The organism is Candidatus Bathyarchaeota archaeon A05DMB-5 (assembly GCA_019685655.1).
GTDB lineage: Archaea > Thermoproteota > Bathyarchaeia > Bathyarchaeales > Bathycorpusculaceae > DSLH01.
The window spans coordinates 57,672-115,342 of sequence record JABFQP010000005.1; the positions used below are offsets into that span (position 1 = coordinate 57,672).

General features: G+C 40.2%; 59 protein-coding genes (2 of these 59 cut by a window edge). 36 read left to right on the plus strand and 23 right to left on the minus strand.

Annotated features, from left to right (window positions below):
- The 3 genes from HM003_07315 to HM003_07325 all read right to left on the minus strand — a co-directional run.
- A protein-coding gene (locus HM003_07315; protein ID MBX5329140.1) for a S8 family serine peptidase crosses the window boundary here: on the minus strand, positions 1-3,954 show its 5' portion. The gene continues 2,601 nt to the left of window position 1, outside the view; 3,954 of the gene's 6,555 nt are visible here — the first part of the coding sequence; the start codon lies at positions 3,952-3,954; its stop codon lies off the left edge, out of view.
- A gap of 164 nt (positions 3,955-4,118) precedes the next feature.
- Positions 4,119-5,879 (minus strand): ATP-dependent DNA ligase, encoded by a 1,761-nt coding sequence (locus tag HM003_07320; protein MBX5329141.1) that lies wholly within the window; start codon positions 5,877-5,879, stop codon positions 4,119-4,121.
- Positions 5,880-5,935: 56 nt separating this feature from the next.
- Positions 5,936-6,457 (minus strand): nitroreductase family protein, encoded by a 522-nt coding sequence (locus HM003_07325; GenBank protein ID MBX5329142.1) that lies wholly within the window; start codon positions 6,455-6,457, stop codon positions 5,936-5,938.
- Between the two features lie 236 nt (positions 6,458-6,693).
- Here HM003_07325 and HM003_07330 point away from each other — a divergent pair, with 236 nt between their 5' ends.
- The 4 genes from HM003_07330 (at position 6,694) to HM003_07345 (ending at position 10,504) form a co-directional block, all read left to right on the plus strand.
- Positions 6,694-8,388, plus strand: a complete 1,695-nt coding sequence (locus tag HM003_07330) for an iron ABC transporter permease (GenBank protein ID MBX5329143.1) — start codon at positions 6,694-6,696, stop codon at positions 8,386-8,388.
- Between the two features lie 73 nt (positions 8,389-8,461).
- Complete coding sequence (locus HM003_07335) at positions 8,462-9,559, plus strand: ABC transporter ATP-binding protein (protein MBX5329144.1); 1,098 nt, start codon at positions 8,462-8,464, stop codon at positions 9,557-9,559.
- Positions 9,552-10,211: a DUF47 family protein gene (locus HM003_07340; GenBank protein ID MBX5329145.1), complete on the plus strand. Its 660-nt coding sequence runs from the start codon at positions 9,552-9,554 to the stop codon at positions 10,209-10,211. The genes HM003_07335 and HM003_07340 overlap by 8 nt, the downstream gene beginning before the upstream one ends.
- Positions 10,212-10,222: 11 nt before the next feature.
- A complete protein-coding gene (locus HM003_07345; GenBank protein MBX5329146.1) occupies positions 10,223-10,504 on the plus strand; it encodes a hypothetical protein in 282 nt (93 codons plus the stop codon).
- Positions 10,505-10,506: 2 nt separating this feature from the next.
- On the opposite strand, the gene HM003_07350 is transcribed toward HM003_07345, so the two are convergent.
- Positions 10,507-10,902, minus strand: a complete 396-nt coding sequence (locus tag HM003_07350; GenBank protein ID MBX5329147.1) for a hypothetical protein — start codon at positions 10,900-10,902, stop codon at positions 10,507-10,509.
- A gap of 69 nt (positions 10,903-10,971) precedes the next feature.
- Positions 10,972-11,874, minus strand: coding sequence for a DMT family transporter (locus HM003_07355; GenBank protein MBX5329148.1), 903 nt, complete (start codon positions 11,872-11,874; stop codon positions 10,972-10,974).
- A gap of 144 nt (positions 11,875-12,018) precedes the next feature.
- On the opposite strand from HM003_07355, the gene HM003_07360 reads away from it, so the two are divergent.
- Together HM003_07360 and HM003_07365 are read left to right on the plus strand one after the other, a co-directional pair.
- On the plus strand, positions 12,019-13,431 hold the full coding sequence (locus tag HM003_07360) for a TldD/PmbA family protein (GenBank protein MBX5329149.1): 1,413 nt from the start codon (positions 12,019-12,021) through the stop codon (positions 13,429-13,431).
- Between the two features lie 4 nt (positions 13,432-13,435).
- The gene (locus HM003_07365; GenBank protein MBX5329150.1) at positions 13,436-14,773 is read left to right on the plus strand and encodes a TldD/PmbA family protein; all 1,338 of its coding nucleotides are present in this window, start codon (positions 13,436-13,438) and stop codon (positions 14,771-14,773) included.
- A gap of 45 nt (positions 14,774-14,818) precedes the next feature.
- Here HM003_07365 and HM003_07370 read toward each other — a convergent pair whose 3' ends face one another.
- Positions 14,819-16,906, minus strand: a complete 2,088-nt coding sequence (locus HM003_07370) for an SMC family ATPase (GenBank protein ID MBX5329151.1) — start codon at positions 16,904-16,906, stop codon at positions 14,819-14,821.
- The gene (locus HM003_07375) at positions 16,903-18,132 is read right to left on the minus strand and encodes a DNA repair exonuclease (GenBank protein MBX5329152.1); all 1,230 of its coding nucleotides are present in this window, start codon (positions 18,130-18,132) and stop codon (positions 16,903-16,905) included. The genes HM003_07370 and HM003_07375 overlap by 4 nt, the downstream gene beginning before the upstream one ends.
- A 198-nt stretch (positions 18,133-18,330) precedes the next feature.
- Here HM003_07375 and HM003_07380 point away from each other — a divergent pair, with 198 nt between their 5' ends.
- Together HM003_07380 and HM003_07385 are read left to right on the plus strand one after the other, a co-directional pair.
- Positions 18,331-19,155, plus strand: a complete 825-nt coding sequence (locus HM003_07380) for a hypothetical protein (protein MBX5329153.1) — start codon at positions 18,331-18,333, stop codon at positions 19,153-19,155.
- Positions 19,152-19,484: a hypothetical protein gene (locus HM003_07385; protein ID MBX5329154.1), complete on the plus strand. Its 333-nt coding sequence runs from the start codon at positions 19,152-19,154 to the stop codon at positions 19,482-19,484. Before HM003_07380 ends, HM003_07385 begins: the two co-directional genes overlap by 4 nt.
- Here HM003_07385 and HM003_07390 read toward each other — a convergent pair whose 3' ends face one another.
- Complete coding sequence (locus HM003_07390; GenBank protein MBX5329155.1) at positions 19,485-19,793, minus strand: 30S ribosomal protein S10; 309 nt, start codon at positions 19,791-19,793, stop codon at positions 19,485-19,487.
- Positions 19,794-19,919: 126 nt separating this feature from the next.
- Between HM003_07390 and HM003_07395 the strand changes: the two genes are divergently transcribed.
- Both HM003_07395 and HM003_07400 read left to right on the plus strand, forming a co-directional pair.
- Positions 19,920-20,564, plus strand: a complete 645-nt coding sequence (locus HM003_07395) for an HAD family hydrolase (GenBank protein ID MBX5329156.1) — start codon at positions 19,920-19,922, stop codon at positions 20,562-20,564.
- Between the two features lie 143 nt (positions 20,565-20,707).
- Entirely contained in the window at positions 20,708-21,319 is a 612-nt protein-coding gene (locus HM003_07400) for a hypothetical protein (GenBank protein MBX5329157.1), read from the plus strand.
- A gap of 10 nt (positions 21,320-21,329) precedes the next feature.
- Here HM003_07400 and HM003_07405 read toward each other — a convergent pair whose 3' ends face one another.
- Together HM003_07405 and HM003_07410 are read right to left on the minus strand one after the other, a co-directional pair.
- A complete protein-coding gene (locus tag HM003_07405; GenBank protein MBX5329158.1) occupies positions 21,330-21,518 on the minus strand; it encodes a 50S ribosomal protein L37e in 189 nt (62 codons plus the stop codon).
- Positions 21,519-21,525: 7 nt separating this feature from the next.
- Positions 21,526-21,753, minus strand: coding sequence for an RNA-binding protein (locus tag HM003_07410; GenBank protein MBX5329159.1), 228 nt, complete (start codon positions 21,751-21,753; stop codon positions 21,526-21,528).
- Between the two features lie 79 nt (positions 21,754-21,832).
- Between HM003_07410 and HM003_07415 the strand changes: the two genes are divergently transcribed.
- Both HM003_07415 and sepF read left to right on the plus strand, forming a co-directional pair.
- Positions 21,833-22,336 (plus strand): DUF1947 domain-containing protein, encoded by a 504-nt coding sequence (locus tag HM003_07415; protein ID MBX5329160.1) that lies wholly within the window; start codon positions 21,833-21,835, stop codon positions 22,334-22,336.
- Positions 22,337-22,560: 224 nt separating this feature from the next.
- Positions 22,561-22,827: a cell division protein SepF gene (gene sepF, locus HM003_07420; GenBank protein ID MBX5329161.1), complete on the plus strand. Its 267-nt coding sequence runs from the start codon at positions 22,561-22,563 to the stop codon at positions 22,825-22,827.
- 151 nt (positions 22,828-22,978) lie between these two features.
- Here sepF and HM003_07425 read toward each other — a convergent pair whose 3' ends face one another.
- Together HM003_07425 and psmB are read right to left on the minus strand one after the other, a co-directional pair.
- Positions 22,979-24,871 (minus strand): beta-CASP ribonuclease aCPSF1, encoded by a 1,893-nt coding sequence (locus HM003_07425; GenBank protein MBX5329162.1) that lies wholly within the window; start codon positions 24,869-24,871, stop codon positions 22,979-22,981.
- Positions 24,872-24,910: 39 nt separating this feature from the next.
- Positions 24,911-25,549, minus strand: coding sequence for an archaeal proteasome endopeptidase complex subunit beta (gene psmB, locus HM003_07430; protein ID MBX5329163.1), 639 nt, complete (start codon positions 25,547-25,549; stop codon positions 24,911-24,913).
- 230 nt (positions 25,550-25,779) lie between these two features.
- On the opposite strand from psmB, the gene HM003_07435 reads away from it, so the two are divergent.
- The 9 genes from HM003_07435 (at position 25,780) to HM003_07475 (ending at position 37,373) form a co-directional block, all read left to right on the plus strand.
- Positions 25,780-26,844: an NAD(P)-dependent glycerol-1-phosphate dehydrogenase gene (locus HM003_07435; GenBank protein ID MBX5329164.1), complete on the plus strand. Its 1,065-nt coding sequence runs from the start codon at positions 25,780-25,782 to the stop codon at positions 26,842-26,844.
- 141 nt (positions 26,845-26,985) lie between these two features.
- Positions 26,986-27,654 (plus strand): glycosyltransferase family 2 protein, encoded by a 669-nt coding sequence (locus HM003_07440; protein MBX5329165.1) that lies wholly within the window; start codon positions 26,986-26,988, stop codon positions 27,652-27,654.
- A complete protein-coding gene (locus HM003_07445; GenBank protein MBX5329166.1) occupies positions 27,638-28,582 on the plus strand; it encodes a DUF362 domain-containing protein in 945 nt (314 codons plus the stop codon). Before HM003_07440 ends, HM003_07445 begins: the two co-directional genes overlap by 17 nt.
- Positions 28,583-28,591: 9 nt before the next feature.
- A complete protein-coding gene (locus HM003_07450) occupies positions 28,592-29,662 on the plus strand; it encodes a Gfo/Idh/MocA family oxidoreductase (protein MBX5329167.1) in 1,071 nt (356 codons plus the stop codon).
- A 43-nt stretch (positions 29,663-29,705) separates the two neighbouring features.
- On the plus strand, positions 29,706-30,023 hold the full coding sequence (locus HM003_07455; GenBank protein ID MBX5329168.1) for a DUF1616 domain-containing protein: 318 nt from the start codon (positions 29,706-29,708) through the stop codon (positions 30,021-30,023).
- 12 nt (positions 30,024-30,035) lie between these two features.
- Positions 30,036-31,751, plus strand: a complete 1,716-nt coding sequence (locus tag HM003_07460; GenBank protein MBX5329169.1) for a hypothetical protein — start codon at positions 30,036-30,038, stop codon at positions 31,749-31,751.
- On the plus strand, positions 31,748-34,072 hold the full coding sequence (locus tag HM003_07465) for a hypothetical protein (protein ID MBX5329170.1): 2,325 nt from the start codon (positions 31,748-31,750) through the stop codon (positions 34,070-34,072). Before HM003_07460 ends, HM003_07465 begins: the two co-directional genes overlap by 4 nt.
- 50 nt (positions 34,073-34,122) lie before the next feature.
- Positions 34,123-36,246: a DUF1616 domain-containing protein gene (locus HM003_07470; protein MBX5329171.1), complete on the plus strand. Its 2,124-nt coding sequence runs from the start codon at positions 34,123-34,125 to the stop codon at positions 36,244-36,246.
- 155 nt (positions 36,247-36,401) lie between these two features.
- Entirely contained in the window at positions 36,402-37,373 is a 972-nt protein-coding gene (locus tag HM003_07475; GenBank protein MBX5329172.1) for an NAD-dependent epimerase/dehydratase family protein, read from the plus strand.
- An 8-nt stretch (positions 37,374-37,381) separates the two neighbouring features.
- On the opposite strand, the gene HM003_07480 is transcribed toward HM003_07475, so the two are convergent.
- The gene (locus HM003_07480; GenBank protein MBX5329173.1) at positions 37,382-38,089 is read right to left on the minus strand and encodes a peptidylprolyl isomerase; all 708 of its coding nucleotides are present in this window, start codon (positions 38,087-38,089) and stop codon (positions 37,382-37,384) included.
- Between the two features lie 164 nt (positions 38,090-38,253).
- On the opposite strand from HM003_07480, the gene HM003_07485 reads away from it, so the two are divergent.
- The 4 genes from HM003_07485 to HM003_07500 all read left to right on the plus strand — a co-directional run bounded on the left by HM003_07485 (position 38,254) and on the right by HM003_07500 (position 40,856).
- Positions 38,254-39,024, plus strand: coding sequence for a mechanosensitive ion channel (locus tag HM003_07485; protein ID MBX5329174.1), 771 nt, complete (start codon positions 38,254-38,256; stop codon positions 39,022-39,024).
- Positions 39,025-39,094: 70 nt separating this feature from the next.
- On the plus strand, positions 39,095-39,391 hold the full coding sequence (locus tag HM003_07490) for a hypothetical protein (protein ID MBX5329175.1): 297 nt from the start codon (positions 39,095-39,097) through the stop codon (positions 39,389-39,391).
- A 33-nt stretch (positions 39,392-39,424) separates the two neighbouring features.
- Positions 39,425-40,633 carry an MFS transporter gene (locus HM003_07495; protein ID MBX5329176.1) on the plus strand — a complete coding sequence of 403 codons (1,209 nt, stop codon included), beginning with the start codon at positions 39,425-39,427 and terminating at the stop codon, positions 40,631-40,633.
- A gap of 67 nt (positions 40,634-40,700) precedes the next feature.
- Entirely contained in the window at positions 40,701-40,856 is a 156-nt protein-coding gene (locus tag HM003_07500) for a hypothetical protein (protein MBX5329177.1), read from the plus strand.
- Between the two features lie 4 nt (positions 40,857-40,860).
- Here the strand turns inward: HM003_07500 and HM003_07505 are convergent, their stop codons facing one another.
- Positions 40,861-41,361, minus strand: coding sequence for a winged helix-turn-helix transcriptional regulator (locus HM003_07505; GenBank protein ID MBX5329178.1), 501 nt, complete (start codon positions 41,359-41,361; stop codon positions 40,861-40,863).
- Between the two features lie 45 nt (positions 41,362-41,406).
- Complete coding sequence (locus HM003_07510; GenBank protein MBX5329179.1) at positions 41,407-42,390, minus strand: hypothetical protein; 984 nt, start codon at positions 42,388-42,390, stop codon at positions 41,407-41,409.
- Between the two features lie 169 nt (positions 42,391-42,559).
- Between HM003_07510 and HM003_07515 the strand changes: the two genes are divergently transcribed.
- From HM003_07515 to HM003_07560, 10 genes are all read left to right on the plus strand, one after another.
- On the plus strand, positions 42,560-43,516 hold the full coding sequence (locus tag HM003_07515; GenBank protein ID MBX5329180.1) for a M48 family metalloprotease: 957 nt from the start codon (positions 42,560-42,562) through the stop codon (positions 43,514-43,516).
- Between the two features lie 92 nt (positions 43,517-43,608).
- A complete protein-coding gene (locus tag HM003_07520; GenBank protein MBX5329181.1) occupies positions 43,609-44,838 on the plus strand; it encodes a M20 family metallo-hydrolase in 1,230 nt (409 codons plus the stop codon).
- Positions 44,839-44,882: 44 nt separating this feature from the next.
- Entirely contained in the window at positions 44,883-45,431 is a 549-nt protein-coding gene (locus HM003_07525; GenBank protein MBX5329182.1) for an ECF transporter S component, read from the plus strand.
- Positions 45,424-46,215 carry a hypothetical protein gene (locus HM003_07530; GenBank protein MBX5329183.1) on the plus strand — a complete coding sequence of 264 codons (792 nt, stop codon included), beginning with the start codon at positions 45,424-45,426 and terminating at the stop codon, positions 46,213-46,215. Before HM003_07525 ends, HM003_07530 begins: the two co-directional genes overlap by 8 nt.
- A 90-nt stretch (positions 46,216-46,305) precedes the next feature.
- Positions 46,306-47,001: an acetate--CoA ligase family protein gene (locus HM003_07535; GenBank protein ID MBX5329184.1), complete on the plus strand. Its 696-nt coding sequence runs from the start codon at positions 46,306-46,308 to the stop codon at positions 46,999-47,001.
- A 151-nt stretch (positions 47,002-47,152) separates the two neighbouring features.
- Positions 47,153-48,028 carry a hypothetical protein gene (locus HM003_07540; protein MBX5329185.1) on the plus strand — a complete coding sequence of 292 codons (876 nt, stop codon included), beginning with the start codon at positions 47,153-47,155 and terminating at the stop codon, positions 48,026-48,028.
- A 42-nt stretch (positions 48,029-48,070) separates the two neighbouring features.
- Positions 48,071-49,270, plus strand: coding sequence for a DUF373 family protein (locus HM003_07545; protein MBX5329186.1), 1,200 nt, complete (start codon positions 48,071-48,073; stop codon positions 49,268-49,270).
- Entirely contained in the window at positions 49,257-50,045 is a 789-nt protein-coding gene (gene mtnP, locus HM003_07550) for an S-methyl-5'-thioadenosine phosphorylase (protein MBX5329187.1), read from the plus strand. Before HM003_07545 ends, mtnP begins: the two co-directional genes overlap by 14 nt.
- Positions 50,045-50,827 (plus strand): di-trans,poly-cis-decaprenylcistransferase, encoded by a 783-nt coding sequence (gene uppS / locus HM003_07555; protein ID MBX5329188.1) that lies wholly within the window; start codon positions 50,045-50,047, stop codon positions 50,825-50,827. Before mtnP ends, uppS begins: the two co-directional genes overlap by 1 nt.
- Positions 50,828-51,131: 304 nt before the next feature.
- Positions 51,132-51,821, plus strand: coding sequence for a DUF120 domain-containing protein (locus HM003_07560; protein ID MBX5329189.1), 690 nt, complete (start codon positions 51,132-51,134; stop codon positions 51,819-51,821).
- A gap of 168 nt (positions 51,822-51,989) precedes the next feature.
- Here HM003_07560 and HM003_07565 read toward each other — a convergent pair whose 3' ends face one another.
- The 7 genes from HM003_07565 to HM003_07595 form a co-directional block, all read right to left on the minus strand.
- Positions 51,990-52,373, minus strand: a complete 384-nt coding sequence (locus HM003_07565) for a hypothetical protein (protein ID MBX5329190.1) — start codon at positions 52,371-52,373, stop codon at positions 51,990-51,992.
- A 120-nt stretch (positions 52,374-52,493) separates the two neighbouring features.
- Complete coding sequence (locus HM003_07570; GenBank protein MBX5329191.1) at positions 52,494-52,754, minus strand: hypothetical protein; 261 nt, start codon at positions 52,752-52,754, stop codon at positions 52,494-52,496.
- Positions 52,754-53,191, minus strand: a complete 438-nt coding sequence (locus tag HM003_07575) for a hypothetical protein (GenBank protein MBX5329192.1) — start codon at positions 53,189-53,191, stop codon at positions 52,754-52,756. The genes HM003_07570 and HM003_07575 overlap by 1 nt, the downstream gene beginning before the upstream one ends.
- Positions 53,192-53,368: 177 nt before the next feature.
- Positions 53,369-53,800, minus strand: coding sequence for a hypothetical protein (locus HM003_07580; protein ID MBX5329193.1), 432 nt, complete (start codon positions 53,798-53,800; stop codon positions 53,369-53,371).
- A gap of 32 nt (positions 53,801-53,832) precedes the next feature.
- Positions 53,833-54,183, minus strand: a complete 351-nt coding sequence (locus HM003_07585) for a hypothetical protein (protein ID MBX5329194.1) — start codon at positions 54,181-54,183, stop codon at positions 53,833-53,835.
- Positions 54,180-54,575: a hypothetical protein gene (locus HM003_07590; GenBank protein ID MBX5329195.1), complete on the minus strand. Its 396-nt coding sequence runs from the start codon at positions 54,573-54,575 to the stop codon at positions 54,180-54,182. The genes HM003_07585 and HM003_07590 overlap by 4 nt, the downstream gene beginning before the upstream one ends.
- An 83-nt stretch (positions 54,576-54,658) precedes the next feature.
- Positions 54,659-55,588, minus strand: a complete 930-nt coding sequence (locus HM003_07595; protein MBX5329196.1) for a hypothetical protein — start codon at positions 55,586-55,588, stop codon at positions 54,659-54,661.
- A 487-nt stretch (positions 55,589-56,075) separates the two neighbouring features.
- On the opposite strand from HM003_07595, the gene cas1 reads away from it, so the two are divergent.
- On the plus strand, positions 56,076-57,119 hold the full coding sequence (gene cas1 / locus HM003_07600) for a CRISPR-associated endonuclease Cas1 (GenBank protein MBX5329197.1): 1,044 nt from the start codon (positions 56,076-56,078) through the stop codon (positions 57,117-57,119).
- A gap of 197 nt (positions 57,120-57,316) precedes the next feature.
- On the opposite strand, the gene HM003_07605 is transcribed toward cas1, so the two are convergent.
- Positions 57,317-57,671: the 3' portion of a rhomboid family intramembrane serine protease gene (locus HM003_07605; GenBank protein ID MBX5329198.1), read on the minus strand. 257 nt of this gene lie beyond the right edge of the window; the window shows 355 of its 612 coding nt (coding positions 258-612); its start codon lies beyond the right edge, outside the window; the stop codon is at positions 57,317-57,319.

The window sequence follows — 57,671 nt, forward strand, 5'->3', positions numbered from 1 at the left end:
CATGAAATTGTCAGAGCCATGGTTATACCCTATATCTTCGCCTTCCAACAAAATATTTCCACCCATTGCAAGATAAGCCTTCAGCGTTTCAGCATCCGCTGAGTCAACCGCCCAACTCCAGTAGTCACCACAAGTCCATATTACAAGCTTGAACTTCAGCAAAAATTCTAGTGGTGGACGTCCCATGCTAGATTCTTGCCATACAAAATATTCGTAGCCGTTGGACGTTAATGCACATTCAAATTCCGGCAGACTTGTGCCTCGTATCTTATATGCCGCGTCGTCGTCAGCTACAATTAGAATGTCAGGTAGAATCTTTACCTCAACAGTTTTGCTTATTAGATTGTTTTTTGTGAATTCTTCGCCAAGCATTGGACACGCATATACAGTGATGTTGTACATACCTTCGACCGTTGGAATCCATGTATAACTAAACGTAAAAGACGCATCAGTCACAAGTTCAGGAATCAAAACGGAGTCGACAAGTGTGCCGTTGACGAATAGTTGCAATTCCACATCGGTTTCGTTGTTAGCGCCACGGTTTTGGACAGTTGCGTTCAGCAGAGCCGAATCGCTAGGTTCAAGAAACTTTGGAACATCTAAGGATACAGCGAGGTCATGTTCGTAGCCTTTTGCCAAGTAAACGATAGCGTTCTCCCACAATTCGATGGCGTCAAGTTTTCCATCACCATCTTGGTCGTAACGAAACTCGTCCAACATATAGGTGAAAAGCACTGTTGGGTAAGTGTTCCCTACGACGATAGCTGCATAACTTTCGGTAGGTGGCATTGTGAAGCCAGCAATTGAGGTGCCCGTGGTCGTTGCTACGTGGTCTCCGTCGTCTGCGTATCCTTCAATGTAAGAGGTGAGGTCGCCTACAGTGTTTGGAAAGGTAAAGATTGAATGTGAAGGGTTCCACCGATATACGGATTCTGGTGACCACATGTCTGAAACCCATTGAACCCCAAGGGTATTCCACAAAGTTGTTGGCTCAGAGTTGGATCCGTCGATGTCGAAAGTGCTGAGAACAAGGAGCCCACCGTTGCGCACATATTCTTCAATTTCTGTCCAATAAGAGCCTAACGCGTAGTAGTTGCAGTGGTCAACAACAACCAGATCCCAAGCTTGACTTGTCAATGCTACGCCAAATTCCCAAGGATCATCAGCATAGTGGGTATAATTGATTCCCAAGTTGTCTAAAGCAACAATGGCATATCGTAAAGAAGGTGTAACGTAATAGTCGTCTGTGTAGACAAGAACACTTCTTACACCAATGAATAATACTATCACCGATTTTTTGGCTAAGTTGTTTCTTGTAAGCTCTTCTCCAGACATAGGCGGCGCATAGGCTGTGATGTTGTACATGCCTTGAACCGTTGGGGTCCATAGATAGCTTAGAGTGTAGGAAGAGCCGACAAGTAACTCAGGTATTGTCACGGAGTCAACTAATGAGCCATCGATAAATAGTTGCAGTTCGACATTGGTTTCGTTGTTTAGTCCTTTGTTGGAAACCGTTGCGTTTAGTAGCGTTGACTCATTTGGTTTAAGATGTTTTGGAGTTTCGAGAGAAACAGTGAGTTCGTGTTCTGGTTTTGGGTAACGTGACCATAGTATCGCGTTATAGAGTAGTTGCAGGTGATGGTGATAGTAGGCGGGTATGATTTCGAGCCATGGAGAAATGTAAACTAAACCTTTGTAGGTTACTATGGCGCTTTCTTGATAGTGCCCAAGAGCAAGATATTTGCCTTCGACTAATTCGTTTGAGTCCCATCGTCCATCGGAAGGAATAGCTGTTCCAACATAGGCGAAGACGAATGGATTGGGAACATTTCTGAACAACGGATGAGTTGTGTTTAACAAGTGTAAGAGGTCTGTTCCCACCGCGTCATACGTGATATTTTCATTTATTCCAATCAACCTTGCCAGTTTATTGTTGTTTGGAACTGCGTAATAGAGCGTTCCAGCAGTGACGATTAACCCGTGCCCTTCATAAATATACAGTGTTATTGCTTCAATTTCAGCGTCTGTAAACTGCCAACCAGCATATGGATCATAAGCGCACGAAATGATTAGAACATCTGCTTCTGTGGCTGCGATGTCTTCGTATGTTATTCCTTCTTTGTTTAATGTCGTGTAGTCAACGTAAACCATTTTGTCGCCAAACAGGTACCATTCACTACTTAGCACTTGCCAGTTAGTGATGATTTCGCTGTAAATATTGCCGGCAGAATGCAACACGACAGCCTTAACGGGAATTCCTACATAGATACTTTTTGAGAGCATGTTGTTGTCTACGCTTGTTTCTCCTGGCACTGGCGTTATGTAGAACGTAACATTGTATAATCCTTCAATCAGCGGACTCCATGAAAGAGTAATTGTGGTTGTGTTTCCAGAAGCCAAAGAATCTATCACCTTGGAGTCTACAGCAGTACCGTTTGCCAAGAGTTGTACAACTATGTCTGCTTCGTTGTATTCTCCAAAGTTAAGTATAGTTGCGTTTATAATTTCTGAAGTTCCTGGCTTAACGTATAGCGGTGTTTGTAATGCATAAGCAATAAGTTCATGTACTGGTGGAATCTGTTCAACGGCCTTTCTTGCGTTTATTCTTCCATAACCATAGTACACGTCAAAACCAGAGTTGCCTAAGTCATCAGCAGCATATCGTAGCCACAATCTTAACCAATCTCTCGATTTTTCAGGATGCAAGCTCATTACAAGAGCGGCTAATCCAGACACATGAGGGCACGCCATTGAAGTGCCACTCATATAAGCGTAATTCATTGAAAAGCCATAATCGTTCATGGTTACCCAGTAAGTGGGCATTGTTGAGTATATGTCGACACCTGGTGCTGCTAGTTCAATCCAATCTCCCCAGTTAGAGAAATACGCCTTGTTATCGTATTGGTCTGTTGCCGCTACAGCGATTACTTCGTCATAACCTGCGGGATATGATTTCATGTTTGTGTTGTCGTTTCCTGCGGCGGCAACTACGAGGACTCCGGAATCATAGGCGTATTTGACTGCTGAGTGAACTAGTTCACTGTCGCCATAACCGCCCAAGCTCATGCTGATTATGTCAGCTCCGCTGTCGGTTGCGTGAATTATTCCATTCGCAACCCAATCCCAGTAACCATAACCTCCGCTACTTAGAACTTTTTCTGACATTATGCGTACTTGCGCTAAGCCAGCTACACCAATGCTGTTGTTCAGTACTGCCGCAACTATACCTGCACAGTGGGTTCCGTGTCCAAAATCGTCCTTCGGGTCTATGTCGTTATTAGCCCAGTCAAAGCCTAAAGGCGCGTAGTTTGCTGCAAGGTCGGGGTGGGTATAGTCAATGCCAGTATCGACAATAGCCACGAGGACTTCTGAGCTGCCGGTGGTGATGTTCCATGCCCAATCTGCCTCTATTTTCTGTGGACCCCATTGGTTTGTCCAGTATGGATCGTTAGGAATCCATTGAACTTGAACCTTCATGTTTGGTTCCACGTAGCTGGCTAGTTCCATGATTCTTGCGTCTTGAGCAAATGCTGCTACTGATGCGAAAGAGAGCTCAACAACCGCGGCTTTAACTTCTCCTCTTATTGAAATGGTATTGACGATTTCTGCTTGATATTTTGCGGTTATTTCCTCTAATTCATGGAGACTTTCAGAGTTTTCCTCTTCTAACCCAACTATCAGTCGGGTTTTATCGCCATTCGTGTAAGTGAAGTTTTTCCAAGCGTTTGTGTCATTAAAGTTCCAGCCTTCTGTATTTTTATGTGAAGCTTGAGAGTCTTTGCTTTTTTGAGCATTTGAGTTAACGGTTTTTTCGTTAACTGTTTTCATAAAATCTTCATTGGAAGGGACGTTTTCATTTTCTTTTCCAAAAGATGGATTTATGATAAATGTCGTAGCTAGTGTGCTTGTTAAGAGTAATATCAACATTAGAAAACAAACTATTTGCTTTTTCATATTCCGTCTCCTTTCAATTTCAAAGCATAGACCCAAGTTTAGTCGGTTCTATGCTAGATTATATTTTAAGGTTTCCTTGCTTTAAAATCTTGCGAAAATCTTCAAATAACCTAAAAAATGTATCATTTAAAAATTCCAGGGACCACCCCAATAAACCAAGTTTATTATTCTGTGATTGTTTTGAGTTGGCTTTTATACATCTCAACAATCTCTTCAGTTGTGGTCGCGTCTTCTGCAGCCTTGTCAAGTCTATAGTTTCCAGTGAACCGCGGAAAACGAATTGCCAGTCCGCTTCCTTTTCTTATCGAGTCCATGGCGCACGTATGGATTGGGCTAAGGGTTATTTCTGCACCTAAAATTTCAATCACCACGATGGGCTCGAACCAAACGTCCGCCTCAAGCAAAGAATTGACTCTTGAATGTTTATGTTGCACAATGTGTTTCTGCATTGTTTTTGGCAGTTTTTCCAAATCTTCGTCTGTAAAGCCCGTGCCGCATTTTGTCACGGTTTCGAAGGTGTCGCTTTCGGGGTTGTAAGCTGCTAATAGTAGGGCGCCGTAGGTTCCGGCGCGTTTTCCTCTGCCGTGGAATGCGCCGACTATGACTAGGTCTACGGTGTCTGTCATTTCGCTTTTGTAGTCGCGTTTGTATTTTATCCATAGCCATCCTCTTGCGCCTGCTTGATAGACGGAGTCTGCAGCGATGGATTTGCACATTAGTCCTTCACAGCCGTTTTCGATTGCTTCTAGGAAGAATTTTTCCAGTTCTTTCACGTCGCTGGTGATTAGGCTTTTTGCTACTTGTACTCTTTCGCTCTCTTTTATTGTTTCTTCGAGTGTTTTTCGGCGGATTGGGTAAGGTTCTAGTGTTAAGTCTTTGCCGTCAACGTAAAGCGCGTCAAACATGAATAGCGAGACTGGATAGGCTTCCATGGCTTTTTCAATTTCGTATTTGCGTCTGCGGTGCATTAGTTCTTGGAAGGGGCGCATTTCGCCTGTTTCGAGGTCTATGGCGACGCATTCGGCTTCGAGGATGGCATCTTTTGCTTTCACGTGTTTTTTGATTAGTTCGACAGCGTCTGGGTATTGGTTGGAGATGTTTTCTAAGCGTCTGGAATAGAGGATAACTTGGTCGCCTTTTTTGTGGGCTTGGATTCTTTCTCCGTCGTATTTGTATTCAGCTATGCATTTTCCACTTAGTTTGTCGAGTATCTCTTCGGGCGAAGAAAGCCTTTCGGCTAGCATGGGTCGAATGGGCTCGAAAACTATGACTTGGAATTTCTTTATGCCTTCTAATCCTTTTTCGGCTACGACTTTGGCGACTCTTCCGAGGTCAGAGGAAATGTTGTAGGCGCGTTCTATGTGTTCGCGGCTTTCTTTTCCGCCTCCGTAGGCTATTGCTAAAGCGTCGAGAACTGTCATGTCCGCAATGCCTAGGCGTAGGTTTCCTGTGACGGTGCGCATTATGTATTTGGCTTCTTTGGGAGTTGCGTCTGCCAGAAGCCCTGCTAAAAGGGACATTTTGGTATCCACGGCGCCTGAGCCCGAAGCTTTAGCCATCTTGTCAAGAGTTTCGTAGACTCTTTGAACTGTTAAGGGCTGTTGGAAAAAGGTTACTTGTTTCTTTTTTGCAATGAGTTTCTGGGCGGTTTCGCCTATGTCTCCGCTTGTTTTCAAGTCTTCTTCTATTTCGTTTTCGCTTCTTCCAGAAGCCCTTGCAAGAGCTTTTATTGCGAGTTTTTCTGCCACACCTATTTCGAGACCGATAAAGTCTGGGTATATTTTGCCTTGAGTTAAGTATACGACTTTGTCGATTATGTTTTTTGGTGTGTTTTTGAGAAGGTCAACTAGAAGGTCGGTCATTTCTAAACGTTTAGTTGTGGCTTCGATTTTTTCGTAAGCGTCAGCAATTACGGCATACCGCAATAATTAACCTCACAAACAACAATACACACACAAAGATATTAAATTTCATTTTTTGTTTAGAAGGTTTCGTAATGGACGATTTGATTTATTGGTCTTCTGTTTCTTGGAGAAGGAGTTTCAGCAGAATAGCCTACGGGAATTATGGCTACTGGTCTTACTCCCTGCGGAGCTTTCAAAATTTCTTTTGCTTTTTCTTCTTTGAAAGCACCAACCCAGCAGGTGCCCAGTCCAAGAGAATAAGCAGTTAAGTGAATGTTTTGGATTGCAGCCGCCGTGTCTTGTATGCAGTATAGGATTTTGCCGCGAATGCCATAACCTTGCATGGAACGATTTTCATTTGCACAAACAACAATCACAACAGGCGCTTCTTCAATGAAAGACTGGTTAAGTGCGGCTTCAGCAAGCAACTTCTTGATTTCTGGTTTACGAACAACAACGAACTCCCATGGTTGAACGTTTCCAGCAGAAGGCGCCCAACGCGCCGCATCAATCAGCTTTTCAACAAGCTCGTTTGGCACGTCTCGACTTTCGAAAGCTCGAATGCTCCTTCTTCCCTTAATAGCCTCAAACACGTCCATAATCTCACACGCGCTATTATTACACATAAAAGTTTACAACACAAAAGCCTTAAGTCTTATCCCGCCATCACTTTCAGTTTGGATGATGAAGCAGAGAGTCAACAGAGCCAAAGCAGTGATGTGACTCGACGGGCGAACTGACACCTTCTTCTAAGGAAAATTTATCAGCTAAAACAGCGAATCAAAAAAGATGCACGGTTCAAGAATTGTTGGAGTGAAGTTTAGGCGGAGAAAACTTGCATAAACGCAAAATCATGGAAGCACTTGATAGGATTTCATCAAAAAAAAGCGTCAAGTATGCAGTATACTTAACAGCTGTAATACTATTCTTCGCATTAATATTGCTGCCTCCACTTCTTGGAATAATCGTAAAATGGAACGCAATGCAAACAGTTCTAGACAAGCCAGACCGCATGTCACGTTCATTAAACGCCATCCAAAACTCTTTCTTAGTAGCCTTACTCGTTTCAGCCTTAGACGTGATTACTGGAATTCCAATGGCGTGGTTCATCACACGCGGAAAATCAAAATGGCTAAACGTTCTTGACACGTTAGCGGACATTCCATTCGTAGTGCCCACAGCCGCGCTTGGCTACTCGCTATTGCTGTTCTGGAGCGACCCAAACGGAATATCAAGCCTCTTCGGAAACCCGCTAGCTTCACCCGGCTGGCTTCTCGTCATCCTACTCCACTTCACATTCTCCTACCCAGTAGTCATACGAGTAGTCGTCGGAGCATTGCTTGATTACAAAATCGAATATGAACAAGCTTCCCGAACACTTGGTGCACCGCCCTTAACAGCGTCAAGAACCGTTACCTTCGCAATCATCAAACCCTCACTAATAGCAGCCTTCATACTCGCATTCGCAAGGTCACTTTCGGAAACCGGCGCAACCTTCATGGTCGCCGGAGCATTCGAAAACGGTCCAGTCTTCATACGACACATTACCAACGAATTCAAAGCCGGCACGATTGACAAATATGCATATGAGGGCTCTCTAGCATTCGCAAGTTTCATACTCATCGCCATCGCTGTAGCCATCTTCGCACTAATCCGCATCTTAGGACCGAAGCTAAAAATTCCAGCAAAAAAGACATGGCCATCATGGGAAAGAAAACTGAGCTATTCAAAAGCAGCAACATCCAGAAACACCGTTACGCTTTTGATATTTCTGATAATAGTACTTATTCCATCCCTTTTCGTGGCGCTACCAGCTTTTCAAGCAGTATTCACCAACATATTACCTAATTCGCTCTCAGGAAACATTCCCGGAGGAGTAAATTGGGGAGATTATTGGCAGAGCATTCTTTTATCATATTTTCTGGGCGCGGTAGTTACAATTTTAAATGTTGCAATAGGATTGCCAATGGCGATACTTATTGCGAGAAGAAAGTTTGGAAAACTGTTGTCTGGAATGCTGGACGTGCTCGTGAATATTCCGTTGATTGTTCCATCAATAGCCCTCGGCGTCTCGCTTAGATTCTTCTGGAAAGACACCTTCGCATTTATGCCCGAAATGCTGCTGCTAATTTTTGCTCACTTAGCAATTACTTACCCATACTTTGTGAGGTCAATGTCCGCAGCCACTGAAAGAATAAGTGCAGATATGGAAGAAGCCGCAAGAACCCTCGGCGCCAAACCGCTGGGAGTGTTCAGAACAATAATCTGGCCATTAACTAAATACTCAATATTTTCAGGTGCAATAATCATTTTCACAAGAAGTGTAAGCGAGACAGGCGCAACCGTGGCCGTAGTAAGCTCGTTGAAAACGGTGCCAATTATCCTTGAGGATTGGGTTTTCCAAGTTCAGAAGAAGACAGGACCAGCTACATCATTAGATGTTGGCTTAGCCTGTGGATACCTAATTCTATTCTCATTCATCATTCTACTTGCATTAAGACTCATTGTGAGAGGAAAAGGAAGATACTAGCATGATTAATATACCGCTTAAAATTTATGCAAAGACAGCCAAAACAAATGCGGTGGGCGAAGGAGACTAACAAATGCCAGACGTCCGCGTCGTCAACGTAACAAAAAAATTCGGAAAAATCCTCGCGGTAAACAACGTTAGCCTCCACATCCGCGACAAAGAATACTTTTCACTGCTCGGTCCAAGTGGATGCGGAAAAACAACCTTACTACGGCTTATTGCCGGATTAATCCAGCCAGACGAAGGCGAAATCTACATTGGAGACAAGCTTGTGAATGATGTTCCACCAGAAGACAGAGACATCGGATTCGTCTTCCAAACCTTCGCGCTGTTTCCACACATGAACGCTTGGAACAACGTAACTTATGGTCCGCGCGTGAAAGGCTTCGACATGAAGAAAGCAGAAACAATAGGGCATGAAGTGCTTGAAATGGTTAGGCTCCACGAGCGATTAGACGCTTTTCCGAATGAACTAAGCGGAGGGATGATGCAGAGAATTGCCGTTGCAAGAGCTCTTGCCGCGGGAGCCAAACTGTTGCTTTTAGACGAGCCGCTTGGACAATTAGACGCAAAAGTCAGAAACGAATTAAGATATGAGATAAGGAAAATGTCCAAGGATTTAGGATTAACAGCCATTCACGTGACTCATGACCAATCAGAAGCCATGGCAATCTCAGACAGAATCGCAGTGATGAAAAAAGGAAAAGTGTTGCAGGTTGGCACTCCAAACGAGCTTTACATGAACCCGCAGAGCATTTTTGTGGCGCATTTCATTGGAGAATCAAATTTTCTAGAAGGTTACGTATCCAACGCGAACGGTAAAAAAGCGACAATAGAGCTTCGAGGTGGAATAAAAGTTCAAGCAGCCGACAAGAACATAAAAATTGGCGAGAGAGTCGTCTTAGCCATAAGGCCAGAAACTATCATAGTTGAAAAAGGAACAAACAAAAACGCCGTTTCAGGCACAATAGAAAGAGTAACCTTCGAAGGAACAAACGTGCGCTACGAAATAAGACTTGAAAACCAAGATTTAATAGTCATCGTTAAGCCTTCCCTAACCGAAGAATGGTTTAACGTAGACGAAAAAGTAAATGTGCAGTTTCCACCAGAAAAAACACATGTATTCCCGTATCCAGAAGCAGGATTAAGAGGAGAAATAGCAGTTGAGTGAACTCATAAAATGGTTTGAAAAAAGAAGAGAAACCAAAGCATTGGCAACCATACAACGCCACTTAGCTTTAACAACAGGAATAGTTGAAGACTTGGAAAAAGCAATAGTTGCGGCAGTGAAAGGCAACAAAAGCGAAATGAAAGAATATGTGGAGCGCGTAACGGGAAGCGAAAGAGAAGCAGACGCGTTGAGAAGAAAAGTCATGGATGAAATCTCAAAGGGAGAACTTTCACCCGTAGACAGAGCAGACCTAATGGACCTTGTGAAGAGAGTTGACATGGTTGCAGACTGGAGCAGAGAATCCACACGTGTATTAGGAGCAATACCAATGGAAAAAGTGCCAAACTCGATTAAGGAAGAATTTGTGGAAATGATAAAAAACGTCAAAGAATGCGCAGTTTCCCTCCAAAAATGCGTAAACAAAATGATGACGAAACCAGAAGAAGCCCTTCAGGCTGCAGATGCTGTGGAGCGTGAAGAGGAAAAGGTTGATGATATACATGAAAAAGCTAGAACTCTCTTAGGAAAAGAAGATTTATCCAGCGCTGGAGTCGCAGTCTTAATAGGACAGCTCTTCGAAGCTATAGAATTAATAGCAGACGCTTGCGAGGACGCGTGTGACCAAGTGAGAGTTATAATGGTTCGAAAGTGAGGTGAGCATGCATGGCGGAAATGAAAATTGACATATCAGAACTTAAAAGAGAAGGCGGTGACATAATCAAAGAATTAGCTGAGTATTTGAAAGAGAAAACTACAGCGGAAGTAGCCACTGGAACAGACTCGATAACCATAAAAGATGAAAAACAAAGTGTTTCCAAAAAGTATCTTCGAGTACTTCTAAAGAAGTTTCTACACAAAAAAGAACTCAAAGAGTATTATAGAGTGATAGGCGGCGAAGAAAACTCGTTAGTTGTTAAAGAAAAGAAAATCGCTGAAGAAGAATAATTTCACTGTTTCTTTTTGAACGCTTCACGCTTCTTTTTTGCAAGGTCTTCTTGAGCCTTCAAAAGGTAATGCCTCGCCACGTAAGCACTTTTGTAAGCGTCTAAAAGTTTCTTACTTGCCATGTGTTTCTCAGCATCTTCGAGAAGACTATGAGCTTCGGTCAAAAGCGCGCTTGTTTCCATTTTCTTTAAATCCGGGTTTGGCTTCCACTTTGCCGTTTCGTCTTCGTTCTGAAACATTATCGAAAACAGAAACAGCGCGTATTCCAGTTCAGCCGCAGCATGCCAGAGATTATCAGCAAAGGAATTTTCCTCTTTCTTTTTCAATGCTGAAACCGAATTTTCTATGTATGTCATCGCAGTTTTTAGTGCCTTCAATATTTTATCGTTAGCAGCCATTGTCTCAACCCGTTTTAGCCATTAATACTTCGCGTCCTTTTTTATCTGTTTCGTCAAACTTGAATATCTTCAAACTTTCTCCTTAACTATAAAAATGATTCCCAACAAAATCAGAACAGCGCCCAAAACAAACTGGTAGGCGGGTATTTCTTGAAATAATGCTACGCCTAAAATGGTTGCGCCGACTGGTTCAAGAAGAGCTAAAGTGGCAGTTTCGAAAGATTTCAGGTTGGATAAAGAAGAAAAGTATAACGTGTGGGCAATTGCTGTTGGCAGTATGCCCAGACCTACTAGCGGGAGAATAATCTCCATATTAAATGGCATCGTATACGTTGAATTAGTTGTGAAAATGTTCAAAACTCCAATTGTGATTGCGGCAAATGCGTAGATGGGCAGCATTAAAGCAAAGATTGACATTTGACTTCGCACTTTTCTTCCATAATTAAGATATAAAGCGATGAGCAAAGCGGCTAAAACAGCTTCTAAATCGCCTTTTAAACTCGGAGAAACTCTTACAAATTGATTCTGCGAAGTTACTGTTTCAGCATAACCAATAACGCATAAGCCTACAAAAGACAAAGCCAAACCAACCATCGCCAAAACAGAAGGCTTAAGCTTAAACACAAAAGCGGAGATAAAAACTGAAAAAATCGGCGTTGTATTGACGAGAACCGTTGCGTTTAAAATTGTCGTGTCTTTTAACGCAGAAACAAAAAATACGAAGTGCAAAGCAAGGAAGAGACTGAGGACGAGAAGCTGCTTTATGTTCTTTTTTACGAGATTAAAGTTGAATGATTTTTTAAGCAGAAAAGCCATCACGGCTAGAGCTAAACAAGCGATTATCAAACGCCAGAATACAATGGAAAAAGCGTCTAAGTTTGGCAGAAATTTTATGAAAATTGCAGCCGCGCCAAAGAGCACCCCAGCAATTGCGCTTTCTATCAACGCCAGCCTTCTTGTTCTTCCACTCATTCAAACGCCCTTTTTGCCAAAGTATGTACAAAGCCTAGTTTTAATAATTATTCCATTTTGTGACCAACGAAGTGGGCACTTGTAACCATAACAAATAACTATTCTGACCAACCAAAAAGTAGAATGTTAGAGGTGCCAAAAATCTTGAAAGCAAAAAAAGAACAGATACAAGAACCGGAATTGGAGAAAATTCTTGATAAAGCCGCTAAACTCGGAGCTTCTTATGCTGATGCGCGCTATCAAAACTACGAGTATGAGCTGATAACTGTTGAGAATAAAACTTTGAAAACTTATTCTTCAAGGAGACTAAGCGGTGTAGGCATAAGAGTTGCAATAAAAGGAACCGTGGGTTACGCGTCAACAAGCGACTTAAACCCGAAAAGTCTTGAGAAAACCTTAGAAAACGCTGTTAAAGCCGCCAAATCCGTGGGAGGCGAGAGGAAACCGTTTAGAAAGTCTAAGATTGAAGAGGCAAACGTGAAGCTCCCAATAAAGGTTAATCCTTTTGATGTTTCGCCGGAAGAGAAGGTTTCGTTAGCGTTAGACGCGAACAAGTCCGCGTGGATAAGCGATGAAATAAAGAGTGGCATGACATTGCTTGGCTGCTCCAGAGATGCCAGGCTATTCATGTCTTCAGAAGGCGCCAAAGTAAACGTTGAAACGGCGCTTGTAGGTCTTTTTCATGAGTCAGTTGCTAAAGTTAGCGGAGTCATGGAAAGAGTGCCCTACAGCGAATCCATGTGCGTAGGTTTTGAGTTCATAAAAAGCAAGAACTGGAACTCTTTTACAGTAGACATTTCTAAACTTGCAATAGAAGCAGCAAAATCAAAAACTCCGCCTCCAGGCACTTACCCGGTGGTTGTGGACCCGAGAGTTTTTGGAATACTATTGCATGAGGCGTTTGGGCACGCGTCTGAAGGAGATTTGGTTTCTACTGGCGAGTCCGTGCTTCAGAACAAAATTGGCGCCAAGTTAGCAAGCGACGCCGTAACCATAATTGACGAAGGCACGGTTGAAGGAGGATACTTTTATCCCTTTGACGATGAAGGAACAAAAAAGAAGAAAACAGTAATCGTTGAGAACGGAGTTCTGAAAAGTTATATTCTGGACAGGGAATCTGCTTCGCAACTTGGCTTGGAATCCACGGGCAACGGAAGAGCTCAAGACTTTGAAAACCTGCCCATAGTTAGACAAACAAACTATTACATGCAACCGAAAGACTACGCTTTTGAAGAGCTTATAGAAGATGTGGACTTTGGAGTGTATGTTGGTGGAAGAGGAACCACCGGTGGCGAAGTTGAAGTTGGCATGGGAACCTTCACTTTCGGCGTTGGTCCTTCCAAAATCATAAAAAACGGAGAATTAACCGAAACCGTCAGAGGCGTAGTAATCAGTGGTTTGATTCTTGAAACATTAAAAACCATAGACGCCGTTGGAAACGACTTGCTCATTCAAACGAGCGCTTTTGGCGGTTGCGGAAAAAATGGACAAAGAGCCTCTGTTGGCTTCGGAGGTCCGCACGTTAGGGTTCGCAAGATGACGGTTGGAGGAAGGTGAAATTATGGAAATAGCTGAATTGGCTGTTAAAAAAGCATTAGAATTAGGCGCAACTGAAGTAGAGGTTTATGCGCAGAAAACAAAAAATGTCCGTGTAGAGTTTGACGAGATAATCCAGAGTTTGAAGACAACTGAATCTTTAGGAATAGGCTTGCAAGTTGCGTTAGGCAGAAAAATCGCAACTTGTGCAACCTCAGTTTTGGACGAGAAAGAAATCAGCGAAATAGTAGCGAGAACAGTTAAAATTGCTAAGGTAGCACCCGAAGACCCACACTGGAAGCACATGAACAAAAAATTTGGAAAAGCACCAGCACAAGAATATTACGACAAAACCTTAGAAAGTTTAGAACACGAGGAAATCATTGAAAAGCTGATCCCTGCAATTGATTTGATGAAAAATTATGATAAAAGAGTCAAGCCCACACGTGGAATTTTGAACGTTTCAACCTCAAATGTTTATATCATAAACAACTACAACGAAAGTTCGGAAAGAAGAGAATCCAACATAGAAGTTTGGATGCGAACGAAAGCTAAAGAAGCCAGCATGGAGAGCACGGGGAATGAGCATCAAGAAACGCGGTTCTGGAAAGAGACAAAATTTGAGGAGTTGGCTGAAAAAGCTGCAGAGAAAGCCGTGAAATTCCTTAAAGCCAAGCCTATCAAGAGCGGTCAAATGGCGGTGGTCTTCAGAAACCAGATTTTCGCGAACATTTTCGGGTGGATTCTGAACGGTCCAATAACTGCAGAGTGGGTTCAGAAGGGCAGGTCACCGCTTGCAAACAAGATTGGAACTCAAATAGCCTCGGAAGACCTCAGCATAGTTGATGATGGATTAATGCCTAAGGGTTGGCGAACAAAACCATTCGATGACGAAGGACATCCAACGCAGAGAACATCAATCATAGAAAGGGGCGTTCTCAAAAACTACATTTACGATAATTACACGGCCATCAAAGATAACGTGGAATCAACTGGAAACGCCTTCAGAAACTTCTACTGGGTAAACCTGCAGCCAGCGCCCAGTAACTTAATCTTAAAAGCGGGAAAGGCAACAATTGAAGAGATTATTAAGGATACAAGGAAAGGAGTTTTTGTGGAAGAAACTATTGGCGAGTGGCTTTCGAATCCCGTGAGTGGCAATTTAAACGCTACCATAAGTCATGGATACCTCATTGAAAACGGCGAGCTTGCACAGCCAATTAAAGGTGCAGTTATTTCTGGAAACTTCTATGACCTTCTCAAGGATGGAATAGAAATAGTAGGCAATGATTTGAGAAACAGCGCACACTGTTACTCACCAACTGTGAAGCTTACCAAATTGACGCTTGCCGGACAAGAATAGAAAGCACCAAAAAACACAATACGCTTGCTAACCACTTTTTTCTAGTTATTTTTCAACTGACACTCTGCTTTCGCCTGCTTCTTTCTCAAGCCTTATTACGTGCTCAGCTTTTTCTGCAAAGGCTTCGCTGTGTGTTACAGCGATTATTTGTTCTATGGCTTTGAAGCGTGATATGGCTTCGGCTAGGCGGTTTATTGAGCCGTCTTCTCTTCCGAGGCTTTCGGTTGGTTCGTCCAGTAATAGCATGCTTAATCCATGTCCTGTTCTTGACTGCATAATTAATTGTCCTAGTCCGAGGCGATAGGCAAAAGCAAGTAGGGTTCTTTCTCCGCCTGACAGGTGTGAAACTTCTCTTTCAACGCCGCTTTCGCTTTTAACATACGGCGTGTAAGTCTCGTCGATTAGCACGTTTATTAAGGGTCCTTCGCCGCCGACTAGGGCGTCAAGAACTTGTTGAACAAAGTTTCTTAGGACTTTTACGAATTCAGCTCGCAGTTTGGGTTGAATGCTTCGGTAAGCTTCACGTATGCCGCCGATAATTTCGATGGTTTTGGTTATTTTTTCCATGCGTTCGATTTTATGTTGGGCTTGGTCGATTCTTTCTTTAATTTCGTCTAATCGTCTAGTGAGTTCTTTTTTGCGGTTTTCTTTGGTTCGCAGTTCAGAATCTAAGGAGTAGTATTGTCGGAAGGCTTGTTCTCTTCGGGTTCTTGCAGTTTCCAGTTCGGACATGTCGAACATGCTTATTTCTGCTTTTACAGTTTCCAGTTGCAGTTGCAGGTCTTGTGTTAATCTTTGTTTTTCCTCGAATTCCTTGTAAAATTCAGTTAGTGCATCTTCTTCTTTGGTAATGTTTGTTCTAATGTTATCTGCTTGCAAGGTTAATGTTTGAATGTTAGAAAACGCATTGTTGGCTATGGCTTTTATTTGTTGTAGTTGTTCAATTTCGTTTTGAAGCTGTGCTATTGTTTTCTGTCTTTCGGTGTTTTCTTTTTGAATTTTCTGCGTTAAATTGTTCTTGTATTCTTCGTTTAGTGTTTGTAGGCAAAGGGGGCATCGGTTTTCTGTGGAGAGTGAAGAGATTCTTTTTTGGTCTTCGCGTATTCCTTTTAGTGTTGCTTCTTGTTCGCCTTTTAAGGTGGTGATTCGCTCGTCAAAGCTTGTTAACTGCTGCCTTAAGGTTTCGATTGGCTGGTTTGGGTCGATGCCTGCTTCTTTGAGTTTAGCTTTGTGTGATTTGATTTGTGTTTCCATGGTGGCTAGGTGTTGTTTGAAATTGTCTAAGGCGATTTTTTTCTCGTTAATCCTTCTTGTTAACAGTGACAATGTGTCTTCAGTGTTTGAAAGGTTTGCTTGTATCTGCGCTTCTTTTCGTTTGAGTTCTTCGATGCGGTTTTTTACTTCTTCCAGTCTTTTTAGTGTCAGTTCGGCTTCTTCTAAGGTTTTTTTGGCTGTGTTCAGTTTTTTCGCGGTTTCTTCTATTTCGATTTCGGCTAGTGAGAATTCTTCGGCTGTTTGGTTGTATTCTTGGCTTATTTTTTCCATTCCAACAATGTCTGGGTCTTTTTCGTAGGCTTTTTTTTCGCCTTCGTATTCTTTTTCATAGCCTAGGAGGTTGCTCCATGCTTCTTCATAATCTGAAAGCCCAAATAGTTCGTCTAGGCGTTTTTGTCTATCTCGTGATGTGGCGTCTAAGAGTTCTTTTAGGTGTTCTTGTCTAACCCAGACTATTTCGCGGAAAAGTTCTTTGTCTAAGCCTGTTATTGCTTTGAGTTGTTCGGCTACGGCGTCGCTTTTTATGCTTGCTATTAGGTTTTCGCCTTCGAATAGTTTTAGTTCGTCAAAGTCTTGGCTTGTGCCTTTTCCGCGTTTTTTTAGTCCGCGTGTGATTTTGTAGTTTTTGCCGTTTTGGGTGAATTGGAGTGTGACTTTTCCGTGGTTTGCTCCCTCACGCAACAGATAATCGTAGCTTCTTCCAATTGGGTCTCCGAACAGGGCGAAGTCTATGGAGTATAGGATGCTGGATTTTCCGCAGCCTAAACCGCCGACTAGGCAGTTGAAGCCTTTTGCGAAGGGCACGGTGGATTTGACGTGGGAGCGGATGTTTTCTAATTGTACGATTTCAATTTTCATTGTAGAAGCTCCTCGATGGTTTGTTTCACTTTTTCTTCTTGTTTTTTGGTTAGTGGTTCAATTAGGCTGAGGGCTACGCGTGCGATTTTTTCGGCTTCTTCTCGTGGGTAGCGTTCAGAAAAAATTTGTAGGAAGTATTCGAACGTTTTCGTTTTTAAGTCTTTGAATTCGCTTTCGAAGATTGAGCGAACGATTTCTTCGGAGACTTCGCTTTCACGCAAGGAAATAATTGGGTGCACAAGTAGAGCCTTTTTAACTGCGCTTCTGATTTTGGCGATGTCAACTTCTGCGCGGCTTGTTTCAACTGGCAGAGTGCCTTTCAAAACTGGAACAATTATGACGCCTTCCTCGTCTGCGTCTTTTACAAGTTGTGTGGCGAGTTCCGTGATTTTTGCGGGGTTCATTCCGGTGAAGTCTTGTTCTAATACGGTAAACTTGCGTTGAGGTTCAAGTTCTATGAATTCTGGCGATGCCGCGCCTTTCTCGTCTACTTTGACGTGGTAGAAGCCTTTTCTTATTTTGGCTTCTGCGTAGTCTACGGTTTCGATGCATCCGCTGTAAATTAATAGTCCGTTTTTGAATTTTTCTTTGTATGGTTCGTGTATGTGTCCAGCTGCGTAGTAGTTGAAGCCTTCAGGGATGAGTTCTGGCGGAGCTTCAGCTTCCATGTAGGGCGGCTTGACGCTTGGAATGTCTAGAGCCATGTGGAAAACGAAAATGTTGAATAATGAAGGGTCTGGTGATGGCTTGTTTTGTTCCAAGAAGACGGGAAGGCTTTCTTCGGTTTTGCGTCTGGTTCTATAGTTGGGCACGCCGTAAACGTAGCAGGAGTCTGGTTTGCGCCAGCAGGCGCCTTCATGTCTTGGCAAGTGATAGATTAAGCCAGCGCTGTCTAACGGGTTTAGAATGCTTCCAGTGATTATGTTGGGTGCTGAATCATGCGAACCGTCAACGGTTAAAACTGGAATTTGAGCTTCACGTAAGCGACTGAATTGTCTGATGGCGTTTTCTAGCGTGACGTTTGATGGGCGCGCCTGATGGAATAGGTCTCCAGCAATAATCATAAAATCAGGTTTTAACTCAATGGTTCTGTCAACTAATTCTTGGAAAGCCTTGTCAAAATCCTCACGCCTCGCTTCTAAACCATACTGTGCATAACCTAAATGCAAATCCGCAACATGAACAAAACTGAAGCCCCTCAAACCTCTCTCTTCTCCCACCAACATTAGTAACAGTTAGATTTAGTTAATCATTAACTATTAAATATTTTAACAATCAATCACAAAAACAACCACAATCCTAACCACGGTTTCAACCTATATATAAGGGAGGGGCTAGTCACACAAAACACAACAAAAAACAGAAACACATAAACGCACAACAAACACCATATCCCTAACCACACCAAAGGCGCGCAAACAAGCATGAAATGCCAAAAATGCCAACAAGAAACATTCCTACCCTTCAAATGCCCATATTGCGGAAACTACTACTGCGCAGAACACCGCCTACCAGAAAACCATCAATGCCAACAAATAGAACTAGCACGCATACCAAAACAAGAAAACACACAACCAATAACCTTCAAAACACAAACACAAAAACCCTACGAAGAATACACAGTCACATACATACCAACCCAACCTCCAAAAACAAAAATACACTTCAGCAAAACAGAAACCAAACACCTAACAATAGCCGCACTACTCGTCATCGGCATCGCACTATCAATAGGCATATTCCCAAACCCAACAATAAACACCCCAATAAGCCTAACAATATTCACACTAATCCTAACAGCATCCTTCTTCACCCACGAAATCGCACACAAAATAACCGCACAAAAACACAACCTATGGGCAGAATTCAGACTAACATTCACAGGCGCAATCCTAACACTAATCAGCATAATATCACCACTATTCAAAATAATATCACCAGGCGCAGTATTCATATCCGGAATCACAAGCACAAAAAACATCGGAAAAATCTCCATAGCAGGACCAACAACAAACATCGCATTATCACTCATACTTTTGACAACAGCAACACTAACACCTCAATACAACACAGTACTACTGCTCGGAGCAGCCACCAACACATGGATAGCACTCTTCAACCTCATACCCCTCGGCATACTCGACGGCTTCAAAATCTTCCTATGGAACAAAAAAATCTGGACAACCGCCTTCGCAATCAGCCTAACACTAACAATAATATCATACAAACTACTATTCGACACATTATGACCACAAAAAACAGAAACTTTTACATAACCAACACAACAACTTCTAACAGAATAAAAATGGTCAACAGAGACAGACACGAAATCGTCATAGACATACTAACAAAAGCAAAAAACGGAAAAAGAAAAACAGAACTAATGCGAGACGCAGGACTCTCATACATCCAAACCAAACAATACCTCACCACACTACTAGAAAAAGAACTACTAGAAATAAACAAAAACCAAAACATAAAAACAACAAAAAAAGGCCAAGAATTCCTACAAAAATGCGGAGAATGCCTCCTCACAAACTGGCACAAACAAAAAGAAACCAAAACAACGCCAAAATAACTAAAGAAGCTCTATAGTCACATGCACTTCCTCAGGAACACGAATCCGCATAATACGCCGCATAACACGCTCCTCAGCATCAACATCAATCAAACGCTTATGAATACGCATCTCCCACCTATCCCACGTAGCAGTCCCCTCACCACAAGGCGACTTCAAAACAGGAACCCGCAAACGCTTAGTAGGCAAAGGAAGAGGACCAGTCATCTTAACCCCAGTTTTCAAGGCGATGGCTTTCAATTCCTCACATACCTCTTCCAACTTCTTGTAATCCGTACTCATCAACCGTATGCGCGCTTTTCTAACCATCACCCATCATTCCTAACGCTTACTACTCCACAGGGCATTAAGTATTTACCTTTAGACAAATAACCGTGAATAAAAACTTATCGAAACAAATAACAACATTAAGCACTTAAGCAATAATGATAAGGAATGAAAGTTAAAGGAATAATCCTCGATTTAGACGGCACAATAGTAGATTCAAAACCGGCATACTTAGAAGCCGCAGAAACCGCTTTTGCAAAAATGGGACAAAAAAAATTCAACAAAGCCGCAGTGACAGAAATCCCCAGAAGACTCGAACAAAGCCTTCCAATACACGATTTAATAGAAGGACTTGACACAAGAAAATTCTTGGAAGCATACATTAACGCATATTACCAAGCAACCGCCACAAAAACAAAACCACTGCCAAACATTTCAGAAACTCTAGCACAACTTTCAGAAAAAGCAAAATTAGCATTACTCACCATGCGCTATGTGTCCAAAAGAGAAATCATCGACGAACTAGAAAGCTTCGGTTTAGCAAAATACTTCAGATATGTAATGACCGCTTTAGACACCCATCAGCCGAAACCTTCTCCAGAAGCACTAAAAAAATGCGCGAGACAATTAAGTGCAAAAGCATACGACTGCGTGGTTGTTGGAGATTCAGTAGCAGACATCAAAGCAGGAAAAGCAGCAGGAACCAAAACAGTTGCAGTTTTAACAGGTATTTTCTCTCGAAAAGAGTTAGAAAGCGAAAAACCAGACTTAATCCTAGAAAACGTCAACCAACTTCCAGATTTCATCGAATAAACCATAAAATAGGCTTTTAGAATATTTCTATAACGGAAATAGCTGAAAATTACCGAAAACAGTTATAGAAGTAACCATAAATAAAGCTTAATTAAAAGAGCAAGCTCTAGTTTAAGGTGGAGAAGGCTTCGAGTGGATAAAACATGAACTTCATAGAAACGTTGCTGTCAGAAAAACTCAAAGACAGAAACCCAATGCTGGACGTTTACGGCGCAGACCGCAAAGTGCTACAAATAGCATGCCAAGATTTTACAAACTACCTTAAGATTTACTGGGACCTTGTTGGAAAGGAAGCAAACGAATGCGAAATAGTTGAGCGATTAGAGAAGTTTTTCAGCGAAAATCCCCGCGAACTGGAAGAATTCTTGACAATTTGGACGGGAATATGGTTTAACAAATGGAAAGAACGTGTAAAATTATTGATAGGTAATGATAACTCCAAAAGATGGGACAGAGTTTCAAAAGTTCTCAGCAACGCTGAGCCCTTATGGAGAAAGCTGTCAAACCGCCAGGAAATGCAAGAAGTAGTGACGTCTACGCTCATCAAGAATGGAGAAATCTGTGGCACTTCGATTCTTGCGGAAAACCTTCTAAAAATGGAGTTAGGCGAGAAAAACAGAGATTTCAACAAAGAAGAAGTGCAAGTAGTTAACGTGGTTAATAATGCTTTGAGAAAAGCAAGGGAACTAGCCAGAAGCAAAGGTCCATTAATATACGTTAAAATTGATAAAGGCTATTATCAACCGTCACAGTAAATGGATATGTTTAGCGTATTCTTTCTCTGTGAATGTTTTTTGTCCGCCAAGAATACGTCTTAATGACGGTTGTTTCTCCGTAGCCACAAGCTGCACAACGCTTCTTTGCTACGTTATATGCTCTTCTTCCACATCGTCTACAACGTATGTGCGGTTTTCTTCCTGTGCGTTTGCCGAAAGAGGGGGTTCCTTTTCCCAAAGAGTTGTCACCTTGGAGGTGGCGAAATCAGAATCACGTTGTCTCCGCGAACAATTATCAATCCTAGTTTTCTCACGTTCTCGGAGTTTGTGTTGTCTTCTGTTTCTTCTAGGACTAGGTTTAGATGTTGGTCGAATCCCTTCAGTCTTCCTCGTAGGCTTTTTCCGCCTTTCAGTCTTACGAGCACTATTTTTCCGAGGTTTTGTTCGAGGATTTCTGTTGTCATTTCGCTCATGTTTACGCCCTCATGCCTATAGTTTATGTCTTTTATACTTAAACTTATACCATTTAAACCTATCTAATGGAGATGCCTAATGTCAGAAAAAATTAGAAGGTATTTCTTGAAAGCTAAGGAAGCAAGGGACATTTTAAGTGTGGTTTCTGAAAGGCTTAAGGTGAGTTTGGAGCGACTTTTCGAAGGTAAGGTTAATGTTGAAGTCGTTGAAACAGAGGTTGTGGAAATCTTTCTTTTAAATGGCAAGCCTGTTCTTGCAAAAACAGGTGGAAACGTTTTTCCAACGTTAGCTTTCAATGAATTTTTGGCTTCGGCGCCAAAGGTTGTTGTGGACATGGGTGCTGTTCCGCATGTTTGTAATGGTGCGAATGTTATGGCGCCTGGAATTGTCCGTTTTGAAGGCGACTTTGGAAAGGGCGATTTTGTTGTTGTTGCGGATGAAAAGCATGGTAAACCAATAGCAATTGGCGAAGCATTACAGGATAGTGAGGAGATAAAAAAGGTTAAGCAGGGCGTCGTTGTCAAAAATTTGCATTTCGTTGGTGACAAAATATGGGTTTTGATTAAGAAATATGGCGCTTAGCTTAGTGAAGATTTAATCTTGATTTTGAATTCATAAAATACTTTTATAGTTAATTTTTATTAGTGATTCAGACGCAGAATTAGGAAACGCTTAAACTGTAGAAGCGTAAATAAAATTAAGAGAGGAGAAAATTGCCAGGCTTAAGCGGTTTAATCCGCAAACCCAAAAAAGCCGAGAAAGAAACCGAGGTTAAAGGTGTTTCTGGCAAGACGTATCTTAAGGCTATGCCTTTGCGTGATTTGGCAGATTTGGATGCCATTAAAAGTGAGGTTAAGTCGGGGAATATTTTGATTCTTAGGATAACTCCTCTTGCAAGCAAAAGTATTGATGATGTTAAGCGTGCAGTGAATGAGTTATGCGATTTTGCAGGGTCTATTGGTGGAGACATTGCAAGGTTAGGGGAAGAACGCGTGGTTGTTTGTCCTCCGAATGTGAGGATTTGGAGAGAGAAGATTCCTGTTTCGAATGAGCCTATACCTACAGCGGCTTAATTGTGCTCTGTGTGACTAGACCCCCCTTATAAATAGGTTCAACCTTCTTTCCAAATCAACAGTGAAGTTTACAATTGATAGGTGATAAAGAAATTATTGGAGTCAGGGTGTAAACTATTTTATTGAAGTTCAAAAATGATAACAAAAACTTCTAGAGAAGTCTGAAGGTTTCCAGGGTTGCCGGCACGAGCGTTTGTACTCCACAGTTTCTTTGGATGAAGTTTGCTATGCTGTGGCATTTTGCTCTTTCGCCGTGGCATACAACAACTCTTTCAGGCTTTGGCTTCAAATGAGTCACGTAATTGATTATTTGCCGTCTGTCCGAGTGCCCGGAAAAGCCTTCAATGGAATCCACATGTAATCTGACTTTAACGACATCCATTTTTCCTTCAGCGCTCATCATAGTAGCCTCGGTTAAGCCCTTCTGCACTCTTCTTCCTAAAGTGCCTTCGATTTGGTAGCTAACGAAAACCACAGTGTTTCGCTCGTCATCTGCTAAACTTTTGAAATATTCTATTACGGGTCCGCCTTCGAGCATTCCAGAAGTTGCCATAATAATGCATGGTTCACCTTCAATTATTTCTTGCCTAACATTCGGGTGCTCAACAACTGTGAAATAATCAGACTGGAAAGGATTAACTCCGTCATGAAGTATGCTATTGCGAACTTCTCTACCCAAATATTCAGGATAAGCCGTGTGAATTGCTGTGGCTTCAGAAATCATGCCCTCAATAAACACAGGCGCCTCCTTCATCAAACCACGCCGCATATAACCATCGATAATAAGCATTATTTCTTGTGCTCTTCCAACTGCTGGCACTGGAATCAAAACTTTGCCTTTGCGCTCAAGAGTTTCATTCACAACCGTCGTCAAACGCTCTTCAGCTTCAACGCGTGAAGGCATAAAATCATCTGGACCCCCATAAGTGCTTTCAGTTATTACAGTTTCAACTCTTGGAAACTCCGATGTCGCCGCTTCCAATAGCATCGTTCGGGCATACTTGTAGTCGCCAGTATAAACCACGTTATGCAAGCCTTCGCCTATATGCAAATGAACCATTGAAGAGCCCAAAATGTGCCCAGCATTATGAAGAGTCAAACGAATGTCAGGAGCAATATCCGTAACAACACCATATCGTAAAGGAATAGTATGCAACACACATTCGCGAACATCCTTCTGGTCATAAGGTGCCGTCACGCCTTGCTTGCTAGCCACATCAAGATAGTCAAGTTGAAGAAGCGTCATAAGATTTGAAGTCGGCGCAGAACAGTAAACTGGACCATCATACCCATACTTATAAAGAAACGGAACCAAACCACAATGGTCAAGATGCGCATGACTAATAACCACAGCATCCAAAGAATCAAGCTCAAACAACGGGTTATCAAGCCTCGGAAAAGCCTCAAAAGGCCTCGAAGAGCCAGGATTAATGCCGCAATCTAACAATACACTACTTTCCCTTGTCTGAACCAGAAACGCTGACCGCCCAACCTCCTGAACTCCGCCGAGCGCCGTAACACGCACATCACCAATCTCGTAGGTCTTAGGTCTGAAAATTCTCTCTCCAATCATCCGCAGTATTCTCTCTCTTTCCTTACTTTCAGAATGAAGATAATGACGCATGTGAGTTACTATTTTAGAACGCAACGGTGGACTACGTAAAACATGAGGTCGCCATTTTGTCCGCTTTATAATCTCCTGAAGAACTGCGCCGTTTTTCCCAATGACAAGCCCTGGCTTTTTCGCCTCAATTATTATTTCGCCAAGACTTGGGTCAAAGTTTATGTCTGTCACTTCAGCTTCTGGCGGGATTATTTCACGCACCGCCCGCTCTGAATCTTTTTCCGGGAGCCTCACAGACGGGTCAGAACGTATGACTATCCTTTTTCTTATCACGTTGACTATGTCCGCAACCAAGCTACTTTGTTCGACTAAAATTTCTGGTTTTTTGGCGTAAACCGCCAGCGTTGACCCTTCATATTCGATTCTTGTTACTTCAGCCTCTTTCGGAACATGCCCTAATATGTATTGGCTTATTTCTATTTTGTCTTTTTCAGAGTTTGGCGCCACTTTTTAACTTCCTCAATTATGCAGAAGTTTCTTCTTTTCCTTGTCAGTTAACTCTTTATAGCCATTCTTGTCGATTACTGCAATGTTAAAGCTGTCCCCGCTTGCTGCATCACGCTTCATAGCAGAACCGACAGCCTTAGCAATAACAGGCAAAAGCTCTTCAACAGACATGTCTTCCTTATACTGGTCTTCAAGAACACCATAAGCTATCGGCGAACCAGAACCAGTCGCAACACACTTTTCTTCAGTCAAACTGCCAAAAGGGTCTAAAGAAAACACGTGCGGTCCGGTCTCGTCTACGCCACCAACCAGAACTTGCGCCAGAAAAGGCACATACCTAGTCGAAAACAGAAGGTTTGCGATGATTCTCGCTGCAGAGCTAATGGGAATTGGTCTGTTCATGTTTATTTTGTAAAGTTGCGCATTAGCAGTAACTATGTCCACAGTTCTCTGCGCGTCAGCCACTGAGCCAGCAATAGTCATGCCTATGTGGTCGTCTATCTTGTATATTTTTTTCCCATGCTTATGAGCTACATAGAATCCCATGGTTACTCTGGTGTCTGAAGCCAATATGACGCCGTCTTTGCACACGACGCCTATGGTTGTAGTTCCTTTCATGACTAACCGCTTTTCTAAATCATTGTTTGTCATGCCAGTTTTTCTCCCAAAACCTAAACACGCCAATATTACTTCGCTAGGAAGTAGACACCATGTAATCACGTCATGGGATTTATTAATATTACGGTTCAAAGGCAAAAGATAAAACAACACTTACTGCAAGAACCGTTGGATTTAAAAGGGTTTTAAGCATACACAGTAAAAGGGAATTATCACAAAAACACAACTAAAATGTGGTCAATTTGTCATTAAAACATCACCGCATGCAACTTCCAAGAGAAGTAATCGTTGGAAACGGAACCATAGAACACATCGGCAAAATCTCACGCAGACTCGGATTTACCCAATCAGCACTAATAATCGCAGGCTCCAAAACTTACGAAATCGCTGGAAAAACAGTTAAGAAGCTTCTCGAAAAAGAAGGAATGGCGGTTGACGTTTTCCTTGTTGAATCAGCCACGGTTAAAGACGTAGAAACAGTAGAAGAAAAAATAAAAATTCTAAAACCAGAAGTTGTTTTCGGAGTAGGTGGCGGAACAAAAATCGACGTTGCAAAGTTGAGTTCTGCACGACAGGAAATTCCATTCATCAGCGTTCCAACAACTGCCTCACATGACAGCATCGCAAGCCCCCTCTCTTCTGTGAAGGGATACGAGAAACCCTACTCCATTATGGCTCAAGCACCCATAGCCATAGTAGCCGACACAAACATAATAATGCAAGCACCATGGCGCTTCCTCATAAGCGGCTGCGGAGACATCATATCAAAATTCACTGCAGTTAGAGACTGGAAACTAGCGCATGAGGAAAAAAACGAGTATTACGGAAGCTACGCTGCAAGCTTGGCTTTAATGAGCGCCAAACTCGTCATGGAAAACGCTGAACAAATCAAACCCGATAACGAAGAAGGAGTGCGCGTAGTCATAGAAGCCCTAATAAGCTGCGGAGTTTCCATGAGCATCGCCGGAAGCAGCCGCCCATGCAGTGGCTCAGAACACCTTTTCGCCCACGCGCTTGACATGATAAAGCCCAACCACACCATGCACGGCGAAAGATGCGGTGTAGGAACAATAATGATGGCTTATCTGCATAGGACAAACTGGAAAAGAATAAGAGACACTTTGAAGAAGCTAGGTGCACCAACAAATACAAACGAGCTGGGTATAGAAAAAGAGGATGCTGTGAAAGCATTAGAAATTGCTGCAACAATAAGACCGGAAAGATACACAATTCTGAATAAACTCAATTTAAATCATGCAACATGTGAAAAAATCGCAGAAACAACTGAAGTGATAGAGAGCAGTGTGACCAAGAATAGGATGCGATAAGCTTCGATTACCAATGTAAATCCATTAAGCCCTTATAAACAGAAGGAGCAAAATGTCGAAAATGCTAAATATTGAATGTAGGACATAATCAGATTCCTAAAGTTTGAATCAGAAAATAAGTCGGAGGCATTTGCGCGTAATATGAAAATATCGGTTATAATACCGACTTTAAATGAAGAAGAAGCAATTGTAAAAGTTTTAAGAGAAATTCCTAGAGAAGACGTTTATGAGGTTATAGTTGTCGACAGTTCAACCGACGGCACGCCCAAAATAGCAGAAAGCCTCGGAGCCAAAGTTGTGTTTGAACCGCGAAAAGGTTATGGAAGAGCTTTATTGAGTGGCGTGGAAAAAGCTAGGGGAGACATTGTTGTTTACATGGATGGCGATTTCACATATGATCCAAAAGATATTCCGCGACTAGTGAAGCCTATTGTAGATGGCGATTGTGATGTGGTTATGGGAAATCGGTTGAGCAAAAAAATGCACTTAGGAGCTATGGATTTAGTTAACAGAATTGGAAATATGTTGCTCTCGTTAATTTTCAGTTTGGTATATTTGAGGAAAGTTGATGATACACAGTGCGGTTTAAGGGCAATGCGTAAAAAGGTGTTAGAAGGAATCTCTTACAAGGATTATGGGATGCCTTATGTAACTGAACAGTTGATTAAACTGGTTAAAAAAGGTGCAAGAATAGGCAATGTAGTGGTGACGTATCGACCGAGAATAGGTACAACAAAGCTTTGTGCGGGGACCGACGGTTTTAAGATTCTGAAGGTAATTTTGAGGGAACTTTTTGAAAAGCATCGTTAGCCTTACGCGAGTAGAAGGCTTTAATGGAAGGAGAATAAAAGAAGCAACGTATCACGCTCTTGATATGCTAAATCTCAAACCATCTAGAAACCTTAAGCATGTTATGATTAAGCCAAATCTTTGTTATTATTGGGATTACTCTACTGGGGAAACAACAGATCCGCGACTTGTTTCTTCTATTATTGACTACATTCGCGAAAAATGGAATCCAGAGACAGAAATCGTAATTGTTGAATCCGACGCTTCAGCAATGAGAACGAAGCATGCCTTTAAAATGTTGGGTTATGAAGCGCTTGCGGAGGAGAAATCTGTTGAATTAATGAATCTGAGTGAAGATGAAACATGCGAGAAAGAAGTTACCGTTGGAAAGCGTAAGTTCACTCTTCCTTTGCCTAAAAGCCTTCTTGAATGTAATTTTTTCATTAATGTTCCAAAACTGAAGGTTGGCCCGTATGCTGGTGGTCAGTGTCTTCACATAACATGTGCTTTGAAGAACCTTTTTGGTTGTATTTCTAAGCCTAGAAAAGTTGATTATCACCCTCAGCTTTCTGAAGTCATTGTTGGAATAAACAAACTGGTTAAGCCAAATTTGACCGTTGCCGATGGAATTGTTGCTTTGGGCAAGCATCCAGTTAAGCTTGGAGTAGTAATTGCAGGTGAGGATAATTTGGCAGTTGATTTCGTTGCAGCTAAAGTGATGGGGTACAATCCTTGGAGAATTAAACATTTACGTTTGGCTGCCGAAGAGAAAGTTGGAGACATTAAGGATGTTGAGATTGTTGGTGAAGGCATAGAAAACATTTGCAAAGTTTTTCCTAAAAGAAGCCGTCTTGGTTTTAAGATAAAATGGGGTACGCAGCTTTCATTATTACGTCTTTACATTAAAATTTCTGGAGATATTGTGCCATCTGTTCTGGAGAAAATGTAAGGGTTGCGTATGATTAAAGTTGGAATTGTCGGTTTAGGAAAAATGGGTATGTTACATTTCAAAAACTGCCGTTTCATAAATGATATCAAAGTTGTCGCAGCATGTGATGTTTCTAAAAGTAGATTGCAAAAAGCTAGAGAAATGGGCATTAAGAATGTTTATAGCGATTATAAGGGCATGCTCAAATCTGCTGATGTAGACGCACTAATAATAGCCTTGCCAAATTTTATGCATCTTGAAAGCATTTGTGCGGCGGCTGAGGCCGGCAAAGATATTTTTGTGGAAAAACCACTTGCTCCATCAGTTGGCGAATGCGAAGAGATAGCTAAAGTTGTGGAAAAACATTGTGTTAAGCTTATGGTTGGTCATAATTATCGATTTTTTGATTCTGTGGAGAAAGTGAAAAATGAATTTGAGAGAGGCGTAGTGGGAGATGTTGAGTTAGCAACCCTTGAGTTGGCGCTTAATGGACCTTTTGCTCCTGCTATTGAACCTACACCTGTGCCCGAGTGGTATTTTACTAAAGAGGGTATAGGTATGGGATGCTTGGATTCAGGTTACCATTTGATAGATCTTTTTCAATGGTTTTTTGGTGAGGCTGAGATTCTTTATGCGCATTTGGGTTACAGATATCACCTTCCGTATGAAGATAGCGCTATTATCGTTCTTCGTTCTAGAAATGAGTCAGCAAAGGGTGTTTTGAATGTTGGGTGGTTTTCTAAGGCAATTTTTCCGAAGTTTGATTTTCGCATGATTCTTCACGGGACTGCGGGTTTTATGTCTACAGACCAGTATGCTCCTAAGAATCTTTATGTTCATGCAGCTAAGGAGGGAATGAAGAATATTTTGCGTAGATTGTTTGGAAGGACCATACGCCCGTTAACCTACACTTATTATTATGCGTCGTATGCGAAGGAGTTAAGGCATTTCTTCAATTGTATAAAGACAGATTCTGAACCACTTGTAACTGTTGATGAAGCTCGAAAAAATGTTGAAGTTATCGAGAGGATTTATCAAGAGTATGGTAAGGTGATTCCCTACGAAACAGCTGAAAAACTTCACAAAATTTACACTCACTAAAGACGGAATAGGTTTTTGGCTGGTTGTAAGTGTTAATGTTTTAATGATTTTATTTGTGTATTTTCTAAGCGAGCAAATATATGTTCGGTTTCTGTTAAGCGTTGTTTACGTGCTTTATTTGCCGGGCTACTCTCTTGTTGAGCTTATTGCTACGTTCGAAAAGAGCTTTAAAGGTGTTGAAAAAATCGCGTATAGTTTTGGTTTGAGCATTGTTGTGGTTATTCTGTTTTGTTATTTGCTTAATTATTCTCCTTGGGGAATTCGCCTCACACCATTAGTAATTGGTATCTCCTTGTTTACTATGACGTGTATATTTGTAACTGCAATTAGAAAGTACAAGAATCAAATTAAATCAATCTGAAGGTTAGCGCAAGTGAAACACTCAGAGATTCTAATATATATTGGGCTTTTAGCAATTCTGGTTCTTGGAACCTATATTAGGCTGATACCGATTCTTGACATAAGCGCAGATTGGTTGGCAGACCTTGATCCTTACCGTAATCTCCGTGCGGTTAACGAAGTTCTTAGTTATGGTCGAATGCCTCTTTTTGATGCTCTCTCGGCTGCGCCTAATGGAACTTATGCCACTTATTCTACGTCTCAAGGGTATTACATGCTTAGCTCTGCATTGACTTTGATTTCTGGGGCGAATGCCTCTGCAGTTTTGAGTTTTTCTCCAGTTATATGTGAAGTGGCGTTATTACTTACCGTCTATGTTTTTGGGACTGAGTTGACAAATTCTCGGTGGGCTGGTCTTTTCGCAGCTTTTTTCGTTGCAATACCGCGAGGGTGGGCGATGATATCTCTTATTGGAACATGTCCTTTGGCTGAAAATTTTGGGGGCGTAGTTTTTCCGCTTGTTCTGTTTCTCTTTTGGAAGTGCACTGTTCAAGAAAAAAAGAGTTTTCTACTTTTTTCTGGCTTACTTTTGGGCATTTCGCTTTTGATTCATCCAGTTACGTACTTTTATTTAGTTGTTACAATTTTTGTGTATGTTGTTCTTATGTGCCTTGCAGAGAAGCGAGGAAGAATGCTCGTTATCGGTTTTGAAGTGCTACTAATATCCCTTTTCGCTGTTTTGATTCAATTTTTTTCAGTGAGAGATTTTGCATATCTTTCAGGTTTTACTCATGGTGCCTTGTGGCTGGCTTCTATAGAGCCTGTTTATCCAGTAATAGATTTTTACGTTGTGCTTTACAATGTTGGAGAGCTCGTGGTCTTTTTAAGTCTGATGGCTATTCTTCTTATTTTTCTCGAACGTAAATGGAACTATTTAATCCTCGTATCTGGCAGCATTGTCATGTTTGGCATAATTGCTCTGTCATTGATTACTCCTTTACGTCAATTTCTAGCAGATATCCCCTTTGGCGCATTTATTATTCTATCGCATCGAGTTATGATGCCTTATCTTCCATTAGTCTTAAGTTTGCTAGGCGGAATCTTTATCGCTGAATACTTGTTGCCTTTGGTTAGAATAAACAACAAGCCGAAATTCCAGATATCCTTTAAGAAGGGAATAACCACTTTCGTATTGCTCGTAGTATTAATTGCCATTTCTCTTCCTTCAATACAATCATCAGTAGAATATTCGACAAATTATAAATGGGCTTATTGGGCAAAACAATATGTTTCTCTTTTAAAATGGGCAAAAGACAATACAAATGCTAGTGATGTCTTCCTTCTGAATGAAATAAGTTTAGGAGAGCTCGTGAAAACGATTGCGGAAAGGCCAACGGTGTTCACAATATCATATCAAGACCTAGCAACTCCGGATCTAGTAAAAAGAATGTGGCTTCAATCTTCAGTCTTCATTAAGGGATATGACGACAACATAGCACAGAGATTGCTTTACGATTTCAATGTTAGCTATGTCATCGTCGTAAAGAACCAATCCAATTTAAACATATTGAACAAGAAGTACGTGTTTCCAGCTCCTGATGATTCGTTTCTTCTTTATTTGCAATGGATGGATAGTAAGAAATATCTTGAGAGAATATATTCCAATGTTAATTTAGGATTCTATGTATATTTTGTTCATAAAGACCGCCTTTTCAATGGTGAAATAAGCTTACCTAAGGTGGCACCATGAAAAACGAAAACTACGCAATTATTCTTTTACTTATAGCAGTTCTAAGCATACAGATAGCCATATCGATAGTTAATAACTTTTTGCCGATTGGTTGGGACACGTATTTTCACATAAAATACTCATCAACAATCATGGAAACTGCAAAGATTCCTACAATGAATCCGTATTTTCCAGAGTTCGTCCATGGTTATACGCCAGGTGCTCATGCTTTAGTTGCGGTCATTAGTATAATTGGAGGTATTGAGCAGTTACAGATGCTTCAATTATTCTCATTTTTGCCAACAATTTTTGCTATACCGATAGTTCTAGCCTTTTATAGTCTTGCACTGGAATATGTGGAGCCAAAATACGCATCGTTAGCGTCATTTCTGTATTATTTCTCCTCACTCTTGCATTCAACCATCTTAGCCACAAACGGAGCAGAACTTATGAACTCTTTCGCATATCCGTATGTTGCAGCTTTAGTCAGTTTTGTACTATTCCCGCTGTTCATAAGGTCAATAATTGATTACAGTGAACACCAGTCAATTTGTAACCTCTCGGTGAGCAGTGTTCTTCTCGCTACTATAACATTATCATATCATTTTATGGCCGTGGTTTCTTATGGTGTGTTACTAACTTATTTGGGTGTATCCTTTGTTAAACGTAGTGGTGTAAGATTGCGACGACCCATTTTGCTAGTAATGTTGTTTGGTATTTTAATATCGTCACCTTACGTCTTGCACATAATTTTTGCAGGTTTGCCGGTAGAAACGGGCGCGATTAAAACATACGCAACATTATCAATTCAAGATTACATTAACTTGCTTCATTTACCGCTCTTTGGTGCACTAATGTTTAGTTTGCTCTTATTGGTTGCTAGCCACAAAGTTAGAAGTGATGTCTCAACCATACCCACTGGCAGATTTATGATACTCGCGTCATGGATGATTTTTTTGATTGTGATGTCTAACGCCTATCTTTTTGGCATATTTCTGATCAACGATAGATTCGCGTGGTATCTCATAGCTCCAGCGTCAATAATAGCAGTCTTGTGTTTACCAAGTTTAGAGAAACACATCGGAAACTTGGATCGAATTAGTAGACGAAAAATCCTTTACGTCGTACAATGCTTCTTGATTATCGGAACGATTTTTTCAGTTGGACTGTTACCCGAAGTTAGAATACAAGATGACTCCAGAAGTTTTCTAATACAAGAACTTGATGGCATTTTATGGTTAAGAGAAAATGCTGAAGGATTTGTCATTGCTACTTCTCCTAAAGTAGGTTTTCTTCTTTCCTCGCTTACTAATGTAAGAGTTGTTGCTATTCAGACAATGATTGCAGACTATTACATCAAGAATCTAGAACAACGAATCAACGACTTGAAAGCCATTTTCAGTTCGCCCTTTAACACATCTCTGCAAATTGTCGAAGACTACGACATTAAATTTATATACATGAGCACCGAGGCAGAAGCATGGTTCAGATCATATAACTTAAACCCATATCAATTACTTAGCAAGCACTACTTTGAACCTGTATTCCCATTGAAACCTTTCATCAAGGAAGTAGCAGACACATGCGATTTTGATGGTGATGGAGTGCCAGAAACTTTCCAAGTTTTCCTTTGGAACGGAACTGATAGAAACTCGAAATTATATTTTTTGACAAACCCCAACTCAGCAACTAACTTAACGTTACGTGGACTTTTCCACAAAAAAGGAACCTATGGACCCATCAGAATATACGTAAACGGTGTTCTCATTAAAGAAATTGTAGCAAATAAAGAACAACAGGGAAAATGGCTAACATATCAAATAGAAGTGCCAAAAGAAGTTTTAAAAGAAATAAATAAGGTGTTCGTGGAGAACATGGACCCTTACAATAATTTCTATCTAGACTACATAGGATTCGGTTCCACCGATGCAATGCAGCCTAATCGGGGAATTTTAATATTTGAAGTTCAATACTCTTCCTCATTGAACATAGGCTCTGAAATCCTCGATATTGACAATGATGAAAAACTTGACATCTTTGATAACTTCACAAAAAACGGTGGATACAAAGAATACTTCTTATATTCGTCTTTTGGAAACGAAACCAAGCTCACAATTAACAATCTCTTTCTTGAAACATCAACCACCAATCAAGTTCAAGTTTATGTAAATAACATCTTAGTTGGCAACCTGTCACTCGTAGAAGAAACTTTAAAAATGAAGTGGTTAACACAAAACGTCACCATTCCAGAAGGTGTTCTTAAAAAAGGATGGAACACAATAAAATTCGTTAACGTAGATAAAAATAATAACTGGTACCTCAATTTCATTCAACTTTCATAAGAGCTCATTTAAGCTAAACGAGAATACAATCAAAAAGAAGCGTAATCAGCATGACAAGCTACAAATCACTACAAAAAACGATGGACATATGGATTCCTCTGATTATAATTCTAATAACCGCACTTGCCCTATATGCTGTTCCCAGCAACGCCTACCCTTTAGTTTACTTCCGATGGATTATCGGTGCCATTTTCACACTTGTATTACATGGATATACCCTTACAGATGCATTATTTGGCGAAAAAATAGACACTTTCATTGAAAAACTCATGTCAGGCTTTGCTTTCAGCGCATTAATAATAGGAATTCTAGGCTATTTGCTGAATGCGCTACCATGTGGCATAAGCCTAACCTCAGTATTTGTCAGCTTGTCACTTATAACCATCGGCAACATTATAATTAAGATTTTCTGCAAAAAGCATTGCAGCAAAACTTCTACAATAAATGAGCCAGCCGCATTATCACTACAATTGCAAAAATCTCATTGGATAATACTAGCATTAATCATTATTTTTGGCACAATTGTGAAAACTATACCGTTCATGAAAGTTAATGCTCTCTTAGATTTAGACCCTAACAACCATTACATGAAAGTAAACGCCATTCTTGAAATTGGAAGAATCCCCCATTTTGACCGTCTTTCGCTTGCGCCTCAAGGCACTTCTTCGACATACACTATCACACCACTCGGATTTGAATTTTTAATAGTAACACTTGAATTCATGACCCAGGCGCCATTGGTTAAGTTAATGGGCATACTTCCAGCAATTTATGGAGTAGCAACGATATTGGCAATGTTCTTTCTTAGTTTAGAAACCACAAAATCCATTAATGCAAGTTTGTTCACAACTTTCTTCACCGCCTTCTCTGTATCATGGTTGCTAATTTACGGAGTCACAATGAACCCACTCGCAGAAAACATAGGGCTATTTCTATTCCCACTAGCACTTTTGCATTTAACTAGATATATCAAAAACAAACAAAGACACGAACTGCTGTATACAAGTATTCTATTTGGAACAATGTTTTATATCCACCTCTTTACTGTCTTCTACTGCGCCTTAACACTTCTCGGATACGCCGCATTCGCTTTCCTCATAAAAGAAAAAGCAAAAACCATCTTTAAAGCAATAATAGGAATATTTGGAATAGGCGCATGCACAGCAATTCCAATAATATTTCAAATTGCTCCATTAACTACTCAACAAGGAAACATGTATTCCAAAACCGCTTCTATAATGGCGTTTGCATCTGGCTCATATTTGGCATTAGTTCCACAGGATATCCCCAAAATATTATTTCTACCAATTTCTAATCTCGCCATCGTAGGTCTATGGTTAATTGTAGGGATAGTTGCGGTAAAAATTGCATGGAAAGTGCTTCGCAAAAATTATAAAGAACATGAAAGCCTGTTGTTACCAGCCTCTTGTTGTTTCACTTTACTCTTAGCAGGCATTGCACCAATTTTTGAACCCTTTCGCAACATTTTTGTTAACATACCGTTCTCCGCCACTCTTTTCTACGCACATCGATTAGTGCCTTACCTCACACTCACCCTTTACATACTGATAGCAACCGCAATTACCACTTACATTCTGTCCTTTGCCAAAAAATTTAATCGTACGCTCCGATTAAAGAACAAAAACATTCCAGCAAACCACATAACAGTCTTACTAATAACAACTTTAGTTGGAACCCCATTTCTTGTAACTTCAATTGCACACACAAACGAACTGGCATCATGGCCTACCACACAAGATTACACCGCTTTTTTTGATTGGGTAAAGCAGAACACAAGCGCCGATGACATTTTTATAGTAAATAGTTGGGATATGAGCATGTGGCTGAGAGCAATCGGCAATAGACCCACCGTTTTTTCACATGTTCATCAAGATCTAGTAGCTTCAGATGCAGAAAAGCGAATGTGGTTCCACGCCGTACTTTTCAATGAAGGCACCAACCTATATTGTGAGACAATTCGGCTGCTAAAAGAATACAACGTCAGTTATGTTGTGATAACTTCTAGACCTATTTATCTTGATGTAATTAACAATAATTGGGTTTTTAGCATTCAAAATTTAAAGAGTTATATAAAAAAAATGGACACCAGATATTACTTTGAAAAAGTCTATTATGAAGAAAACAGAATCTGGGTTTACAAAGTCAACTTATAACACATGCACAATAATTGTGGGCTGAGGTATACCGAAATAGACAATTTTTATCAGTCACCTAATAATCCGAGGTTTTTCAGCCATATTTCTTAAAAGGTGAACTCTTTACTTTTATACCATTAATACAATGTGCTAACGGAGTGCTAATGAGAAAGATGTATAACAGCAATAAAATGTTCGTTACTGGTGGAGCTGGTTTCATAGGTAGCCATCTAGTAGATGCTTTTTTGGCACAAAAAGCAGTTGTTAATGTCTTGGACAACTTTAGCAGCGGAACAAAACAAAATGTTAAACAGCATCTAAACAACAGCAACTTTAAACTTGTGAAAGGTGACTTATTAAACGAGAAGGATGTATCAGAAGCTATAGAAAATTGTGATATCGTCTTTCATCTCGCTGCTAATCCAGAAGTTCGATTAAGTTCGATAGATCCTAAAACGCATTTTCAACAAAATATTGTGGTTACATTCAACCTTTTGGAGACTGCCAGAAAAACAGGAAATGTTGAGGCATTTGCCTTCACATCTTCATCTACTGTTTACGGTGAACCGGAACAAATCCCAACACCGGAAGATTATGCCCCATTAGAGCCAATTTCAGTTTACGGAGCCACAAAACTTGCTTGTGAAGCAATGATAACCGCTTACGCACACACTTACGGCTTCAAAGCTGTAATATATCGCTTAGCCAATGTTATTGGTTCAAGGAGCCAGCATGGAGTAATATATGACTTTATCAAAAAACTTAGAAACAACCCGAAACAACTCGAAATTCTTGGAGATGGAACCCAAACTAAATCCTATCTATACATTACTGATTGCATAGATGCCTTGCTGTTAGGCTTAGAAAGAGCACGAAAACCCATCGAAGTTTTCAACGTAGGGTCTGAAGACCAAGTAAACGTAAAGACTATAGCCAAAATTGTAGTAGAAGAGATGAAGCTAAAAAATGTAAAATTCAAGGTTACAGGCGGCGTTGAGGGAGGAAGAGGTTGGAAAGGCGATGTAAAAAACATGTTACTAGATGTGAGTAGGCTTAAATCTTTAGGGTGGAAGCCGAAACTGACCAGCGAAGAGGCAGTTAGGCAAGCAACAAAAGATTTAGTTAAAGAACAAAATTTGAGGTAGATTTATAATTAAGCTTTCTTTTCAGTTTTAGGTTCAGCTTTAAAGGTCTCTGTGAATTTGATGGTGGTTATTTTTGGGAAGAATTTCTGTATGTCCATGGCTATGCCTCTTTTTGCCACTTGAATCCCTTCTAAATAGAAAGATTCCTCGGGCATTTCTATGCTGACTGCTTTTTCCTTAACCGTGAATTTAAATTTGGCTTGTTCCACGCCGGGTATTCGGCGATGAATAAGCGCGGCTATTTTCTCTTCTGTTGTCTCAAGTTTCTTTTTGACAGAAACTTCGTATACGAGAGTTTTTCCTGCCAAGGGAGGGTTAAAATCTAGTAGAACTCTTCCAGCGCCTATCGCGCGTATGGTAGCCATTTTTCCGTCGTATTCGATGCGCATCCCAAGGCTGGGAGTTATTCCTTTATCAGCTAAATGCTTCAAAGATATTCTTTTGACTTTCTCGGAATCTCTAGCTCCGAAAGCCTTTTCCGGTGGAATTTCCACGGTTGTGGGTTTGTTGATTTCCATTGTTGCTAGGCTTTCGTCCAAGGCTTTGAGAACCCAACTTTCGCCGATTACGACTAATTTTGGTTCGTAGATTTCACCTTCTTTGTATAGGCGTTCTTTTTTGGCAGTTTCTTCGATGGTTGTGTCGAAAACTTCACCTGTTTCCTTAACTTTAGCTGTGAAGTCTATCAGTATGAAGTCTCCTTTCTGCAGAGCCATAACATTTCATCCTCTAAAGTAATGCCAATGTAAGTTTCTAACGTCAATAAAAACTTTCGCTAACAAAATCTTTCTCTTTTATTTTTCAAGTGTAAAATCAGATAAACTTAAGTTTAGATTTTGGTCTACTGTTCCATATTTAATATATAGGAAGTTTAAGGTTGATGGCTTTCGACATCTTTGCTGAATACCCATATTTGATTACTGTAATATGGGTAATCATTATAGCCGCTGCTGCAACAGTTTTAGAACGCGTAATAACAAGATGGTTGAGGCAGGTCATAAAGCGGACTGAAATGCCTCCCGAAGTTGGAAATGGACTAGTCTTAACTGGTCGACTCATAATACTTATCGGAGCAACTGTGGCGCTTCTGCATGTTGGAGGAATTCCGGCAGATGTAATAGTCAGTTTTTCAGCTTTGAGTGGCGCTGCAGTTGGTTTTGCTTCTACACGCACAATTGGAAACCTAATAGCTGGTTTGTTTATCCTAGTTACCAGACCATTCCGCGTGGGTGATTATGTTCGCATAGACGGTGTTGAAGGCATAGTGCAAGAAATAACGTTAAACTACGCAAAAATTCTGACGCCAACAAATGCTGTGGCTTCTATAAGCACTCTACGCATCTTGGATAAAGATATTATAAATTTCCGCTTTAAGGAGGAATCAAAGTTATTTTGTTACGGATTTGAGTTAACTTTTGATCATAGTTTGCCTACAGAAAAACTTGAAAAAATCTTAGATGCGGTTATTGAGCGTTATGTGGAAAGGTTACCTAGAAAGCCAGAATATCAATCGACGAAGTTAACGAGTTTTGCTAGACATTATATGTTTTACATTTACGTTGAAGACCCCAAAGATATTTTCAGGCTCTATCCACAACTTGTTAAAGAAATAACGCGGGCATGGGATAAAGCTAGAACCCAAAATCCATAGAAACCCAGTTTCATCTTCTAATCTTATATACTTCAATTTTTTAAGAGTAAAGAGAAAAGGATTGATGTAAATGTTATTAAAAGCACAGGAAGCCGTGAAGAAAATTTCCTATGAAGCCCACAAAAAGGAGATTTTTACGTCTAGTTTCTTCATAACTCTTCTGGCTGAACAGGTAGGTCAAGTTGCAGAGAAATACATTACTGAAGGACGATTTGGAAAAGATATTGAAGTGGATATAGCAGACGTGATCGTTGTAAGCTTAGCTTATCTAAACTGGCTTGAAAAAGACGCGACAGAAGCATTTGGAAAATCCTTGGAAAAGCATGAAAAAGCAATAAAACGTTTTATCACGCAACAAAGAAAGTAAAGGCTCTACCAAAAGTATTCACTAGGCGGTAAAATGCGACAAGAAACAAGTTCGAATAATAGAAAAAACGCTTACCTTGCCATTCTTCTTCTCGGAATTGTAAGTTTGCTTGGTGACGTCGTCTACGAAGGTTCCAGAGGAATTGTTCCAAGCTATCTGGAGCTTTTAGGCGCCACAGCCTTTGTTGTAGGTTTTGTGGGTGGCCTAGGAGATTTTTTAGGCTACGCCTTCAGGCTTGTTAGTGGATTTTTGGCGGATACGACTCGTGCCTATTGGTTTTTCATATTTTTAGGTTACGGCTTGATTATCTCAATTCCGTTTTTGGGTATTCCTCTCGGTTTAGAAGTAGCCATAATACTTGTTTTGCTTGAAAGGTTTGGAAAGGCTTTCAGGTCGCCTTCAAGAGATACCGTATTGTCTATTGTAAGCAAAGGTGTGGGAGCTGGCAAAGCCTTCGGTATTCATGAGTTTCTGGACCAGATAGGCGGTATGCTTGGACCAGCGATAGTGGCTACTTTGATGTTTTTAACTAGCAACAATTACAATTATACTTTGAGCCTTCTTTTCATACCTTTCCTGATGCTTTTAGCCTTTTTGACTTATACTTACAAAAAAATAGGCTCAAAGGCAATTGACGTAGAACTCCAAGGGAAGAGTGATAAGAAAGAACGATTGACAAAGTCTTTCTATATTTACACTTTTGCTGTTCTCTTGAACACTGCTGGCTTAATATCTTACACACTTATTCTGTATAGAGCATCACAGATTTTACAGCCTACAGGACAAACGTGGATTGTTCCATTAATCTATCTGCTTATTCAGGGTGTAGACGCCCCAATTGCGTTACTTGGAGGATATGCCTATGACAAGTTTGGTGTAAAAACCCTCGTTGTACCATTTGTTCTTTCTATGTTTCCTTCTTTGCTTACTCTAGTCAGCTTTGAATTGTCTACAATAATAGTTGCTGCAATAATATTTGGCGTAGTGCTTGGAATGCAAGAGTCAATTTATCGTGCAGCAGTTTCAGAACTCACATCAGTTTCTTCCAGAGGCACAGCATACGGCATATTTAACACGGCTTATGGTGTTGGCTTCGTCGTTAGTGGTGCAGTGTTTGGTTTGTTTGCTGATTTGAGCGCGTCCTTCATTCTTATTATTCTTTATACTCTTACGTTGCAAGTTATAGCAATAGCGTCACTGCTTCGAGTTAGTTCAGAATTTAGAGAAAAACAAAAGCGTTAAATGTGCAATTGAGACTGTGTGTTGTTTCTTTGTTATATGTCATTGGCTGAAATATCCTTGATATATTATGCGTGATTCCATTGCCTCGGAGAAGGCTTTGGTAAACAAAAACAGAAAGAACAATGATGATGAGTATTCCTCTACTAGCCCAGAGCGGTACACTATTTTCCACGCTTTGTTTGAAGCAATGAAAGAAAAAGAGAAAAAACATGGAAAAAAATAGTTTGTTATTTGGCTGATTCTTTTTTGTAGGCGTCAATCAAGTAGTTGAATGAGAACGGTTTCGTTTGGACGCTACCCTTCAAACTTATTATGAAAGTCTTAAAATCCTCTAAATACTTGCCCCAATCTCTTCTAAAAACGTGATAAAACTTGACAAAATCAGCATAATTCTTATGCACGGAGACCATAATCGCGTCTGAATCCATTCCTTGACCAGTAGATACAAACATAACACTAGGTTGTTGTTTCGCCCATTCCTTTCCTTTATCCCAAAGAGGATGAACAAGTTCTTTTGAACGAGCAAAAGTGAAAACTAAGAGATCAAAGCCTAGATAGCAAAGGTTAGGAATTATCGTATATTGGGTTATGGCTTCTTTTTCCAAAACTTTGCGTAACCTAGTTACAGTAGGTTGGGAAATGCCCAATATTTTTGCTAAGTCTCTATCGCTTCGCTTTGAGTTTTTGATGAGTTCAAAAAGAAGCTTTACGAGATTTTCTTGTTTCATAAGTAACATTAACGCTGAAAACCTTTATCAAACTTTTCATTGCAATTAGCGCAAACAAACTGGTTTTAAAGTTTTTTTCACAGAGTTCACTGTCCGCTCTAAAAGCAGTTTAGCTGCCTCTTGTGTTGGCCAGCCTCCCAAGCCACAATCTGGTCCTACAAAAGTCATGCAGTCTCCATATTTGCTTCTGGCTGCAATAAATCTTCTTTTTATTGTTTCTTCATCCTCAACCAGTTGTTCTGGATGTGGTTTTGTTATGCCCCTTTCATATAGTTCGGCAATTATTGAATTTACATCTGTTCGTGAGATGCCAATTCTTATCTGCTTGTCTGCTTTTTCAAGCATCTTTCTTGAGATTGCTTCGATGTTCCTAGGAGAAGCAGCATACTCTAAAGATATTACATCAAGATTTTTCACTTCTAATAACTCTGGAATTCTCGAAGAGGAATGAAGGTGAATCTGTTTTGTAGCTCCTTTGAAATCGAAGGCTTTCTCCATAACATCTAAAATTGTTTCTCTATCAGCGATTATGTCTTGAAAGCCGAAGCTTGGCTCATCGATGGATACAACTTCGGTTTTAACGTATTTTGAATCTAACAAAGAGTTTTTTGCAAACCGTCTTGTTGTCTCCGCAAACATCAGAAATACGTCCTTATACAGAGTTGCTCCAAGTTCTCTGACATATAGCTCTAAGGGTCCAGTGACGCAAACGCGTAATAGAATTTTTTCTCCTTTTTCTTCGTAGAGTCTTTTAGCTGCTTCTTGGATAACTCTCACTTCTGGTATTATTGCGTGCTTCTCCTCAACAATGTATGTGCCTTTGCTCATTGATTCATGTATAACATCTGCAAATTGCTTGTATATGTCATAATGCTGCGGGTAATTGGCGACATCTAATCCCGCCTCAAGTTTTTTCTTAAACGAGTCAATTACGACACGGTAAAAGTTGTTTAATAAAAAATCGTTGTTTTTTATGTCTTTTCCATCTATTATTGCCTTTCTAGCTAAGACATACACCTTCTCAAACATTTTCCGGTCTATATTGAGTGGTAATGGAAAACTTCCAATGTCATCAACAAGGATGCCCATACAACCAATGTTAACGTACTAACCATTTAAAATTAACTTATTTCTTCAATTTTACGGGGCAAAAAATATAAGCGAGTATATGTTTCGTGAACATTATTGGGATAAAAAAATGAGCATCTGGAAACTTCGACTCTCAATCTTTGGAACCCTCGCCATAATAATTGGCTTATCCACATTAGTTTTTACTGTAGTTCTAACGCTAGCAGGCGTTTTCGACATTATCACTTTAGGCGTCCTAGTTGTCGCCTTCAACATTCTCCAGTGGCTAATATCGCCATACATTATCGACGGACTTTATCGCACACGCGAAATACCTGAAACCGAAAATCCAAAACTCCATGAAGTTGTCGAAAACTTGAGTAAGAAAAGCGGAATGAAAAAGCCTAAGTTAATGCTTGCACAAATCCCCATTCCAAACGCATTTGCCTATGGTTCGCCCATAGCAGGAAACCGAGTAGCCGTCACAAGCGGATTATTAAAAACTTTAGAACCAGAAGAAGTTGAGGCGGTTATTGGGCACGAGCTCGGGCATTTAAAGCACAGAGACGTACAGATAATGATGTTTGTTTCTCTTTTGCCAGCATTATTCTATTACATAGGCTTTTCACTTATGCTCTCGTCAAGATATGGTAAACAGAGGAATGATAGTGGCGGAGCCGCGTTAGGCTTAGGATTCATGGCTTTCTCATGGATTCTAAACATGTTCATATTATATCTAAGCCGCCTCCGCGAGTACTACGCAGATAGACACAGCGTGCAAATTGTTGATGATGGCTCGAGAAAACTTTCAGAAGGCCTAGCAAAAATAGTTCAAGCGTCGAAAAACCTCCGAAGAACCAGAAACGATACACAACACCTCAACGCATTTAAAGCTCTGTTTATCGCTGACCCAGACCGCGCAGAAACAGACGCTATGGCAATAGCAACAATGTCAAGCTCTAGCGAACAAAAACTAGTCCAAGAAATTCTTTCACAGAAAGTAACAACAGTTGACAGAATCATCGAGATTTTCTCTACACACCCAAACATAGTAAAGCGACTTAGGGCTTTGCAGCAATTGAGTTAGAAACTGCACTAAGTTCCAATCCTTTTTTGCTCTAGCAAACGTTAAAGGTGATAAGCAGATAGTCTACTTAATTGCTTAAAGACGTGAGGCATATGCAGTATTCAACCATTCTTTCCGAAGTTGATAGACAAAAAGACGACATGGTTAACGCGTTAATTGAGCTTATCCGCATCCCAGCGATTGCTCCAGAAAACGGCGGAGAAGGAGAAACGGAGAAAGCTGAAAAACTAATGCAATTATTGGAAAACATGAATTTTGACAAGATAGAACACTTCGAAGCTGAAGACAATCGTGTTCCTTCAAAAAAGAGACCAAACATCGTAGCATACTCTTACGGAAAAAACAAGTCCGAACGCCTTTGGATAATAACGCATTTAGACGTGGTTCCACCAGGAGAAAATTCCCTTTGGACTATTACGAAACCTTTCGAGCCAACTATCCGCGAAGGACGAGTTTATGGACGTGGCAGCGAAGACAACGGACAATCTATGATTGCATCAATCTTCGCTGTTAAAGCTTTAGAAAGTCTGAAAATAAAGCCGAAAAGAACGGTTGCTTTAGCTTTTGTTGCAGATGAAGAGCAAGGAAGCAAGTACGGAATTCAGTATTTGGCGAAACAGGGAATTTTCAAAAAAGACGATTTGATTGTTGTGCCAGACGGAGGAAACGAGGACGGAAGTTTCATTGAAATAGCTGAAAAAAGCGCCTTATGGTTCAGAATACGCACCATTGGAAAGCAAACACATGCTAGCATGCCAGACAAAGGCTTGAACGCACATCGTATCGGAATGGAATACGCGTTAGCCTTGGACAAAATGTTGCACCAAAAATATTCGCTTAAAAACCAGTATTTCAATCCGCCAGAGAGCACATTTGAGCCGACAAAGAAAGAAAAAAATGTCGACGCTGTAAACATCGTTCCAGGAGAAGACATAACCTATTTTGATTGCAGAATTCTACCAGACTACGACCCAGAAGAAATATTAAACGAAATTAAAGAACTCGCAAAAGCGTATGAAAAGAAAACTGGAGCTACAATAAAAATTGAAGTCTTGCAGAAAAGCATTGCACCGAAACCCACAGACGCAAAAGCCAAAATAGTCACTATGCTGAAAGACGCAATAAGAAAAATCAAAAAAGTAGAACCAAAAGCGGGTGGAATCGGCGGAGGAACATGCGCCGCCTTCTTCCGAAGGATAAACATTCCTGCAGTAGTCTGGAGTACAATAGACGAAACCGCCCACCAACCAAACGAATACGCAAAAATAGAAAACATGGTTAATGACGCAAAAATTTTCGCTTTCTTAACCGTTTCAGAGTAAACGGATGGAAAGGTTTATATGGATGGATAATCCATCCAAGATCTATGCTTAACCCACTTAAAAATTCACGTGCTACAGCTTTTTTTGGTGTTTTAACAGGGTTATGTTTAGCGGTTCAGTTGGCTCCGAGACCGCCTAATGTTGAGTTTACTTCTCTTTTTTCGTTTGTTGTTGGCTTTTTGTTTGGTTCGTTTGTTGGAGTGTTTTTTGGGGGTTTTGTTATGTTTGTTAATGGGTTTTTTTCGCCGTGGGGGTTTGCTGGTTTAAACATGCCTTTTCAAATGTTAGGTATGAGTGTGGTTGGTGGGGTTGGCGGTTTATACAAGAAATATACGCAGAAGCCAAATCCGTTTGAGACTGCGGTTCTAGGGGCGGCTTTGACTGTGTTTTATGATTTAGTAACCAATATGGGGATGGCTCTTTTCTATATAATTATTGGAACAGACCCAACTCTGGCAATAATAACCGCACTTGGATATGGCACGCCATTTTCATTAATACATACAGCGTCGAACATAGCGGTGTTTGGTTTAGCTTTCTTCCCATTAATCAAAGCTGTAAATCAGCTGCTGGTGGTGGAAAAAATTGGTTGAAAAAAGAACAATCGTGTTCATAACATTAGCAATTATTGTTTGGGCATCGATAACCTCGGGATTTGCAGCCTATTACTATCTCGAACAAGTGAAGTATCGAGAACAACTTAATAATCAGCAACAATTGTTAGACAACATAACAAGAAACTATGATGTATCCGTGAATAGATGGAATTTATTATCTGGAGACTACAGCGTACTATTCGGAGATTATCGATGGTTTACAGGAGACGATTACTCTTCGTTAATGAGCAGATATGAAGCACTGCTTTCTAATTTGCGAGAAAACTACACAGCAACATTAAACACATTTCCTGAACTTAATACTACATATAACACTCTATTGGACAAGTTTCAAACGCTCAATAAGAAAGACACAGTAACAAAAGAAGAATTCGGTTCACTACTTGACGATTTCTACACTCTACTTACGTCCCTATCAAAAAAGGAACTGGAAGTTTATGTAGGCGAATTAGGCGTGATACACATAAGCGTATGTATTGATTATGGCAACCAAACCATAGAATGGCACAATAAAACCAGCACAGTCGCGGGCACAACATTGTTTGACTTAACCCGAAAAATTGCACACATAGAATACTCCTATTGGGCAACAATGGAACCAGGTCACATCTTTTTGAATTCAATCAACAATCATGCTGAAGGATACTGGGTATGGTACTATTGGGATGAAACAAAAAATGATTGGATTTTTGGGCCTGTTGGTTGCGATGCTTGGATATTACAGAATGATGGCATCTATAAGTGGGTTTGTATCTCATAGTAATTTAGGCTAAAAGAGCAAAAGGATTTTAATTTGAAAAATCAGAACATAGCATCACCAAAAAAGAACCATTGCTAAGGTTGGGTTGTCTTGACCAAAACTGCACAAATATTCAAGAAAGTCTACGAAGAGAAACGAAAAAACCTGCTTGAGAATGAAGCTAAAACTGTATGCCTAGAGTATGGGATTCCTGTTACAAAATTTGAATTGGCAAAGAATGAGGCGGAAGCTGTTAAGTTTGCAGAGAAAATAGGTTATCCTGTAGTTTTAAAGATTGTCTCGCCAGATGTTCTTCATAAATCTGATGTCGGCGGAGTAATTGTCAACCTAAAAGATGCAAAAGAAGTTCGAAACGCTTACAACCAAATCCTACAAAACGTCAAAAAGCACAGGGCAAAAGCAAAAATTACGGGCATACTCGTGCAGGAAATGGCTCCACCCTCAACAGAAATAATAGTCGGTGCAATCAAAGACCCCCAGTTTGGTCCGTCAATAATGTTCGGGCTGGGCGGAATTTTTGTAGAAGTTTTAAAAGATGTGACTTTTCGTGTTGCGCCTATAACTGAAGAGGAAGCTCGAGAAATGATTATGGAAGTTAAGGCGTATCCGCTGTTAAAAGGGTATAGAAATCAGCCTCCAGCAGACATTGACGCAATAGTTAAAATTTTGCTGAATACGTCAAAACTTGTAATGGAACATCAAGAAATAAAAGAGTTGGACCTAAACCCAATAATGGTTTACGAAAAGGGAGCAAAAACAGTAGACGCAAGAATAATCCTCGAATAAACGTGAAAGTTTGATTAAGAAGAAAACTTTTCAGACATGCAAACTCCACGAAAACGCCAGTTTAAACGCAGTAACCGCCTCTTTTAACATCAAATAATTAGTAAAGCTAATCAAACAGATTCAAGGAATGCACAAATAAGAGGAAGAATTGTTGTCAAAGCAGCAGAAAACCCAGAAAATCGAAGAGTTAACGCAAAAGTTTCTGGCATTAAAGGAACAAAAAAGCAAGCTAGACGCAGAAGCAATGGATTTGGCAGAAAAAAGAGACAAACTAAACGAGCAGTTTAAGAAAAAGCGTGCAGAAATAACCGAATTGAAAAGTGAAAGAGACAAATTAAACAAGGAAGTAAAAGAGCTTAAGCAGCAAAGAGAAGCCTCCAAAAAAGAAATTCACGAAAAAATCGAGGAAATAAAAAAGCTAAGAGAAGAAATCAAAACTTTAACGCCAAAAAAGCCTTCAAAAAGTTTTCAAACCTTACAAAAAGAAATTGAAAACCTCGAGTGGAAAATTCAAACAACACCGTTAGAGCTACGGGAAGAAAAAGAACTTGTTGAAAAAGTCAAGCAGCTAGAAACTCAACTAAGCGTTCATAAAAAGCTTAATCAATTGAACCAACAAATCTTGAAGTTACAAACTGAAATCAAAACTCTCAGAGACCAAGGCAGACTTCGACATGAAAAATTAATGGATACTGTGCAAAGAAGCCAGAAACTTCACGAAAAAATGCTAAATAAAATTGAAGAATCCAAAAAAATCAAAACTGAAGCAGATAACATGCATAAGCTCTTTTTACAATCAAAAGAAAAGGCAAATCCTCTTCGCGAGCAAATAGCGGAAATTTCAAGCCAGATAAAGCAATTAAAAGAGGAAATTCAAGAAGCAGAAGCCAAAGAAAAAAAGGAAACAGAGGAAATCCTTCGTGAAAAACTTGAGAGTCAAGCAAGAGAAAAACTTAGACGAGGCGAGAAATTAACATGGGAAGAGTTTCAATTGCTAGCAGAAAAAGGAATGAAAGCGCAAGATTAAAGTAAAATACTCTTAATTAACTATAGGAGAATAGAAACTCAGATGGCAGCCGAAGAAGCAGAAGAAAAAACGCAGAAAAAAATTCTTATTCTATGCGTGGATAGAGACGGCGATTTAGGAATAAAAACCAATGTTAAAACCCCCGTCATCGGGAGAGACGAAAATCTTAACGCAGCGGTAGCATTAGCCCTAAAAGACCCAGAAGAGCCTGACGCAAACGCAATGTTTGAAGCAGTGAGCATATATGACCGATTAAAAAGCGAAAACAAACCAGAAGAAACGTTTGAAATAGCAACAATAGCTGGCTCTGAACTTGGCGGAGTCGGCGCCGACAGAAAAATAGTCGCTGAACTAGGCGAACTATTGAATTTTTTTCCTGCAAGTGAGGTCATTTTGGTTACTGACGGATACTCTGACCAGGCAGTTTTGCCACTCATAGAGTCCAGAGTGCCAGTGACATCTGTTCGGAGAATAGTGGTAAAACACAGCGAGTCAATCGAGGAAACAGCCGCTTTGTTCACGCGCTATCTTAAAATGCTCATGGAAAATCCACGTTATTCTCGCGTTGCACTAGGCTTGCCGGGGTTACTTATACTAATATGGGGAATTCTCTCATTCTTCAATCTACTCTATTACTATTGGATAGCATTCATTTTCGTCGTAAGCTTATTCCTTCTCGTAAAAGGCTTCGGAATTGACAAAACAGTAAAGAACTTCTACCACTGGATAAAGGAATATTCGCCGCCACCCCTTCCAGTACAGATTTCAAATTATACCGCAGTCGCGGGAGCCTTATGCATAGGTGTTGGCATTTTCCTCGGCTGGAATAATGCTGCATCATTTGCCGCGATTCAGACGCCACCACCGATGGACATGGCTGGTTGGCTAAGCATTCTGCCAAAGCTAACCGGATACTTTATCAAAGGAGCTATGGACCTTATAATAGTTGGAATTTCTGTAACGCTTGTTGGAAGGGCTATACGTTGGTATTTTGAGCGTGATAGTAGATTACTGCGCAATGCAGCGTTAATTGCTTCTGTAGCGTGGTCTAGAGTAATTCTTGATGAGACCTCAACAGTGTTAATCAGACCAGAATTGGGATACGACAAACTGATTCTCTCTATTGTCGTTGGCATCTTGATAGGCGTAGCCTCAGTTCTAGTTGTCTTTGTAATTCATAGGTCTGCAAAAGGATTTTTAAAGAAGACAGAAGAGCAGGTTGAAAATCTTGGAGAAGGCTAAAATTGCCATCATCGGTGGAACAGGCTTCGAAAGCTTCTTTAAAAACGCTAAGCAGCTACACGTTGGAACACCTTATGGAATAGCTCCGCCATTGTCTATTAGCAACATAGAGGGAAAAAAAGTTGTTTTTCTTCCAAGACATGGCCCGAAACATCTTGTTCCGCCGCATAAGATAAACTATAAGGCAAATGTTTACGCCTTGCATGAGATTGGTGTGACGCGAATAATAGCCGTAAACGCTGTGGGTGCGATAAATCGCAATTTCAAACCCGGCGACATCGTTATTCCTCACGATTTCATTGACTTCACGAAATTACGTTCCACAACCTTTTACGACGAAACTCCAGTAACCCACGTTGACGTTTCTCAGCCATACTGTCCAGAAATTCGCAAAATTTCGGCTGAAAACGCAAGAAAAATTGGATTAAAAACATGGGATAAAGCTGTGTTAGTGTGCACCGAAGGGCCTCGCTTTGAAACTCCGGCGGAAATTGAAATGTTCAGACGTTTAGGCTGTGATGTTGTGGGGATGACTGGAATACCCGAGGCTGTGCTTGCACGCGAGCTTGAAATGTGCTATGCCGGTTTCTGTTACGTTTCAAATATGGCTGCTGGCATGCAAGAAAAGTTGACTACACACGAAGTGCGTGAAATCTGTGAAACACTTATGCCTAAGCTAGAGCAAGTTTTATTTGAAACCATTAAAGGTTTACCCCTAGAACGTGGGAATAACTGCCCATGTTCTAATGCCCTTCGGAATGCAAGGTGCAAGTGATGTTTAAAACCTTACTCTCAGTCATTGGAGCATACAAACTCTATGAGAAATGGCTCTGGCACCAAGTTAAGAACGGTGGAGAACTGGAGCATATAGCAATAATTCTGGATGGAAACAGAAGATGGGCGTCTGGGAAAGCTCTTGACCCATGGCTTGGACATGAAAAAGGAGCAAAAAAAGTTGAAGATCTGATTGATTGGTGCCAGAAACTTCATGTTAAATCGATAACACTGTATGCATTCTCTACAGAGAATTTCGTTAGGCCAGAAAATGAAGTTGAAGAAATTATGCGTATCGCAGAAGAGGAATTTCGGAAAATTCTAACAGATGAGCGCATACACAAAAACAAGGTGCGTGTAAAGGTAATTGGCAGGATAAATCTGTTGCCTGAGAGTTTGCAGAATTTAATAATGGATGTGGAAAAGGCTACGCAAGATTATGACCAGCATTTCTTAAACATCGCCTTTGCTTATGGAGGAAGAGCAGAAATCGTTGATGCAGCAAGAAAAATTGCCGAAAAAGTGCAAGAAGGCGAGATAAATCCAAGGGAGGTTAATGAACAACTTTTCGAACAGTATTTGTACACATCTTACATGCCCAAACAAGAACCAGACTTAATTATTAGAACTTCTGGAGAAGAGAGGCTAAGTGGCTTCTTGCTTTGGCAGTCTGCCTACAGCGAACTTTGTTTTTTGGATGTCTACTGGCCTGACTTTCGCTTAATAGACCTTTTGCGTGCAGTTAGAACTTTTCAGAAACGTAAAAGGCGTTTTGGCGCATGAGTAATGTTGTAATGGTTTTAGCTCAGAAAATTATGCAAGTTACTTATAAATTAGGTTTATGTCACTAAAAGTTTGTTTGAAGAATGTGAAACGAGAGTTTCGTGTGGAATGTTTGCGATTGTTTTTCTGGCAGGTGGCAAATGTAGAAGATGTGACATAATTCTTCAAGGTTACGGAAAATTAGATTAGTTTATGTATAGCCAATTCAAATCCTAAGAAGATATTCGCCTCATCACCTTTTCGAGTCGCTTAAATACACAACACATCACCTTTTTAAGTAAACAAGAAAGCAGAGGCAAAATAAATGGCTGAAAAGCAAGAGTGGCGTCACTTGTTTACGCTTTTAAAATTGGCTGAGATGGGTGCTCATCGGCGAACAGCAAAAATTTCCACTGAATATTTAGCTGGAAAGTTAGGTGCTTCCCAGCAGACAGCTTCACGTTACTTAATTGAACTGGACGCTAAAGGATTGATTAAGCGGACAATAACGCCTGATGGATGCCTGATTAAAATTACTGATTTAGGCGTGAAAGAGTTGAAAAAGCTTTATTCTACGCTGCATTTTTTGATGGAAGCTGCCTATCCGCCTTCGATAACTTTGGAAGGAATAGTTTTCACTGGGTTAGGTGAGGGAGCTTATTACATATCGAAGGAGCGTTATAGGAAGCAGTTTTTGGAGAAGTTGGGTTTTGACCCGTATCCAGGCACGCTTAATCTTAAGCTTACAACTGATTATGATGTTAAAACTCGTTCGGAGCTTGAGGCTTATCCTTCTATTGAGGTTGAGGGTTTTAGGAATGAGAATCGCACTTTTGGTTCTGTTAGGTGTTATCCTGCGATAATTGAGAATAAGGTGAAGGGTGCTGTTATAACGGCTTTGAGGAGTCATTATGATTCTTCGGTTATTGAGATTGTTGCTCCTGTTTGTTTGAGGAAGCATTTGAAGTTGAAGGATGGGTATAAGGTTAAGGTTGAAGTTTTAACTTTGCCGTGAACTGTTTTGGGTTTGAGAAGTTATAGCCCCCCTTATATATAGGTTGAATCCCCTCCTCCTCCTGAATAACAACAATTATGTCACCCTACCCAGACACTTCGTGTCAGCCCTTCCCTCAAGGGAAGGGCAAGAGAAAAAGTATCAAGGGCTAATAGTAAAAAGGAAGGGCTACCAAGCTTCTTGTCCCTTTCGGAATGCAATAGATTCCTTATATTCTGCATGAGTAATGTGATAACTGAAAGTAAGGTCTTTCTTCCCAAATCTACCAAGTGTTGAGGAAAAGACGGTGCCACTTTTTTGGATTGCAAAAGTTGACCCTTGTAATCTTGCATTAGCTGCTTCTACGACTTCTTGATGGGAAGGCAATTGTGGAGTATCTGAAGGAATAGATATATCGAGCTTACTTGCCAAAACCTGTAGTCCGCTGGATTTGTAATGAACTTTGAAGTTATGAGTGTATTCCCATGCAGCGATGTTGTCTTTTATTTCCTTAGGCAATTCTTTACGTGCATCAAATTCTATTTTGTTCTTTTTTCCACCAAATAACGGCATTTTATTACTTCCTTTGTGATGTTACCAAACACTCCGTTTACCAAGGTATTCAACTTATAGTTTATGAATTTTGAAAAAAGATTACAGATAAACTTACGTTCGCTTCAGTAAGAAGCGAACTTAGACCACATAGTCAACCTTTCTTTTCTTAGCTAATCTGTTTCTTTCCAAGAACATTCTAGCGATAGAACGGTTCATGTAGTCTTCGGCAGTTATTACGAGAATCTTCTTTCTAGCCTTAGCCTCTTTAGTCAATTCCTTTATTACAATCTCTTGAAGCTTGTTTTCTGCTTCTATTTGCTCTTTAGTGCGACTCTCTCTTGATTTCCTTCTTCTTTTTTTATCAAGAGATGAGGAATTTCTTCTTACTCTTCTTACCATTATTTCATCTTCCTATAAAACCAGCCTTTATCAGTGCCTTTGTGCATCCTTAAAGTATGTCCCTTACGTTCTAGGCTAAATCTACCTTTAGGTTTAGGCTTTAGTTTACATTGAACCTTATCTCTCTGTAAGTTAGGGCACTTCGCTTTAATGCAAAAAGATAGCTTGATAAATTTAGGATAGAGCCTCTTTTTACAGCCTTCTACTTCACAAATACTAGGCGTACATTCCTCATCGGTTAGTTCTTGAGCTAACTCTAGCTTTTTTAGTTGAGCCTTGGTAAGAGTGTAAATCCTTCGCTTACAATTAGCATCCAAGCAAACATTAGCCTTATCCTTAGAACAAGGTAAACCTCTTCTTTTTATGGGTGCTAATATTTCCACATCTTCAAGCTTGAAGATGTTTTCTAACCCATTCTTTTCCGAAATTTCTTTCATAATGCTTCACTTCCTCTTTAGTCGCTTTGTGCCATTTTCCTCTAAAATCTCGAACGTATCCTTTTCTCAACCTAGCCTTAACGTATAAACAGTAAAAATGGAAATCGCATGTGTCTTTAGAGCATTCATTGTCCTTTAAACAATGGATAACATTTTTAAAGTCTTCCACGTTAGTCCTCAGCCTATATTCTTATACCATGCTCGCCATCTTAGGTATTCAAAGCATCCTTCATTGTTTCCATTGGGAATATACTTGAAATATTTAGGATAGTCTATTCGCTTGTTCTTTCGATTGACTCTCTCTGTAATGAATCCTTGAAAACGCATCTTAACGAACTTCTTATCAACCATTCCGTCTTTATAGGCGTTATTTATATGTAGCATTATTTCTTGCCAAGGTAGAGGCTCTCCGAAGATTAGGCTGAGGTTAGAAAGTTTGTTTCCATAAAGGTCTAATTGAGAACTATCACTGGTCTTCATTATCAGCACAGAACCTAAGTGGTATTTCTTAGCGTATTTTCTAGCCCATTCAACAACTTCTTCGGTCTTCTTTAAATCAGCGTCTAACATCAGATAGTCAGAGGTCGTAAACCCTATTACTACGGACATTTAGAATCACCTCTTTTGTTCTACTTCTTTATCTAATCAAAGGGCGTAGGATAGTCCATTTGCACATCGTAATCCAGAATCTTCCTTATCCTTACCCAAGGAACGCTAAATAGTTCATGGAAACTAGCGAAAGTTTCTCGTCTTTTATGGTAGGGTAAAGATTTCTCGTATTTCATCTTGTTGACTGTGTGCGTAATTAAACGATACTGCAGTTTACGGCTTAGTTGAGGGCTGACTCTTACTTGGAACTCAAATCCTCTTGTTTCACCCGTTACAGACCTATATCTACCATAGAACCTAGCATAAGTTCTCTTTCTTTTTGGACGATGACGCATTCTGTATCTACGAAGCCTATCTCCCAAGGATTCTCCAGATGCTCTCATTCAGAATCACCTCTCTTTTTAGTGTTTCTTTCTTTTTTCAAAAGAGATGGTTCGTAAGAACCTCTCTTTTTAGAGGATTTCTTAGGATTTTTCCTTGAAGATAGAGGGACATTTTCATACATCAAGTCAATGTCATTCTCTAGTTCTTCATCAGAAACTCCTTTCTGTAATGGCTTCGGTTTCCATCTAAGAACACGAGTATTTTTAACCTTAAGTTCCGCTATTTCTCTTTGGGCATCGTTTATCCTTTCTTCAAGCTCATTTTCAGCTATCTTTTTTAGTATATCTGGAGCTTCGGTAGAATATACAATCATGAACAGTTCCTCTTCGGTTAGTTTGTTGATTCCCTTTCTAGCTCTATCAAACAATTGTTCAAGAGAGTCTTCAACCACACTAGTCCCTTCTTTTACGTTTCTTCAATGGTAATGGTGGACCAAGAATGTACCAACGATAATCCGCTCGTTTCTTTCTTCTTCTAGGCATACTCATCCCTCTCGTAAAGTGGATATTTTCTTTTTAGATTGTTCATTCTAAGGTTCATCCAATGGGACAAATAGCGTATCCTTTCTACGTCTTTTTCATCGACTACTCTACGTCCATCTCTTAACGCACTTGCTTTGGCTAAAGTTATCAGCGATTTGAACAGCCTTATTCCTTTCAGTTCTACTTTCAAATCTGCATTTATTTCATCTTTAATGTCGTCAACGATTTCCTTAATATCTTCAGCGTGGTCTCTTGGTATCCTTACGTCTATTCTTTTTCTCGGAAAACTCAACGGTATAAGACTTACATAGTCTTTATGCGGTCTGTATTTTCCTTCTTTAACGTTTTCAAATATTTTTTGTAATAGCGTTTCTGATGTTCCAAAAGAAACCAAGACCATTCTACTGAAAAATCCGCCTTTAAGAAGATTAGTTTTTATTTGTTTATGTGTGGGTGTAAAGAATCCTTGCGTATTTATTGCAGCTATTATTCCACCTTTTACTCCTTCGAAAGGCTTTAATGCGTCATATTCGAAAGCATAATCACTTTCTGGAGAAAGCCCTTCTTCAGTTAAAGCATCGAGGAAAGCTATCGTATTATCGATAGAGCTTGGTTTAAAAGTCCATATAGCAGAGAAATCGTATATCATTATATGTCCTAGAATCTTTGGATTATCGAACAGAAGGGATAACTTACCTTCTATCAAGTCTTTTTGTATTCCGTAAGCACTAAACCTCTTTACAGAATAAACTCCATTGTTTTTTCTATATTTCTTAAGTAACTCCGTTTTACCACTTTCAGGCTCGGCTAATAGCATCAGACTTACTGGTTTCTCGTTCTTTACGTATGCAGTCCATAATGTTAGCTCTACTATGTCTTGGATAGGTTCTAATCCTGTCAATTCGGTTTTTCTTAATACCATTTTCCTTTCACCACTCTTTTTTTATTTTCGAGGGGTAAAACGATACCGAGCCTTTTACCCTCGCTCATTTAGCTACGAGGGGTAATTTTTGTAACTAAAATTACCCTCGTAAAATCCGCCATAGTGCTATGCTCCTCGCTATCTTTACTAGTTCACTAAGGGTACGAACCCTTTAGAATTCATCGATGGTCTCTAGCTACCTTAGGGTTTCTCCCCAAGGGCGACCTCAGATATCTCCGAGGATTTTTATTTTAGGTAGGGTAAAAAGCTATATACCGTTTTACCCTAGGATTAAGGATACTAGGTAATATATAAAACTTCCGTACAAAAGAAGCCTAATTTAAGCCTATTTTCTTAAATTCGACTTGATTTAAGACTATATACGCTGGTATATATAGAACTGTCTTCTAGAACTACCTTCTAGTTAGCCTTTTTAATAGGCATCCCTTAAGTTTAATTTTAGAGTAAAGGGAGAGGTGAAAGGAAAATGAGGGTGAAAATGGTTAAAATAGCCTTAGATGGATTCGGCTCTTTCCTTGGAATGGAGAGAGGATGTTTCGTAGTTAGGGATAAGGAAGGGAAATCTAGGAAGTATCCTTTGTTTGAGTCTGAAATTGGAGAGGTTATTCTAAGAAGTGGAAATACTATTTCGACTGGAGCTTTAGCTTCTTTAGGCTTCTGGGACATTGATGTTCTAATCCTAAGCCATAACGGTAAGCCTGTCGCTATGGTTAGAAGTTTAGATAGTGATAGCCATGTTAGGACTAGAATCTGTCAATATGAGGCTCTGAACAATGGTAAGGGCATACACATAGCCAAACAAATAGTCTTAAAGAAGATTGAAGGACAGAACCTAGTCTTAAGGAAGTATGGTTTAAGACAACATGACCTTATTAGCGTTAAAGAACGGATTGATAAAATAGAAAATACTAACTTGAAGGCACTGAGAAGGAAACTTTTACCGATTGAAGGAAGATGCTCTGACCTATACTTTAAGCAGATTTTTCAGTTATTTCCTAAAGAGATTGTGAGAACTGTTAACCGTAGAACTTTTAGAGCTTATGATGGACTGAACAATACTTTTAACTTAACGTATTCTCTTTTGAAATGGAAGGTTCATATCGCTTTACTAAAGGCTAAGCTTGAACCTTTCTTAGGATATTTACATTCTGAAGAAGTTGGTAAGCCTTCTCTTGCGTGTGATATGGCTGAACTTTACCGCTATTTAGCTGATGATTTTCTAATAAAATATTGCAGAGGACTTAGTTCTAGAGATTTTGTGATGAAAACTGAACAATACATTCCTAACAGAAGAGGCAAAAGAGAATACTTGAACGATTCCATGACTAATAAGTTAATCAAAGCCTTCTATGGCTATCTGGATTGGAAGGTTAGAGTTCCTAGAATAAGACATGGCTACAGACAATCTCTTGAAACTTTAATTAGCGAAGAATCTTTATTGTTTGCTAAATACTTGAGAAACGAAAAGGAAACTTGGATTCCTAGAATTGCACTTCCTTTCTATTATTAGTTGTAATGCCCCTTCCTACCTTTCAACTTTTATTTCTCTATCTCTGATATCTACTGATATCCCACTGAATATCCTTGAAATATCCTCTGAACTCTAAAATGCCTCTGATTTTACCTCTGTTCTTAAAACTGATTTATTCAGGAGGAGGAGGGGATATAGGTTGAATCTGCGGTATACTTTCTGTTGAAGTGCGAGGTTTATTTGTAGTAGGAGTAGCGGTATCTGTATGTTATCGGTATTTTTCGTTTTGTTGCAAGTGCGTAGCCAATCAGCAGTCCAATGATTAAGCCGCCGAAATGAGCTAGATTGTTGACATGTGGACCTATATTAATCATCAACAAGAAGAAAGAATACATCAACGCGCCCAGTATCGATTGCCCAACAGCTCGCCTAACATAGATTGTAACTGCTCCAAACATTCCGAAAATGGCGCCTGAAGCTCCAGCAGAAAGCATGTCTGGCCCAAAAAGTAATGTTAACAAGTTTCCAGTGAGTCCGCTTAAAAGGTAGATTAGAAGGTATTCGTGAATTGCAAACATGTCTTCTGCTCTA

Coding starts and splice junctions, on each gene's coding strand:
- HM003_07325 (MBX5329142.1), bottom strand. CDS start 6,457: ATGGACGTGTTTGAGGCTATTAAGGGAAGAAGGAGCATTCGAGCTTTC.
- HM003_07335 (MBX5329144.1), top strand. CDS start 8,462: ATGCCAGACGTCCGCGTCGTCAACGTAACAAAAAAATTCGGAAAAATC.
- HM003_07345 (MBX5329146.1), top strand. CDS start 10,223: ATGGCGGAAATGAAAATTGACATATCAGAACTTAAAAGAGAAGGCGGT.
- HM003_07350 (MBX5329147.1), bottom strand. CDS start 10,902: ATGGCTGCTAACGATAAAATATTGAAGGCACTAAAAACTGCGATGACA.
- HM003_07355 (MBX5329148.1), bottom strand. CDS start 11,874: ATGAGTGGAAGAACAAGAAGGCTGGCGTTGATAGAAAGCGCAATTGCT.
- HM003_07365 (MBX5329150.1), top strand. CDS start 13,436: ATGGAAATAGCTGAATTGGCTGTTAAAAAAGCATTAGAATTAGGCGCA.
- HM003_07370 (MBX5329151.1), bottom strand. CDS start 16,906: ATGAAAATTGAAATCGTACAATTAGAAAACATCCGCTCCCACGTCAAA.
- HM003_07375 (MBX5329152.1), bottom strand. CDS start 18,132: ATGTTGGTGGGAGAAGAGAGAGGTTTGAGGGGCTTCAGTTTTGTTCAT.
- HM003_07380 (MBX5329153.1), top strand. CDS start 18,331: ATGAAATGCCAAAAATGCCAACAAGAAACATTCCTACCCTTCAAATGC.
- HM003_07385 (MBX5329154.1), top strand. CDS start 19,152: ATGACCACAAAAAACAGAAACTTTTACATAACCAACACAACAACTTCT.
- HM003_07390 (MBX5329155.1), bottom strand. CDS start 19,793: ATGGTTAGAAAAGCGCGCATACGGTTGATGAGTACGGATTACAAGAAG.
- HM003_07395 (MBX5329156.1), top strand. CDS start 19,920: ATGAAAGTTAAAGGAATAATCCTCGATTTAGACGGCACAATAGTAGAT.
- HM003_07400 (MBX5329157.1), top strand. CDS start 20,708: ATGAACTTCATAGAAACGTTGCTGTCAGAAAAACTCAAAGACAGAAAC.
- HM003_07410 (MBX5329159.1), bottom strand. CDS start 21,753: ATGAGCGAAATGACAACAGAAATCCTCGAACAAAACCTCGGAAAAATA.
- HM003_07415 (MBX5329160.1), top strand. CDS start 21,833: ATGTCAGAAAAAATTAGAAGGTATTTCTTGAAAGCTAAGGAAGCAAGG.
- sepF (MBX5329161.1), top strand. CDS start 22,561: ATGCCTTTGCGTGATTTGGCAGATTTGGATGCCATTAAAAGTGAGGTT.
- psmB (MBX5329163.1), bottom strand. CDS start 25,549: ATGACAAACAATGATTTAGAAAAGCGGTTAGTCATGAAAGGAACTACA.
- HM003_07435 (MBX5329164.1), top strand. CDS start 25,780: ATGCAACTTCCAAGAGAAGTAATCGTTGGAAACGGAACCATAGAACAC.
- HM003_07440 (MBX5329165.1), top strand. CDS start 26,986: ATGAAAATATCGGTTATAATACCGACTTTAAATGAAGAAGAAGCAATT.
- HM003_07450 (MBX5329167.1), top strand. CDS start 28,592: ATGATTAAAGTTGGAATTGTCGGTTTAGGAAAAATGGGTATGTTACAT.
- HM003_07455 (MBX5329168.1), top strand. CDS start 29,706: ATGATTTTATTTGTGTATTTTCTAAGCGAGCAAATATATGTTCGGTTT.
- HM003_07465 (MBX5329170.1), top strand. CDS start 31,748: ATGAAAAACGAAAACTACGCAATTATTCTTTTACTTATAGCAGTTCTA.
- HM003_07470 (MBX5329171.1), top strand. CDS start 34,123: ATGACAAGCTACAAATCACTACAAAAAACGATGGACATATGGATTCCT.
- HM003_07475 (MBX5329172.1), top strand. CDS start 36,402: ATGTATAACAGCAATAAAATGTTCGTTACTGGTGGAGCTGGTTTCATA.
- HM003_07480 (MBX5329173.1), bottom strand. CDS start 38,089: ATGGCTCTGCAGAAAGGAGACTTCATACTGATAGACTTCACAGCTAAA.
- HM003_07485 (MBX5329174.1), top strand. CDS start 38,254: ATGGCTTTCGACATCTTTGCTGAATACCCATATTTGATTACTGTAATA.
- HM003_07490 (MBX5329175.1), top strand. CDS start 39,095: ATGTTATTAAAAGCACAGGAAGCCGTGAAGAAAATTTCCTATGAAGCC.
- HM003_07495 (MBX5329176.1), top strand. CDS start 39,425: ATGCGACAAGAAACAAGTTCGAATAATAGAAAAAACGCTTACCTTGCC.
- HM003_07500 (MBX5329177.1), top strand. CDS start 40,701: ATGCGTGATTCCATTGCCTCGGAGAAGGCTTTGGTAAACAAAAACAGA.
- HM003_07505 (MBX5329178.1), bottom strand. CDS start 41,361: ATGAAACAAGAAAATCTCGTAAAGCTTCTTTTTGAACTCATCAAAAAC.
- HM003_07510 (MBX5329179.1), bottom strand. CDS start 42,390: ATGTTTGAGAAGGTGTATGTCTTAGCTAGAAAGGCAATAATAGATGGA.
- HM003_07515 (MBX5329180.1), top strand. CDS start 42,560: ATGAGCATCTGGAAACTTCGACTCTCAATCTTTGGAACCCTCGCCATA.
- HM003_07520 (MBX5329181.1), top strand. CDS start 43,609: ATGCAGTATTCAACCATTCTTTCCGAAGTTGATAGACAAAAAGACGAC.
- HM003_07525 (MBX5329182.1), top strand. CDS start 44,883: ATGCTTAACCCACTTAAAAATTCACGTGCTACAGCTTTTTTTGGTGTT.
- HM003_07545 (MBX5329186.1), top strand. CDS start 48,071: ATGGCAGCCGAAGAAGCAGAAGAAAAAACGCAGAAAAAAATTCTTATT.
- uppS (MBX5329188.1), top strand. CDS start 50,045: ATGTTTAAAACCTTACTCTCAGTCATTGGAGCATACAAACTCTATGAG.
- HM003_07560 (MBX5329189.1), top strand. CDS start 51,132: ATGGCTGAAAAGCAAGAGTGGCGTCACTTGTTTACGCTTTTAAAATTG.
- HM003_07565 (MBX5329190.1), bottom strand. CDS start 52,373: ATGCCGTTATTTGGTGGAAAAAAGAACAAAATAGAATTTGATGCACGT.
- HM003_07570 (MBX5329191.1), bottom strand. CDS start 52,754: ATGGTAAGAAGAGTAAGAAGAAATTCCTCATCTCTTGATAAAAAAAGA.
- HM003_07575 (MBX5329192.1), bottom strand. CDS start 53,191: ATGAAAGAAATTTCGGAAAAGAATGGGTTAGAAAACATCTTCAAGCTT.
- HM003_07580 (MBX5329193.1), bottom strand. CDS start 53,800: ATGTCCGTAGTAATAGGGTTTACGACCTCTGACTATCTGATGTTAGAC.
- HM003_07585 (MBX5329194.1), bottom strand. CDS start 54,183: ATGAGAGCATCTGGAGAATCCTTGGGAGATAGGCTTCGTAGATACAGA.
- HM003_07595 (MBX5329196.1), bottom strand. CDS start 55,588: ATGGTATTAAGAAAAACCGAATTGACAGGATTAGAACCTATCCAAGAC.
- cas1 (MBX5329197.1), top strand. CDS start 56,076: ATGAGGGTGAAAATGGTTAAAATAGCCTTAGATGGATTCGGCTCTTTC.